This window comes from Pseudomonas sp. Leaf434, from assembly GCF_001425545.1.
Lineage (GTDB): Bacteria > Pseudomonadota > Gammaproteobacteria > Pseudomonadales > Pseudomonadaceae > Aquipseudomonas > Aquipseudomonas siliginis.
Genome location: NZ_LMQZ01000014.1, coordinates 56,010 through 110,737, shown reverse-complemented (window position 1 = coordinate 110,737; position 54,728 = coordinate 56,010). Strand labels below are relative to the sequence as shown.

Genomic DNA, 54,728 nt, shown 5'->3' with positions numbered 1-54,728 from the left:
CGGCCTTGTCCCAGACGATGTACTTCGGGCCGAGGTTTTCCATGAGCATCAACATGAAGAACGGGTCGACCATCGAATACAGACTGCCGCCAAACTGGGTGCCGACATAGTTGCGGTTGTACCAGCCCAACCCCATGGACACCTGAACGTCGCGAAAGTCATCGCTGATGTGCCGCACCCGCACACCCGCGCCGAGATATGGCGGGTAGCAGGTCATTACCCAACGCATCAATCGCGCCTTGCCGAATGTGTTGCTCAGCCACTCAAGCATCCGGACGGGTTCCCAGACCCATCGCCTGCCGGGCGAACCAGCGCTTGGCCGGTGGCAGCAGGTCGAGGCCGAGCAGGCCGAGGTTGCGCCCCAGCGACACCAGCGGCTGGGTGCTGCCGAACAGGCGCGTGACCTGATCGGAGAAGCCCACCGTCAGGTCCTGATCGAGGCGCTGCCGTTCGCGATAGGCCTGCAACGTGGCGAAGTCGCCCAGCGGCTTGTCGCTGGCCAGCAGCGCGGCAGCCAAGGCGTCGGCGTCACGCAGCGACAGGTTGAAGCCCTGGCCGGCGATCGGGTGCAGGCTGTGTGCGGCGTTGCCGAGCACGGCCAGATGCGAGCGCACCTGTTCCTCAGCCTCGATCAGTGCCAGCGGATACAAATGCCGTGCGCCGACCTGTTTCAAAGTGCCGAGCCGGTAACCGAATACGCCTTGCAGCTCGCTGAGAAAATCACGCTCGCTCAATTCAGTCAGACGCTGCGCGTCCATGCCCAGCCGCGTCCACACCAGTGCGCAACGATTGTCCGGCAGCGGCAGCAGGGCCATCGGCCCCTCATCGGTAAAGCGCTCGAAGGCCATGCCGTTGTGCGCTTCGCTCGGGGTGATGTTGGCGATCAGCGCGCTCTGGTTGTACGGGCGCTTGCGCACGTTGATGCCCAACTGTTCGCGCAAGCCGGAGCGGCCGCCATCGGCGAGCACCGCGAGATCGCATTCCAGCGTGGTTTCATCGTTGAGGGTCAGACGATAGCCATCGGCCAACGGCTCCATGCGCGTGACTTCCGCCGGGCAGCGCCACGTGATCACGTCTTTGTCGAGGTGCTGCCACAGGCACTGGCCGAGCCAGGCGTTTTCCACCACGTAACCGAGCGCTGGCACACCCTCTTCCATCGCCGACAAGCGCGCGGTGGAGAAGCGGCCACGGTCAGAGACGTGAATCTGTTTGATCGGCTCGGCGCGGCGGGAGATTTCCTGCCACACGCCCAGGCGCTGATAAATCTGCCGCGAGCCGAAGGACAGCGCCGAGGAGCGAGCGTCGTAGCTCGGTTGCCAGCTGTCGCCGGGGGCGAACGGTTCGATCAGGACGATTTTCCAGCCCTGCGCCTTGGCCCCGGCCTGCAACGCCAACGCCAGACTGGCGCCGACCAGACCGCCACCGATGATTGCCAGATTGACTCGACTCATGCTGCGTGTGTCCTTGCTTGTGCCATCAGCGCCTCGATCTCGGCGACGGTTTTCGGCACGCCGCTGGTGAGGATTTCACAACCGGATCGGGTCACGACCACGTCATCCTCGATACGCACGCCAATACCGCGCCATTTCTTCGCCACGTTCTGATTGTCCGCCGCGATGTAGATGCCGGGCTCCACGGTCAGCGCCATGCCGACCTCCAGCACACGCCATTCGCCGCCGACCTTGTACTCGCCAACGTCATGCACATCCATGCCCAGCCAGTGGCCGGCGCGGTGCATATAGAAAGCCTTGTAGGCTTCGCTGGCGATCAACTCGTCAACCTCGCCCTGCAACAAGCCAAGCTTGACCAGACCTGCGGTGATCACCCGCACCGTGGCTTCGTGCGCCTGGTTCCAGTGCTTGTTGGGGGCAATCTCGGCGAATGCCGCTTCCTGCGAAGCCAGCACCAACTCGTAGATCGCCTTCTGCTCCGGCGAGAACCTGCCATTGACCGGCCAGGTGCGGGTGATGTCGCTGGCGTAGCAGTCGATCTCGCAACCAGCGTCTATCAACACCAGATCGCCGTCCTTGAGCAGCGCGTCATTTTGCTGGTAATGCAGGATGCAGCTGTTGCGCCCGGCGGCGACAATCGAACCGTAGGCCGGCATCTTCGCCCCGCCCTTGCGGAATTCGTAATCCAGCTCGGCTTCGAGGCTGTATTCATACAGCCCCGGACGACTGGCCTGCATCGCGCGGATATGCGCCTGCGCCGAAATCCGCGCGGCTTCGCGCATCACCTTCACTTCTGCCGCCGATTTATACAGGCGCATGTCGTGCAGGAGGTGATCCAGGGCAACGAATTCATTCGGCGGCTGCGCGCCGAGGTGCGCCTTGGAGCGGATCACGTTGATCCAGTCCATCAAATGCCGATCGAATTCAGGGTTGCTGCCCATCGCCGAATACACCCGGTCGCGGCCTTCGATCAGGCCCGGGAGGATGTCGTCGATGTCGGTAATCGGAAAGGCGTCGTCGGCGCCGTACTCGCGGATCGCGCCTTCCTGCCCGGCGCGCAGGCCATCCCACAATTCGCGCTCGGCATTGCGTTCACGGCAGAACAGGATGTACTCGCCGTGCTCGCGGCCGGGCATCAGGACGATGACGGCCTGGGGCTCGGGAAAACCGCTGAGGTACTGGAAGTCGCTGTCCTGACGGTAGACGTGCTCGACGTCGCGGTTGCGGATGGCCACCGCGGCGGCGGGCAGGATCGCGATGCTGTTGGGTTCCATCTGCGCCATCAGGGCCTTGCGGCGACGGCTGTATTCCGCTTTGGGGATATGGGTCATGGGCAGATGGCTTTCCCTGGCACGCGATTAATGCAGCGAAGGTTTGGCCGCTGGCGGCACATCGGACTTCTTGGTTTCCGAGAACAGCAGCAGAGGCGCGACGCGCAGGTATTCCATGACTTCCATGTAGTCGGATTCGCCGTCTTCGGATTCTTCCAGCGCGTCCTGCACCTGGGAAATGGCGGCCAGATCCTGCAGCACTTCGGTGGCTTCGGTGCTGAGCATGCTGCTGTCGCGGCAGTTCAGGCCGAAACCGCTGAGGAAGCCCTGGCACCACTCGCCCAATGCGGCAGCGCGGTCGGCCAGCGGTGCATCGTCGGTCGGCAGCAGCAGCACGACAGTGACGTCGTCGCCGGTCAGCTCGCCTTTGACCATCTCCTGCAGGCCGATCAGAGCGTTGCGGACGTTGTCCTGGATGTCGCCTTCGAGCAGTTCGGCGGCGTCGATCAGCCAGCCTTCGTGATCGAAGCCGGCCCCGGCGCAACTGCGCCCGAGCAGCACGCCGTGCAGTTCGGCAGGCGAGACGTTGTGGCCGCTGGCAGTCAGCAGAGTGGCAAAGGCTTGGTACGGGGAATTCGCAATGGTCATGGGCAGCTAGGCGCCAGACGGCGCTATGTCTAGAATGAAGGCCTTGTATCCTACATCGACAGCCCCGCCAAGACCATTAAAGGCTGTCCGCCAGTCACCACCCATCAGACGACACGTGGACCCAATGGAAGACACCGACCTGCAAGCGCTGATGGCCAGACTCGAACTGCTGATTGGCCGAGTCGAGCAACTTAAGAGTCAAAACGCACTCTTACTAGCTCAGGAAAAAACCTGGCGCGAGGAACGCGCTCACCTCATTGAAAAAAACGAAATCGCCCGGCGTAAGGTCGAATCGATGATTTCGCGCCTCAAGGCCCTGGAGCAAGACTCATGAGTTCAAGCAATAGCGTTACCGTGCAGATCCTCGACAAAGAGTATTCGATCATCTGCCCGCCGGAAGAACGCAGCAATCTGGTCAGTGCCGCGCGCTACCTGGACGGCAAGATGCGCGAGATCCGCAGCAGCGGCAAAGTCATCGGTGCCGACCGCATTGCCGTGATGGCCGCGCTGAACATCACCCACGACCTGTTGCACAAAGAAGAGCGCCCGGACATCCAGGCCAGCGGTTCGACCCGCGAACAGGTGCGCGACTTGCTCGATCGTGTCGATCTGGTCCTGGCCGACGATCAGAACACCGTCAAGGGCTGATTCGCCTGACAGCTTGAGGTATACTCGCGGCACTCCCTGGGGTGCTTGCCAGTTGACGATGTCCCGGAGCCGATTCGCACTACCCTGGAAGTTGCACGTTGGGCTGGTGTGCATGTCCGCTAGACGGAAAGCCTTAAAGTCTACTGCTTCTTCCACCTTGAACTTTCGGGTTCAAGGGCTGAGTTGACAGCGGTTCATCCGGGGAGCCTGATTCGAATCCGATGTCGGTGTATGCCGACATCGGATTTTTTATGCGTACGTTTTTGCATCCACCTGCCGAAGCCGAACCATGACCGAACCCGCGCTGCTGCCCCGCCCGCAACTCCGCCGTCTGCTGCGCAAGGCCCGTCGCGCACTGACGCCGGGCGAACAACGCCAGGCTGCCAAAGGCCTGTTCCGGCAATTGGCGCAAGACCCGCACTTTCGCCGGGCGAAACATATCTCTCTGTATTTGCCCACCGACGGTGAAATCGATCCGCGCCTGCTGCTGCGCGAAGCCCAGCGTCGCGGCAAGGCAACTTATCTGCCGGTACTCAGCGCGTGGCCACGAACGAAAATGGTCTTCCAGCGCATCCGCCCTGGCGAAAAGCTGATCCCCAATCGTTTCCGCATCCTCGAGCCCCGGGTCAATCTGGCTCGGCAACGCAAGGTCTGGGCGCTGGATCTGGTGCTGTTGCCGCTGGTAGGGTTTGACGATGTCGGCGGGCGCCTGGGCATGGGCGGCGGATTTTATGATCGCAGCCTCGCCTATCTGGCCCGGCGCAAGAACTGGCGCAAGCCGACGCTGCTGGGCCTGGCCCATGAGTGTCAGAAGGTCGAACGTCTGGCGCAGGCGAGCTGGGATGTCCCGTTACAAGGCACGGTCACCGACAAGGCGTGGTATTTCGCAGAGTAGACGCCGCATGGAACAGCGGCGTCGAAGAGACAGGTTCAGCGTTTGAAAGCGGTCGACTGTTGCACCTGTTGCGCCACTTCAATCGGCGCGTCGGTCTTGTTCGCCCACAGGCTCTGCGCGTAACCGGTGGTTACCACGCCCAGGCCAAACAAAATTACCAAAGTCCATAGCAAATCCGGTTTGCGTTTCATCGATTGCCCCCCTCAAGGCACATCATCACGATGACAGCAGCGGTTTCCGTTCGTAGGCCGTGCAGCAGCGTCAAGCTTTAAAGGCCGGCATTTTGCGGCAACGTGAACCTGTGCGCAAACGCTGACGTCAACCGACTGTCGGTTTGTCATAAAATTGCCCGACAACCTGCCCAATGACCGCTTCAGGAGCACACGACATGGCCTACTGGCTGATGAAATCAGAGCCCGACGAACTCTCGATCAAGGGTCTGGAAAAGCTCGGCAAGACGCGCTGGGACGGGGTTCGCAACTATCAGGCGCGCAATTTCCTGCGGGCGATGGCGGTCGGTGACGAGTTCTTTTTCTACCATTCCAGCTGCCCCGAGCCGGGGATTGCCGGGATTGGCAAAATTATCCAAGCAGCGTATCCCGATCCGACGGCGCTGGAGCCGCAGAGCCATTACTTCGATCCGAAGGCCACAGCGCAGAAGAATGCCTGGAGCGCCATCGACGTGGCGCACGTCGAAACCTTTGCGCGAGTCTTGAAGCTCGACTACCTGAAACAGCAGACCGCGCTGGCAGAAATGCCACTGGTGCAGAAAGGCTCGCGGTTGTCGGTGATGCCGGTGACGACGGAGCAGTGGGCGGCAGTTATCGCGCTCAAACCCTGATTCATTTTTGCCTGATAAATAGCTTTCGCGAGCAGGCTCGCTCCCACAGTGGATTGGTGGTGATGCACATTTTTGCATTCACCGAATAACCCTGTGGGAGCGAGCCTGCTCGCGAAGGGGCCTGCCCGGACAGCGAATGACTTACTGAATGATCAGGTTGTTGAACAACAGATCCTCAACAACAGGCTTGCCGGTCTCGTCATTCATGACCTGCTGGGTCTGCTTCAACGCTTCCTGACGCAGCTTTTCCTTGCCCTCGATGCTGCCCATCGCCTCGGTCGACTGCTGAGTGAACAACGCCACCAGCTGATTGCGGATCAGCGGCTCGTTGGCCTTGACCAGTTTGGTCGCCTCCTCACCAGTCACACGCAATGCCACATCGGCTTTGTAGACCTTGAGCTTGGCGGTGCCGTCCAGGCCATAGTTGCCGACGAACGGCGGGCTCAGGGTGATGTAATTGACCTTCGGCGCCTCGCCTTCTTTGGCTTCTTCGGCCAGTGCTGCCACAGGCAGAGACAGGGCCAGCAATAACATGATCCACGCTTTCACAATTCGCTCCTTATCCGGTTTGCGGCCTAGCATAACGACCCGCCGCGCAAGCACAAGCTTATGGCTGACTATCAGGGCCGGGCATGCTCGTTGACCCGTTGATTCACACACCTACACTTATCGGCCATCACTCCCAAAGGAATAGCCCTGATGAAAGCCGTGCTGTGCAAAGCCTTCGGCCCTGCCGAATCGCTGGTGCTGGAAGACGTCGCCAGTCCTGTCGCGAAGAAGAATGAAATCCTGCTGGACGTGCACGCTGCCGGAGTCAATTTCCCGGACACGCTGATCATCGAGGGCAAGTACCAGTTCAAACCGCCCTTCCCGTTTTCGCCAGGCGGTGAAGCGGCGGGCGTGGTGCGTGAAGTCGGGGAAAAGGTCAGCCATCTGAAAGTCGGCGACCGGGTCATGGCCCTGACTGGCTGGGGCAGTTTTGCCGAGCAGGTGGCGGTGCCGGGCTACAACGTCCTGCCGATTCCGCCGTCGATGGATTTCAACATCGCCGCTGCATTCAGCATGACCTACGGCACCTCGATGCACGCGCTCAAGCAACGCGCCAACCTGCAACCGGGCGAAACCCTGCTGGTGCTCGGCGCATCGGGCGGCGTCGGCCTCGCCGCCGTGGAGATTGGCAAAGCCATGGGTGCCCGCGTGATCGCCGCCGCCAGCAGCGCCGAGAAACTCGCGGTGGCCAAGGCTGCCGGCGCCGATGAGCTGATCAATTACAGCGAAGCCAGCCTCAAGGAGGAGATCAAACGCCTCACCGACGGCCAGGGCGCCGACGTGATCTACGACCCGGTCGGCGGCGACCTGTTCGACCAGGCCATCCGCGCCATCGCCTGGAACGGCCGCCTGCTGGTGGTCGGCTTCGCCAGCGGACGCATCCCGGAACTGCCGGTCAACCTCGCCCTGCTCAAGGGCGCGGCGGTACTCGGCGTGTTCTGGGGTTCTTTTGCCCAACGCCAGCCACAGGACAATGCAGCCAACTTCCAGCAGCTGTTCGCCTGGTTTGCCGAGGGCAAGCTCAAACCGCTGGTGTCGCAGGTGTATCCGCTGAGCAATGCCGCGCAGGCGATCGATGATCTTGGCCAGCGCAAGGCTGTGGGCAAGGTTGTCGTTCAGGTTCGTTAACAACATGGAGCGATCCGGAGCAGCAATCCGGATCGCTTTAGCGCTGAGATCTGCCTCTCCCATGCGTCAAACCGCAGAAACCCACCCGAGCCACCATTCCCTCAGCGCCGCGTACTTGTCTCAGAGCGACATGTTCATAAAGGAACGTTCATCTGCCCAAATTTCCGCTGTTTTGCCGACGTGAAGCGATGCTATTTTCGGTAACGAAACTGTAACATTCGCATCCGCAGTCAAAACAAGAAAACTGGAGCTCTTGAATGTTTGCTTTCTTTCGTCCTGCCGCACATCAGGCTCCATTGCCTGAAGAAAAAATAGACAGCACCTACCGCCGCCTGCGCTGGCAGATCTTCGCCGGTATCTTTATCGGCTACGCCGGTTACTACCTGCTGCGCAAGAACTTCTCCCTGGCCATGCCGTACTTGATCGATGAAGGCTACAGCCGTGGCGACCTTGGTCTGGCGATGTCGGCGATCGCTATTGCTTACGGCCTGTCGAAGTTCCTCATGGGCCTGGTGTCCGACCGTTCCAACCCGCGCTTCTTCCTGCCGTTCGGTCTGCTGGTCTCGGCCGGGGTGATGTTCATTTTCGGTTTCGCGCCGTGGGCAACGTCCAGCGTGACGATGATGTTCATCCTCCTGTTCATCAACGGCTGGGCGCAGGGCATGGGCTGGCCGCCGAGCGGGCGGACCATGGTGCACTGGTGGTCGCAGAAGGAACGCGGCGGCGTGGTCTCGGTGTGGAACGTGGCGCATAACGTCGGCGGCGGTCTGATCGGCCCGCTGTTCCTGATCGGCATGGGTCTGTTCAATGACTGGCACGCGGCGTTTTACGTCCCGGCAGCAGTCGCACTGGGCGTAGCGGTATTCGCCTTCATCACCATGCGTGACACCCCGCAATCGGTCGGCCTGCCGCCGATCGAGCAGTACAAGAACGACTACCCGGAAGGCTACGACGCCAGCCACGAAGACGAATTCAGCGCCAAGGAAATCTTCGTCAAGTACGTGCTGCGCAACAAAATGCTCTGGTACATCGCTCTGGCCAACGTCTTCGTCTACTTGCTGCGCTACGGCGTGCTGGACTGGGCGCCGACGTACCTGAAGGAAGCCAAGGGCTTCACCGTGGATAAAACCTCGTGGGCCTATTTCTTCTACGAGTGGGCAGGCATTCCGGGCACGCTGCTGTGCGGCTGGATGTCAGACAAGATCTTCCGTGGCAACCGTGGTCTGACCGGCATGGTGTTCATGGCCCTGGTGACTGTTGCGACCCTGGTGTACTGGCTGAATCCGGCCGGCAATCCGATGGTCGATATGATCGCCCTGCTGTCGATCGGCTTCCTGATCTACGGCCCGGTGATGCTGATCGGCCTGCAAGCGCTGGAACTGGCGCCGAAGAAAGCCGCCGGTACCGCAGCGGGCTTCACCGGTCTGTTCGGTTATCTGGGGGGTTCGGTCGCGGCCAGTGCGGCGATGGGCTACACCGTTGACCACTTCGGCTGGGATGGCGGTTTCGTGCTGCTGGTCGGCGCTTGCCTGCTGGCGATGGCCTTCCTTGCGCCAACGCTGTGGCACAAGCAAGTCGCCAGTCAGAGCCGTGAAGCGGTCGCCTGATCGCTGTGTGATTTACAGCGCTTGAGCCGCGCCTCCAGATTTCGATCCGGCATGGCGTGGCTGCGCAGGGCGTGCGCGGTCTGCTCGACATAATCGCGAGTGGTGCCGTAACGGCCGCTGGCGCTGGCGAACACCTGGCTGAGCACATGATCCGGCAAGTTGCCGGCGTAGCTCGGCAGGTGGCGCTCCAGAACGAATCCCAAAGCCTGCACCTGAGTGCCATCTTCGAGCCGGCAATTGAGCCAGTGCGGGCGATACGAGGGAAACGGCATCTCGCGTTTCCACAGCGCGTACAGCGCGGTATCGAGATTGTCTTCCGGCAAGCGGTAGGCAAAACCGCTGCATGAACCGCCGCGATCCAGACCGAACACCAGGCCGGGCATTTCCGGCGTACCCCGATGCTCGTGGGACCACAGGTACAAGCCGCGATGATAGCCATGCACGCGACCGCGCATGCGCTCAACCGCCGTGCATTCCGGCCGCCAGATCAGCGAACCATAGGCGAACAGCCACACCGGCCCGCCCTTGTGGCGTGCCATGGTCGATTGCATGGAAGCGAGAAGTTGTTCGTGCGTCAGCTGCGGCCCAAGATCGAGCCGCGGAGGGTAAGCCAGGTTCAGAATTGCGTTTTCAATGACGCTCATGGCGAATAGCGTTCAGCTCCCCGCGGGTGAAGAATTACTTAATAGAACGCACCGTTGTAACAATAAGGCACATATGTTTTAAGGCAAATTAAGTGCCACTGATTAATTGCCTGATTCATATATAACCTAGCGATATTTACTGTTTAAGGTAAATACCGATCGGCTATATACCAAGTTATAAGTCTCAAGAGCGCGGCGCATAGGCGAACACATCAGCGCGCATCTGATGCGCATCCATCCCCGCCTCGACCAGCGCGTCCAGCGTGCCGTAAACCATCGCCGGCGAACCGCTGGCATAGACATGCAGCGGCTTCAGATCGGGGAAATCCTCGCAAACCGCTTCGTGCAACATCCCGCAGCGCCCTTCCCAGCCGCACTGGTCGCTGACCACTTTGTGCAGGAACAGATTGGGCAGCTTCAGCCATTCGTCCCAGTGCTCGATCTGATAAAAGTCTTCTGGACGGCGTACGCCCCAATACAGATGCACTGGATGCTTGAAGCCTTCGGCGCGGCAATGTTCGATCAGGCTGTGAATCTGGCCCATGCCGGTGCCGGCGGCGATCAACACCAGCGGACCGTCGGGTAGTTCCGCAAGATGTGTGTCACCGAACGGCAACTCGACACGCACCAGCGGGTTGCGTTGCAGCTGCTCGATCAGGCTCAACGCACTGGTTTCGCGCGCCAGCACATGGATTTCCAGATCACGTCCGCCGTGGGGCGCCGAAGCCATGGAGAACGCCGATTTCTCGCCGTTCTCACGCTCGATCATCAAATATTGCCCGGCGTGATAGCGCGGCGGCTTGCCCGCCGGTGCACGCAGACGCACGCGCCAGGTATCGCCGCCGACCTCGCGGCACTCAATGACCTGACACGACAGGCTGCGCACCGGCAATTCACCGAGTGCGAGCACGCCATCCCACAACAGCACGCAGTCTTCCAGCGGTGCGGCGATGCAGGTGTAGAACTCGCCATGGTCGTGGACTTTGCCGGCCTGCTCGACGCGGCCCTCGACCAGCAGCGCCGCGCACACGTGGCAATTGCCGTTGCGGCAGCTTTGCGGGCAGTCATAGCCCAGGCGCCGCGCACCGTCGAGAATCCGCTCACCGGGCTGTATCTCGAGCACTGCTCCGGAAGGCTGCAGGGTTACACGCATCAATCTATTCCTAACTGATTCCAGATGGCATCGATCCGTTGGGTGACGGCGTCGTCCTTGACGATCACGCGGCCCCATTCGCGGGTGGTTTCGCCCGGCCACTTGTGGGTGGCATCCAGGCCCATTTTCGAGCCCAGGCCGGAAATCGGCGAAGCGAAGTCGAGGTAGTCGATCGGCGTGTTGTCGATCATCACCGTATCGCGCTTGGGATCCATGCGCGTGGTGATAGCCCAGATCACGTCGTTCCAGTCGCGGGCGTTGATATCGTCGTCAGTGACGATAACGAACTTGGTGTACATGAACTGTCGCAAAAACGACCAGACACCGAGCATCACGCGCTTGGCATGCCCCGGATACGACTTCTTCATCGTCACCACGGCCATGCGGTACGAGCAGCCTTCCGGCGGCAGGTAGAAGTCGGTGATCTCCGGGAACTGCTTCTGCAGGATCGGCACGAACACTTCGTTCAGCGCCACGCCGAGAATCGCCGGCTCATCCGGCGGACGGCCGGTGTAGGTGCTGTGATAGATCGGCTTGATCCGGTGGGTGATGCGCTCGACGGTGAACACCGGGAAGCTGTCGACTTCGTTGTAGTAACCGGTGTGGTCGCCATACGGGCCTTCGTCGGCCATTTCGCCCGGATGAATCACGCCTTCAAGGATGATTTCGGCGGTGGCCGGTACTTGCAGATCGTTGCCACGGCACTTGACCAGTTCGGTACGGTTGCCGCGCAAGAGCCCTGCGAAAGCATATTCGGAAAGGCTGTCCGGCACTGGCGTCACGGCACCGAGAATCGTTGCCGGATCGGCGCCAAGGGCTACGGACACCGGGAAAGGCTGGCCCGGGTGCTTCTCGCACCACTCGCGGAAGTCGAGAGCGCCGCCACGATGGCTGAGCCAGCGCATGATCACCTTGTTGCGGCCGATCACTTGCTGGCGGTAGATGCCGAGGTTCTGGCGTTCCTTGTTCGGGCCTTTGGTGACCGTCAGGCCCCAAGTGATCAGCGGGCCAACGTCGCCGGGCCAGCAGGTCTGCACCGGCAACATCGCCAGATCGACATCGTCGCCTTCGATGACCACTTCCTGGCACACCGCGTCTTTGACGACTTTCGGCGCCATCGAAATGATCTTGCGGAAGATCGGCAGTTTCGACCACGCGTCCTTCAAGCCCTTCGGCGGCTCCGGCTCCTTGAGGAAGGCCAGCAGCTTGCCGATTTCGCGCAGCTCGCTGACCGACTCGGCGCCCATGCCCATGGCCACGCGCTCGGGGGTGCCGAACAGGTTGCCGAGCACCGGAATGTCGTAACCGGTAGGCTTCTCGAACAGCAGTGCCGGGCCTTTGGCCCGCAACGTGCGGTCGCACACCTCAGTCATCTCCAGCACCGGCGAGACGGGAATCTGGATGCGTTTCAACTCTCCGCGCTGCTCAAGCTGCTGCACGAAATCCCGAAGATCCTTGAATTTCATTGACGATGGCACCCTCAAAATAGGCGTACATCCTACCTGCTCTGAGGGGCAAACAGCAGCCCGTCATTGCTCGATTGTGGCCCCCGCGCTGCGGCGAAGGCGCAGGCCTCCAACTCGGGAGTGCGCTGCCGACGCCGCAGAATCGGCCCATCAACAGATATCCGTGATGGGCGCGAGATTTTTCGGGGCAAAAAAAAACGCCCCCTCGCGGGAGCGTCCTTTGCTGAAACGCCAGCGTCTTACTTGCGTTTCATCGACAAGAAGAACTCGTCGTTGGTCTTGGTCGTTTTCAGCTTGTCGACCAGGAACTCGATGGCGGCGACTTCGTCCATCGGGTGCAGCAGCTTGCGCAGAATCCACATGCGCTGCAGTTCGTCGTCGGCGGTCAGCAACTCTTCGCGGCGGGTGCCGGAGCGGTTGATGTTGATGGCCGGGAACACACGCTTCTCGGCGATCTTGCGATCCAGAGGCAGCTCCATGTTGCCGGTACCCTTGAACTCTTCGTAGATCACTTCGTCCATCTTCGAGCCGGTTTCAACCAGCGCGGTGGCGATAATGGTCAGCGAGCCGCCTTCTTCGATGTTACGCGCGGCACCGAAGAAACGCTTCGGCTTCTCCAGGGCGTGGGCATCGACACCACCGGTCAATACCTTGCCGGAGCTCGGGATCACGGTGTTGTAGGCACGGGCCAGACGGGTGATGGAGTCGAGCAGGATCACCACGTCTTTCTTGTGCTCGACCAGGCGCTTGGCCTTCTCGATCACCATTTCAGCAACCTGCACGTGACGGGTCGGCGGCTCGTCGAAGGTCGAGGCAACCACTTCGCCGCGCACGGTGCGCTGCATTTCGGTCACTTCTTCCGGACGCTCGTCGATCAACAGCACGATCAGGTGAACTTCAGGATTGTTACGGGCGATGTTCGCTGCGATGTTCTGCAGCATGATCGTTTTACCGGCTTTCGGCGGTGCGACGATCAGACCACGCTGGCCTTTGCCGATCGGTGCACACAGGTCGATCACGCGACCGGTGAGGTCTTCGGTGGAACCGTTGCCGGCTTCCATCTTCATGCGCACCGTCGGGAACAGCGGCGTCAGGTTCTCGAAGAGAATCTTGTTTTTCGCGTTCTCCGGACGATCGAAGTTGATCGTGTCGACCTTGAGCAGGGCGAAGTACCGCTCGCCTTCCTTCGGAGGGCGGATCTTGCCAACGATGGTGTCACCGGTGCGCAAGTTGAAACGGCGGATCTGGCTCGGCGAGACGTAGATATCGTCAGGGCCGGCGAGGTAGGAAGCGTCTGCGGAGCGCAGGAAGCCGAAGCCGTCCTGGAGAATCTCCAGCACGCCATCACCGGAGATTTCCTCGCCGCTTTTCGCGTGCTTTTTCAGCAGGGAGAAAATCACGTCCTGCTTGCGCGAACGGGCCATATTTTCTATGCCCATCTGTTCGGCCAATTCGAGCAGTTCGGTAATCGGCTTTTGCTTGAGTTCAGTCAGATTCATATAGGAATGACGTAATCATTTATGGAGGGGGGGAAATTAAGCTTTTGGCTTAATGAGGCCGCGCCGCGGAGAAGGCGACAGGATCGCGAACTAATTCGAAAAGGAGTGCGTCGGCGACGGCTAGCAGGGGGCATTGGAGAAACCAGTGCGGGGCCGAATGTACCACCTGAGTTTCGGAGCGTCTAGCCCTGAATATGCAAAAAGCCCCGCGATTTGCGGGGCTTTTTTTCAGCGTTTTACTGCGACGCTCAGATGTTGGCGTCGAGGAAAGCCGCCAGCTGCGACTTCGACAGTGCGCCGACCTTGGTCGCTTCAACGTTGCCGTTCTTGAACAGCATCAGCGTCGGGATACCACGCACGCCATGCTTGGCCGGGGTTTCCTGGTTTTCGTCGATGTTCAGTTTGGCGACGGTCAGCTTGCCTTTGTAAGTCTCGGCAATCTCGTCCAGAACCGGTGCGATCATTTTGCAAGGGCCGCACCATTCAGCCCAGTAGTCGACCAGGACAGCGCCTTCGGCCTTGAGTACGTCGGCTTCGAAACTAGCGTCGCTAACGTGTTTGATCAGATCGCTGCTCATGGAATTCTCCAGGTTGTAAGCAAAAAAACGTGGCCCATCATAGCCGCCCTTCCCTTGTTCAGGAAGCCGCAGATGATTGAGTGTTGCTATGGCCCTTGATGAGTTTGGGTATAGCTCAAGTCACGCCGTGGCGGGAGCGATGAAGGCGATTCCAGTGCGCAGGGCGGCGTTGCGCACGTGTTCCTGCATGGCTTTCTGCGCCGCCGCCGAGGCGCGGCGCGCCAGTGCGCGGAGGATCTTGCGGTGTTCCTGCCAGGTTTCCATGGCGCGCTCGGCGCGGATGAACGGCAGTTTCTGGCTCTCGAGGAAGATCTCGGCGCTGGCGGTGAGAATGCTCAGCATCGCCTGATTACCGCTGGCAAGAAGGATGCGTCGGTGGAATTCGAAGTCGAGTTTCGCCGCTGCCTCAAAGTCGCCGAGCTTCAATTGCTCGCGCATGGCCGCAACGTTGTCTTCCAGCGCATCCAGATCGAACGTGCTCAACGTCACTGCCGCCAAACCTGCTGCAAACCCTTCGAGCGCATAGCGCAATTGAAAGATATCCAGCGGCGATGCCTGCGCCGCAAACGACCAGCCTGGCGCGTTGTCGCCGCGCGACAATTCGACCGGCGACTGCACGAACACGCCCTTGCCCGGCTGAATGCTGACCACGCCCAGTGCACTGAGCGACGACAGCGCTTCACGCAACGATGCCCGACTGACGCCCAGTTGCAGCGCCAGATCCCGTTGCGAAGGCAACGCGTCGCCGGCACCGAAGCCCTGTTCGGTGATCAGTTTGCGGATCGCTTGCAGCGCCACTTCGGGTACGGCGCGGGAGATCGAATTCATGATGTGCGGACGCGTCAGGGCCAAGGTGCGGCTAGTTGTAAAGCTATTCGCCAAGTCCGGCAAGTCGTGCCCCAGCGGGGTTCGGCGCGAACTGCCGATGCGCCATCGCAGTGCGAAAACCGAGTTGACTGTTCAGACCAGTAAGACCGAACCAAGCCGCTGATGCCGCGGCCTGCCGGGGCGAAATCCGCCTGTTGGCACGGCCCATGCTCTGTCCGATCGCAGCAACCACTTCCCGCCGATCCGGAGATTGTCCATGACCCAGCGTTACAGCGCCCTCCTCGCTTCCCTGTTTGCCGGCCTGCTGCTGTGCCAGGCCCCCGCTCACGCCGACGGTCTGGACGACGTGGTCAAACGCGGCACGCTGAAAGTTGCCGTGCCCCAGGACTTCCCGCCGTTCGGCTCGGTCGGCCCGGACATGAAGCCGCGCGGCCTGGATATCGACACGGCGAAGCTGCTCGCTGACCAACTCAAGGTCAAACTCGAACTGACCCCGGTCAACAGCACCAACCGCATCCCGTTCCTCACCACCGGCAAAGTCGATCTGGTGATCTCCAGCCTCGGCAAAAACGCCGAGCGTGAGAAAGTCATCGACTTCTCCCGCGCCTATGCGCCGTTCTACCTCGCCGTGTTCGGTCCGCCAGACGCCGCGATCACCAGCCTCGACGACCTCAAGGGCAAGACCATCAGCGTCACCCGGGGCGCCATCGAAGACATCGAGCTGAGCAAAGTCGCCCCCGAAGGCGTGACCATCAAACGTTTCGAAGACAACAACTCGACCATCGCTGCTTATCTGGCAGGCCAGGTCGATCTGATTGCCAGCGGCAACGTGGTGATGGTGGCCATCAGCGAGAAGAACCCCAAGCGCGTGCCGGCGCTGAAGGTGAAGCTCAAGGATTCCCCGGTCTACGTGGGCGTGAACAAGAACGAAGCGGCGTTGCTGGCCAAGGTCAACGACATCCTCAACACCGCCAAGGCTGACGGCGCACTGGAAAAGAACTCGCAGACCTGGCTGAAAGAGCCGCTGCCGGCCGATCTCTGATCGACTGCGCGGGAGACGTTCATGGCTTATCAGTTCGATTTTATGCCGGTGGTGGAAAACACCGACCTGCTGCTGCGCGGCGCACTGTTCACGCTGGAGCTGACCGCCATCGGCGCGCTGCTCGGGGTCGGCGTGGGCATTGTCGGCGCGCTGGTGCGAGCGTGGCAGATCCGCCCGTTCTCAGCGATCTTCGGCGTCTACGTCGAGTTGATCCGCAACACGCCGTTTCTGGTGCAACTGTTCTTCATCTTCTTCGGCCTGCCGTCGCTCGGCGTGCAGATTTCCGAGTGGCAGGCGGCAGTGCTGGCGATGGTGATCAACCTTGGCGCCTATTCGACCGAGATCATCCGCGCCGGCATCCAGGCGATTCCGCGCGGGCAACTGGAAGCGGCTGCGGCACTGGCGATGACGCGCTTCGAAGCGTTCCGCCACGTCGTCCTGCTGCCCGCGCTGGGCAAGGTCTGGCCGGCGCTGAGCAGCCAGATCATCATCGTCATGCTCGGTTCGGCGGTGTGTTCGCAGATCGCCACGGAAGAATTGAGCTTCGCCGCCAACTTCATTCAGTCGCGCAACTTCCGCGCCTTTGAAACCTATGCGCTGACCACCCTGATCTATCTGTGCATGGCGCTGCTGATCCGCCAGTTGCTCAACTGGTTCGGGCGTCGGTTCATTGCGAGGAGCAGCCAATGAGCGATTTCACTTTCTGGGACATCCTGCGCAACCTGCTCACCGGCCTGCAATGGACCCTGGCGCTGTCACTGGTGGCGTTCATTGGCGGCGGCCTCGTCGGCCTGCTGATTCTGGTGATGCGCATCTCCAAGAACACGCTGCCAAGCAGCATCGCCCGCACCTGGATCGAGCTGTTTCAGGGCACGCCACTGTTGATGCAACTGTTTCTGGTGTTCTTCGGCGTGGCGCTGGCCGGCATCGAGATTTCGCCGTGGATGGCCGCGGCGATCGCTTTGACCTTGTTCACCAGCGCCTATCTGGCGGAGATCTGGCGCGGTTGCGTCGAGGCCATTCCCCACGGTCAGTGGGAAGCCTCGTCGAGCCTGGCGCTCAATCCGCTTGAGCAGTTGCGCTACGTGATCCTGCCGCAAGCGCTGCGCATCGCCGTGGCGCCGACCGTGGGCTTCTCGGTGCAAGTGGTCAAAGGCACAGCGGTGACCTCGATCATCGGCTTCACCGAACTGACCAAGACCGGCGGCATGCTCGCCAATGCCACGTTCGAACCGTTCATGGTCTACGGCCTCGTCGCCCTCGGCTACTTCCTGCTCTGCTACCCCTTGTCCCTCAGTGCGCGCTACCTGGAAAGGAGACTGCATGCCTCTGCTTAGAATTTCCGCCCTGCATAAATATTACGGCGATCACCACGTACTCAAAGGCATCGACCTCAGCGTCGAGGAAGGCCAGGTCGTGGCGATCATCGGCCGCAGCGGCTCGGGCAAATCGACCCTGTTGCGCACGCTCAACGGCCTGGAATCGATCAACGATGGCGTGATCGAAGTCGACGGCGAATACCTCGACGCCGCCCGCGCTGATCTGCGCAGCCTGCGACAGAAGGTCGGCATGGTCTTCCAGCAGTTCAACCTGTTCCCGCACCTGACCGTCGGGGAGAACGTCATGCTCGCGCCGCAAGTGGTGCAGAAAGTGCCAAAAGCCAAGGCAGCCGAACTGGCGCGCGAAATGCTCGAGCGAGTCGGGCTCGGGGAGAAATTCGATGCCTTCCCGGACCGTTTGTCCGGTGGTCAGCAGCAACGGGTGGCGATCGCCCGGGCTTTGGCGATGTCGCCGAAGGTGCTGCTGTGCGATGAAATCACCTCGGCGCTGGACCCTGAGCTGGTCAATGAAGTGCTCAGCGTGGTGCGGCAATTGGCCAAGGAAGGCATGACGCTGATCATGGTCACCCACGAGATGCGCTTTGCCCGGGAGGTGGGCGACAAACTGGTGTTCATGCACCATGGCAAGGTGCATGAGGTGGGCGATCCGAAGGTGTTGTTTGCCAATCCGCAGACGGCCGAGCTGGCGAACTTTATTGGCACGGTGGAAGCGACAGCCTGAAGCAGCCTCATCCTGATCGTTCCCACGCTCCGCGTTGATCGTTCCCACGCTCCGCGTTGATCGTTCCCACGCTCCGCGTTGATCGTTCCCACGCTCCGCGTGGGAACGATCAGGTTCGGGGTGCGCGCTCCGGCGGTTTGAGCCATGCGCGTTGGCGTCAGCGTTTGATCGTGGCACGATGTCGGGGTTATCGACCGAGACCCCCTGACCATGCCGCAATCCCAAGCCAAGAATCTGTCCCTGATCGCCGCAATCGACCTGGGCTCCAACAGCTTTCACATGGTCGTGGCCAAGGCCCAGAACGGCGAAATCCGCATCCTCGAGCGCCTCGGCGAGAAGGTGCAACTGGCCGCCGGCATCGACGACGCGCGCCAGCTCAACGAAGAATCGATGCAGCGCGGCCTCGATTGCCTCAAGCGCTTTGCCCAACTGATCAACGGTATGCCGCTCGGCGCCGTGCGCATCGTCGGCACCAACGCCCTGCGTGAAGCGCGCAACCGTGGCGAGTTCATCCGCCGCGCCGAGGAAATCCTCGGCCACACGGTTGAAGTCATCTCCGGCCGTGAAGAAGCGCGCCTGATCTATCTCGGCGTTTCGCACACACTCGCCGACACCCCGGGCAAACGTTTGGTCGCCGACATCGGCGGCGGCAGCACCGAATTCATCATCGGCCAGCGCTTCGAGCCTTTATTGCGCGAAAGCCTGCAAATGGGCTGCGTGAGTTTCACTCAGCGTTATTTCAAGGACGGCAAGATCACCCCGGCCCGCTACGCCCAGGCCTACACGGCGGCGCGCCTGGAAATCATGAGCATCGAGCACGCCCTGCATCGCCTGACCTGGGATGAAGCCATCGGCTCCTCCGGTACGATTCGCGCCATCGGCCTGGCCCTGAAGGCTGGCGGCCACGGCAGCGGCGAGGTCAACGCCGAAGGCCTGGCGTGGCTCAAGCGCAAATTGTTCAAGCTGGGCGACGCCGACAAGATCGATTTCGAAGGCATCAAGCCTGACCGTCGGGCGATCTTCCCGGCGGGCCTGGCGATTCTCGAAGCGATCTTCGACGCCCTTGAACTGCAACGCATGGACCATTGCGAAGGCGCACTGCGTGAAGGCGTGCTCTACGACCTGCTCGGCCGTCATCACCATGAAGACGTGCGCGAACGCACCCTGACCTCGCTGATGGAGCGCTATCACGTCGACCTGGAACAGGCAGCGCGGGTCGAGCGCAAGGCCCTGCACGCCTTCGATCAGGTCGCCGTGGACTGGGAACTGGATGACGGCATCTGGCGCGAACTGCTCGGCTGGGCGGCGAAAGTGCACGAAGTCGGCCTCGACATCGCTCACTATCACTACCACAAGCATGGCGCCTACCTGATCGAACACTCCGATCTGGCCGGCTTCTCGCGAGAAGACCAGCAGATGCTCGCGCTATTGGTGCGTGGGCATCGGCGCAATATTCCCAAGGACAAATTCGCCGAATTCGGCGATGACGGCATCAAACTGATTCGCCTGTGCGTGCTGCTGCGGTTTGCGATTCTGTTCCATCACATTCGCGGGACCCAGGCGATGCCACAGGTGGCGCTGCATGCCAATGGCGATCATCTCGACGTGGAATTCCCGGAGAACTGGCTGGATGAAAATCAGCTGACCCAGGCGGATTTCGGCCTGGAAGCGGATTGGCTGACGCGGGTTGGAATTGTCCTCACGGTGCACTGAGTAACTGGCTGGCACAAAAAAGGCGATCCGTTAGGATCGCCTTTTTATTGGGTTTGGCTTGAGAGCGGCGGTGTAGCTCTCCCCTCACCCCAGCCCTCTCCCGAGGGAGAGGGAGCCGATTTGTACTAGCGTTGAGGCCAGAGTTCGATCAGGTATTTCAGGTCAGTGTATGACGCAAGACACCTCGGTCAGTCCCCTCTCCCTCCGGGAGAGGGTTAGGGTGAGGGGCTTTTGACCTTCGGCACTTAACTGCTGACAGGCAATATCGGGCTGCCCAGCCGCTCCAGCAACGTCGCCTGCGCACTGCGCGGGTTCTGGTTGCCAGTGGGTGTGTTGCGGATGTAGCGGCCGTCCGACTGCAGGCTCCAGCTGTGGGTGTTGTCGGTCAGGTACAGCTCCAGCTCCTTCTTGACCCGAGTCAGCAGTTTCTTGCCTTCCACCGGGAAGCAGGTCTCGACGCGCTTGTCGAGGTTGCGCTCCATCCAGTCGGCGCTGGAGAGGAACATCTGCTCGTCGCCGCCGTTGAGGAAGTAGAACACCCGCGTGTGCTCAAGGAAGCGGCCAATGATCGAGCGCACATGAATGTTGTGCGAGACCCCGGCGATGCCCGGACGCAGGCAGCACATGCCGCGCACCACCAGATCGATGCGCACGCCGGACTGGCTGGCCTTGTACAGCGCGCGGATGATCTTCGGATCGGTCAGCGAGTTGAACTTGGCGATGATGTGCGCCGGTTTGCCTTCGAGGGCGAACTGGGTTTCGCGGGCAATCATGTCGAGCATGCCCTTCTTCAGGGTGAACGGCGCATGCAGCAGCTTTTTCATGCGCAGCGTCTTGCCCATGCCGATCAACTGGCTGAACAGTTTGCCGACGTCCTCGCACAAGGCGTCGTCGGAGGTGAGCAGGCTGTAGTCGGTGTAGAGCTTGGCATTACCGGCGTGGTAGTTGCCGGTACCGAGATGCGCATAACGGACGATCTCGCCAGCCTCGCGGCGCAGGATCAGCATCATCTTGGCGTGGGTCTTGAAGCCGACCACGCCGTAGATGACCACTGCGCCCGCCGCTTGCAGACGGCTGGCAAGCTGCAGGTTGGATTCTTCGTCGAAGCGCGCGCGCAGCTCGATCACCGCAGTGACTTCCTTGCCGTTACGCGCGGCGTCGACCAGCGCATCGACGATCTCCGAGTTGGCGCCGGAGCGGTACAGGGTCTGGCGAACCGCGAGCACGTGCGGGTCTTTCGCGGCCTGACGCAGCAGGTCGACCACCGGCGTGAACGACTCGAACGGGTGCAGCAGGAGGATGTCCTGCTTGCTGACCACACTGAAGATGTTTTCGCTGTTCTGCAGCAGTTTCGGGATCTGCGGGGTGAACGGCGTGTATTGCAGCTCCGGATGACTATCGAGGCCAGTGATGCTGAACAGACGCGTCAGGTTGACCGGGCCGTTGACCTGATACAGCTCGGTCTCGCTCAGGTTGAACTGCTTGAGCAGATAGTCCGAGAGGTGTTTCGGGCAGGTGTCGGCAACTTCCAGACGCACCGCGTCACCGTAGCGCCGCGAGAACAACTCGCCACGCAGGGCGCGGGCCAGGTCTTCGACGTCTTCGGAATCGAGCGCCAGGTCGGCGTTTCGGGTCAGACGGAACTGGTAGCAGCCTTTGACCTTCATGCCCTGGAACAGGTCATCGGCGTGGGCGTGGATCATCGACGACAGGAATACATAGTTGTCGCCAGCGCCGCCGACTTCTTCCGGGACCTTGATGATCCGCGGCAGCAGACGTGGCGCCGGAATGATCGCCAGACCGGAGTCGCGACCGAAGGCGTCGATGCCTTCGAGCTCGACGATGAAGTTCAGACTCTTGTTCACCAGCAGCGGGAACGGGTGCGTCGGGTCGAGGCCGATCGGGGTGATGATCGGCGCGATCTCGTCGCGGAAATAGCGGCGTACCCAAGTCTTGAGCTTGGTTGTCCAGTTGCGCCGACGGATGAAGCGCACCTGATGCTTTTCCAGCTCGGGCAGGAGGATGTCGTTGAGGATCGCGTACTGGCGGTCAACGTGACCGTGGACCAGTTCGCTGATCCGCGCCAGCGCCTGATGCGGCTGCAAACCGTCAGCGCCGGCCTGTTCGCGGGCAAAAGTGATCTGCTTTTTCAGCCCGGCGACGCGGATCTCGAAGAATTCGTCGAGGTTGCTGGAGAAGATCAGCAGGAACTTCAGACGCTCCAGCAACGGGTAGGACTCGTCCAGCGCCTGTTCCAGCACGCGGATGTTGAACTGCAATTGCGAAAGCTCGCGGTGGATGTACAGGCTGCTGTCATCCAGGCCGGGAATGGCGATCGCCGGTACCGCCACAGCGGTTTCGGCAACCGGCGCGGGTGGCGCAGGCTCCAGTTCCGGCGGGGTTTCGGTGATTTGCTCGACCACCGGCTGAGCTTCTTTTACGGCAACTTCAGTGAGTCCTTCGGTATTCATGGAATGTTCCTGGGAGGGCTATTTCTGCTCTCGTAACAATTGAGCGGCACGAACGGCAAAGTAAGTCAGGATGCCATCTGCACCGGCACGTTTAAAGGCGGTCAGTGACTCGAGGATCACCGCTTCGCTCAACCAGCCATTCTGGATAGCGGCCATGTGCATGGCGTATTCGCCACTGACCTGATAGACGAAGGTCGGCACCTTGAAGGCATCTTTGACGCGAAAAAGAATGTCCAGGTAGGGCATGCCCGGCTTGACCATGACCATGTCCGCGCCTTCGGACAAGTCGGCACCGACTTCGTGCAGCGCTTCGTCGCTGTTGGCCGGGTCCATCTGATAAGAGGCCTTGTTGGCCTTGCCGAGGTTCGACGCCGAACCCACGGCATCGCGGAACGGGCCGTAGTAGGCGCTGGCGTACTTGGCCGAGTAGGCCATGATGCGCACGTTGACGTGGCCGGCAATTTCCAGCGCCTCACGTATCGCCTGGATGCGGCCGTCCATCATGTCCGATGGCGCCACCACCTGCGCGCCGGCTTCGGCGTGGGACAACGCCTGACGCACCAGCGCATCGACGGTGATGTCGTTCTGCACGTAGCCGTCTTCGTCGAGAATGCCGTCCTGACCGTGGGTGGTGAACGGGTCCAGCGCCACGTCAGTGATCACGCCCAGCTCCGGGAACCGCTCACGCAGGGCGCGAGTGGCGCGCTGGGCGATGCCTTCGGGATTCCACGCTTCGACAGCATCGAGGGATTTCAGTTCAGGCGGCGTGACCGGGAACAGCGCCAGCGCCGGAATGCCCAGCTCGACCCATTTCGCCGCTTCTTCAAGCAGCAGATCAATGGTCAGTCGCTCGACGCCCGGCATCGAGGCCACGGCTTCGCGGCGGTTTTCACCGTCGAGCACGAACACCGGCAGGATCAGGTCATCGACCGTCAATACGTTTTCACGCACCAGCCGCCGCGAAAAATCATCACGACGATTGCGACGCAGACGAGTGGCTGGGAACAGACGATTGGCGGGGGTAAAGCTCACGGCAGACTCCTGAGCCCGGGCAAACGGGCGAGCGTGACAGTTATAGACGGCCATTATGACTAACAGATGACAGTTATGTGTGCTCTGTGACAGGTAGCCGCAATCCATTGTCGATGTAGGAAATGTTCACGTCGAGACACATTTGGACACTTTCATGAATGTGCCCGAAGGGTTAGGCTGCGCGTTCATTTCGCCAGCACCCAGACAATGCTCCAACAATTTCTGCACGACTTTGGCTACTTTGCCTTGTTCCTCGGCACGTTCTTCGAAGGCGAAACCATTCTGGTGCTCGCAGGCTTCCTTGCGTTCCGTGGATACATGGACATCAACCTGGTGGTGGTTGTGGCGTTCTTCGGCAGCTATGCCGGCGATCAGCTGTGGTACTTCCTGGGGCGCAAGCACGGGCGCAAATTGCTTGCGCGCAAGCCGCGCTGGCAGATGATGGGCGACCGCGCGCTGGAGCACATCCGCAAACATCCGGACATCTGGGTCCTGAGCTTCCGCTTCGTTTATGGCCTGCGCACCGTGATGCCGGTGGCGATCGGCCTGTCCGGTTATCCACCGGGACGTTACCTGCTGCTCAACGGTATCGGCGCGGCGATCTGGGCCACCGCACTGGCTGCGGCGGCTTACCACTTCGGCGCAGTGCTGGAAGGCATGCTCGGCAGCATCAAGAAGTACGAGCTGTGGGTGCTCGGCGCCTTGCTGATCCTCGGGCTGGGCCTGTGGCTGCGGCGCCGCTTCAAGAATGCGCAACTGGCAAAGAAAATCTATCAGGACGAGCAGCTCGCCAAGGCAGCCGAGGCCGAGCAGTTGCGTCAGGCCGAAGCGACCCCTCCTGCCGGACCGAAAACGCCAGCCGAATAAGCCATTCGCTGGCGGCTGCCACGCGCATTCCCGGCAAATAATGAACACCCCGCCGCCGTTGCGATCCATTGAGAGAGCGCTCTGTTCCCGCGCGCGTCAGCCATGCCCCTATGGCCACGCGCGACGATTTAAGGGACATTGAGCGCCATGAATCTGGAGAGAAGCCCATGAGCAAAAAAGTTGCAGTGATCCTGTCCGGCAGTGGCGTGTACGACGGCGCCGAAATCCAGGAAAGTGTCATCACCCTGCTGCGCCTCGACCAGCGCGGAGCACAGGTGCAGTGCTTCGCGCCAAACATCGCGCAATTGCATGTGATCAACCACCTGACCGGCGAAGAAATGCCGGAATCGCGCAACGTACTGGTGGAATCGGCGCGGATTGCCCGGGGCAACGTCAAGGATATCCGCGACGCCGATGTCGAGGATTTCGACGCACTGATCGTGCCCGGCGGTTTCGGCGCGGCAAAGAACCTGTCGAACTTCGCCATCGAAGGCGCCGGCTGCACCGTACAACCTGAAGTGCTGGCCCTGGCCGAAGCATTTGCCGAAGCGGGCAAACCGGTCGGGCTGATCTGCATCTCACCGGCGCTGGCGGCGAAAATCTATGGCCCGGGGGTGACTTGCACCATCGGCAACGACGCCGACACCGCTGCGGCCATGAACAAAATGGGCGCCACCCACGAAGAGTGCGCCGTGACGGAAATCGTCGAAGACAAGGCGCGCAAACTGGTCACCACCCCGGCTTACATGCTGGCGCAGACCATCAGTGAAGCGGCTTCGGGGATCAACAAACTGGTCGACCGCGTGCTCGAACTGACCCACGAAAACGACGCTTGAAATCAAAAGATCGCAGCCTTCGGCAGCTCCTACAGGTTTCGTGTCGCGCCGTGATATTGCGGCATACACCGCCCCTGTAGGAGCTGCCGCAGGCTGCGATCTTTTCAGGGCTTGCGGGTGAGCCGGGTGAGAATCCGATCCAGCGCATTGGCAAACGCCTGCTTCTCGCGCTCGCCAAACGGCGCCGGGCCGCCGCTCATCTGGCCCTGCTCCCTGAGATCGGTGAACAGATTCCGCACCGCCAGCCGCTCGCCCATGTTCTGCGCATCGAACTCCTTGCCGCGCGGATCCAGTGCCGCCACGCCCTTCTTGACCAGCCGATCGGCCAGCGGAATATCGCTGCAGATCACCAGCTCGCCCGGCACGGCGTGCTCGACCAGATAATCATCCGCAGCATCCGGCCCGCTCGGCACCACGATCAGTTTGACGATGGCCAGCCCCGGCTTGGTCTGCGGCTGCCCGGCTACCAGCACCACTTCGAACTGGCGCTTGAGGGCGAATTTCACTACAAGATCCTTCGCCGCCCGTGGACAGGCGTCGGCATCAATCCATACACGCATGTTCTTGCCTCCAAAAAATTCGCGAGCAGGCTCGCTCCCACAGGATACATACCGAACCTGTGGGAGCGAGCCTGCTCGCGAATATGAGCGCAGCGAATGCCTTTATGCAGCCGAAACCCGACGCTTCTCCGCCACCCAACTGCGCCCATACAGCACAGCAATCGCCACAATCGCCACCACCTGCGCGGTCAGCGAATAGGCATCGGCATGGATCCCCAGCCAGTCGAATTCAAAGAACGCGACCGGCCGTGTGCCGAAGATCCCGGCTTCCTGCAAGGCCTTGACGCCATGCCCGGCAAATACCACCGACAACGCGCACAACAGCGCGGCGTTGATGCTGAAGAACAAGGTCAGCGGCAGTTTCGCCGAGCCGCGCAGAATCACCCACGCCAGGCCGACCAGCAGCACCAGCGCCGTGGCACCGCCAGCCAGCACGGCGTTGTGCCCGGCAGGACCGGCCTGCAGCCACAGGGTTTCGTAGAACAGGATCACTTCAAACAACTCGCGATAGACCGAGAAGAACGCCAGGATCGCAAAGCCGAAACGTCCACCGCCGCCGACCAGACTGCTTTTGATGTAATCCTGCCAGGCCGCCGCATGACGGCGGTCATGCATCCACACGCCGAGCCACAACACCATGACGCTGGCAAACAGCGCGGTGGCGCCTTCCAGCAACTCACGCTGCGAACCGCTGACGTCGATGACGTACGCCGCCAGTGCCCAGGTACCCAGACCTGCCAGCAGTGCCAGACCCCAGCCAACGTTGACACTGCGTACTGCCGATTGCTGACCGGTATTGCGCAGGAAGGCGAGGATCGCCGCCAGCACCAGAATCGCTTCCAGGCCTTCGCGCAGCAGAATCAGCAGGCCGGAGATGAAGCTCAGCGACCAGCTCAGACCATCGCTGCCCAGCAGGCCGGCGGATTCCTTGAGTTTGGCTTTGGCCGCGTCCAGACGCTGCTCGGCCTGCTCGACCGGCAGACCATCCTGCAATGACTGCCGATACGCCATCAGCGATTTTTCGGTGTCCTTGCGCACGTTGGCATCGACGTTATCCAGCGAGCTTTCGACCAGTTCGAAGCCTTCCAGATACGCCGCCACCGACAGGTCATAGGCCTGATCGTGCTCACCGGCACGGTAGGCCGCGAGGCTTTTGTCCAGCGTGGCGGCGGTGTAATCGAGCAACTGCGCCGGCCCGCGCTTGACCTGCGGTGGTTGCGCGCGCTGGGCACGGAACGTCGCCGCGACCTCTGCGCCCTCCGCCGCCTGCACTTCGGCCGGGGTCTGCCGGGCCAGGTCAGCGATGTTGTAGACCTTGTCGGACTTGGCGGCCGTCGCATCGGCGCTGAAGCCGGCGATGTAGGTGGCCAGATCCCAGCGCTGGCGATCATCGAGCTGATCGGCAAACGCCGGCATGTCGGTGCCTTCGACGCCCTGGCCGAGGGTGCTGTAGATCGCGTACAGACTCAGGTGATCCATCCGCGCAGCGTCGCGCAGGTTGGCTGGCGCAGGGGTCAGACCGACACCGGCCGGGCCGTCGCCAGCACCAGTGTCGCCGTGGCACACCGAGCAATTTTGCGCATACAGCGGCGCACCGCGTGTCGGGTCCGGAGTGATGATCGGTGCCTGGCTGACTTCATAAGCCACCGCCAGTTTCGCCCCCAGCTGTCGGGCCTGACGGGCGACATCAGCACCGTCCTGCTTCGCAGTGATGGCGGCGTGCAAAGATTCGACGCCCTGTTCCAGCGCGGCTTTTTCCGGTTTGGCTGGCAATGCAGTGATCAAGCCTTGCAGAACCTGGGTGAATTCCAGCTGCTCGCGGTATTCGCCATCGTCGATGACTTTGCCTGCCGCGACCGTCGGCGGGTAATCGGCACTGATGTAATCGAGCAGGTGCAACGCTTGCGGCGCGCCTTCCACGGTATCGGCCAGCAGCGGCAGGCTGCTCAGGGACAATAACGGGAACAGCAGCCAGGCCAGCAATCGGGACGAGGCAGTCATGAACGAATCTCAAATGGAAATGCGAAGTTACATATTGTTCACTTCGAAGACATTTCTCTCAAGCTTTGTCGGCGTTTCGCTTTGATTGGCAGGAAATACCCGGCAGACGGCAGCAGCGTTTGTCGCCGAGTATTGCCGCACTGCCCGCTGCCGATTGACGCTCGATCAAGATCGCAGCCATTTGCCACCATCCACTTTATACTGCCCGCCCCAGAGCATTTGCGCGCAAGGAATCAACCTCAATGCGGAGTCTTCCGTTCATTTTGCTGCTTTGCGTCGCTGTTCAGTTGAGCGGTTGTGCCGCCTATCGCAACTACGATCTTGAAATGCAGCAGACCACCGAGCAAATGACCCGGGGCAATCTGACCGGGGCTCTGGCACTGGTGGAAATGAACAACCCGTGGGAAGACAAGGATCTGCTGTATTACCTGGAAAAAGGCGCGATCCTCAGCGCTGGCAGTGCCCTGCCCGACAGCCAGGACGCCTGGCGCAATGCCGACCGCATGATCTTCCAGCGCGAGGAAGCCAACCCGTCCGGCGCGATGAAATTACTGGCCCGTTTCGGTGATGAAATGGGCACGATGCTGGTCAACGACAAGCTGCGGCGCTATGAAGGCTACGATTACGAAAAGGTCATGTTGACTACGCAAATGGCCTTGAACCAGCTATCCGTCAATGACTTTGCCGGCGCCCGCGCAGACATCAGGAAAACCCACGAACGCGAAGCATTGATCGCCCGCCAGCGTGAAAAGCAATACGAAGCGGCCGAGGAACAGGCAAAAGCTCAAGGCAAAGTTCTCCATTACAAGGAACTGGAAGGCTACCCGGTCGCCTTGCTTGATGCGCCGCAGGTCGTTGAGCTGAAAAACGGCTATCAGAGTGCGTTCAGCCACTATCTGGCCGGATTCACCTATGAAGCCCTCGGCGAACGCGCCCTCGCGGCGGCCGGTTATCGTCAGGCGATCGAACTGCGGCCGGATATGCCCTTGCTGCAAAAGGCCCTGCGCAATCTCGACAAACCGCCAGCGAAAGCCGATGAAAGCGATGTGTTGCTGATTATCCAGAGTGGCCTGGCTCCGGCTCGCAGCTCAGTGCAAGTGCCGATCCCGGTTCGTCTGAACGAAACACTGGTCATCATCGCGCCCATTTCATTCCCGGTGATGGTGCCGGACGCAGTTACGCCCAACTTCAGCCATATCACCGTAGACGGTCGCAAACAGCCGTTGGTAGTGATCAACAGCGTGACTGACATGTCCATGCGCACACTGCGCGACGACATGCCGCAAATCATCTCGCGGGCGATGTTCCGCGCCAACATGGCCGCCATCGGTCAAGCGCAGGAAAACGAGCGCAACCCGGCGAAAGCCTCGTTGGTCGTCACTCAGGATGATCCGTTCGAAGAAGCCGACACCCGCACATGGCGAGCGTTGCCGGACAAGACGCTGGTCGCCCGCCTGCGCTTGAAAAAAGGCCTGCATACCTTCCGTTTTGCGCCTGCGTCCATCGACCACCCTTTTGAAATGCGCGTCGACCAGGACCGCCAGATTCTGCACCTGCGGGTATTCCGGGATCAGGTCTATACCGTCGGATCAGCCTTTGTACCGAATAAAAAACCCGCGTCGGATACACCCGCTTCTGCGGAGAAGTGATGGCACCGCATCTGAAAATGCACCCAAAAAGCTATTACATAGCCATCACCCCACGTTTATAATGCCGCGCCCTCGCCCAGCGAGCCGGCATCAAAAGCTCCTCACGCATGAGGAATTGGCAGGAGGCCAGCGCCACCGTCGATAGGTCACACCAGCCCGACCAGCACACGCGGCTGCAAGTTTTGTTACTCAGGGAAGAAGTACCCATGGCATTCCGCGCTCCCATGCTGCTCGCGCTCAGCGCCGTCACGCTGTTGTCCGGCTGCGCAGCGTTTCGCAACTACGATTCCGAACTGGCCCAGACCAATCAGCAACTGGCATCCGGCAACGTCGACGCCGCGCTGACCCTGCTGGAAAAGAACAACACCGGCACCGACAAAGACCTGCTCTATTACTTCGAGAAAGGCGAACTGCTGCGCGCCAAGGGCGACCTGTCAGGCAGCCAGAACGCGTGGGGCAGCGCCGATCAGGTGGTCGGTCAATGGGAAGACGCGGTCAAGCTCGACTCGGCCAAGTACCTGGCGCAGTTCGGCAGCTTCATCGTCAACGACAAGGTGCGTCGCTACGAAGGCTATGACTACGAAAAAGTCATGCTGACCACGCAGATGGCTCTGAACCTGTTGGCGGTCAACGATTTCGATGGTGCCCGCACGGCGATCAAAAAGACTCACGAACGCGAAGCAGTGATCGCTGACCTGCGCGACAAGGAATACCTCAAGAGCGAAGAACAGGCCGAGAAAGAAGGCATCAAGACCCAGTACAAGGATCTGCAGGGTTATCCGGTGGCCAGCCTCGACGCGCCGGAAGTGGTCGGCCTGAAAAACAGCTACCAGAGTGCGTTCAGCCATTACCTGGCCGGTTTCGTTTACGAAGCCCTGGGCGAGAAGGATCTGGCCGCGCCGGGTTATCGCAAGGCTGCCGAATTGCGCCCGAACACGCCGCTGCTCGAGCAGGCGCTGGTCAACCTCGACAAGCCTTCCAAATCCGATGACAGCGACATTCTCATCGTCGTGCAGAGCGGTCTGGCCCCGGCCCGTGACTCGATTCGCGTACCGCTGCCGCTGCCGATTTCCAACAACGTGGTGATCACCCCGTTGTCGTTCCCGATCATCAAACCGGACACCTCCACCGCGCCTTTTGCGCAGATCGGCGTCGACGGCAAGCAGGTCGACCTGACCGCACTGAACAGCACCACCGCCATGTCCCGCCGCGCTCTGCGTGATGACATGCCGGGGATCATCGTGCGCACCACCGTGCGCGCGATCACCAAAGGCGTGGCGCAGAAGCAGATCAACGAAACCAATCCGCTGGCCGGTCTCGCTGTGGGTATTTCTTCAGCAGTGCTCGAAGGTGCCGATACCCGTACATGGCGCACCCTGCCGGACAACACCCAAGTGGTGCGTCTGCGCCTGAAAAAAGGTGAGCATCAGGTTACCCTGCCGAGCGCCGTCGGCGGCTCGGTGGTCAAGGTCACCGTCGACCAGCGTTACCAAGTGATCAGCCTGCGTGCCGTGGGCAACCAGGTATTCGCTGGCGGCATCGCTGCTCACGTAATGCCGAGCGCTGCCGCGACCAACGTCGCCAGCCTCAAACAACCTTAAGAACGGAGTCTTTGCAATGCGCTTGAAGATCATCGCCGTCGCCGCCCTCGCCTTGCTGGCAGGCTGCGCCACCCCGCCACCACCTGAGCCGGGCAGCGCCGCGAGCAAAGTCGTGGCCATGGGCCCGCAGAAACACATCGTCGTCGGCGCCATGCGCGTGGCTCGTGAAAACGGCTTCATGACCGTCAACGTGCAGTTGAGCAACACCCTTAACAGCAACAAGATTTTCTACTACCGCTTCGCCTGGCTCGGCGCCGAAGGTTTCCCGGTTGCCGAAGAAGAAGTGTGGAAAAGCCAGATGATGTACGGCGCCCAGACCAGCTTCATTCAGGCCATCGCCCCGACCCCGAAAGCCGTGGATTTCCGTCTGGAAATCAAGACGCCTTAAGCCCGCCACCCTATTTCTGATTGAGAGAGCTTTCTCATGTTTGCACGCTTTTCCTGCATCGCCGTCATCGCCCTGCTCGCCTCCGGTTGCGCCAACACCTCGCCGACCCTGGGCAGCAAGAACATCAGCTACGGCGACACCAAAGCGGTTGAAACCGTGACCAACGAATTCGGTTCGACCGACCTGCAAATGATCGCCGAGTCGATGACCCGCTCGCTGGCCCAGTCCGGCATTCTGCAGGGCCGTCCGGTGGTTCAGGTCTACGATGTGAAGAACAAGACCAGCGAGTACATCGACACCCGCGAAATCACCACCAGCATCAAGACCCAACTGATGAAAACCGGTGTTGCGCGCTTCGCCAGCGACAACAATGCAATGCAGAGCCAGGTCGACCAGCTCAAGCTGCAAAACCAGAGCGGCCTGTACAAGAAAAGCACCGTGGCCAAGACCGGCAACATGGTTGCCGCCAAGTACCGCATCGAAGGCTCGATCAGCTCGATCGTCAAGCGCAGCAGCGACTACAAGGACGTCTTCTACAAATTCAGCCTGCAGTTGATCGACGTCGAAAGCGGTCTGGCCGAGTGGATGGACGAAAAAGAGATCCGCAAAACCACGGAGCGTTAATCGATGCGCACATGGATTGGCATGATGGCCCTGGCTTGCGCGTTCAGCGCGCAGGCGGCCCCGAAAGTGGCGGTGACGGATCTGGCGTATCAGGAGCGCGTGGAGCAATACATCCACATCGTTTCGGCGCAGAGTAATCATCGTGAGAGTTACTACAGCGCCAGCGGTTCTTCGAGCTACAACGAGATCGAAGCGACCACCAGCTATATCGAACAGGGCGAGTTGCGCAAATTCACCGGCGACATCAAGGGTGAAATCCTGCGTACCGGCATGTTCCAGCTGGTGCAGGGCACGCCGTATACCGCCTCATCCAAAGGCGACGTGTATGACGTGATCAAGCGCATCAAGGCCGGCAACTTCAAAGGCGCCGACTACGTGCTGTTCGGCACCGTGTCCGACATCGATTTCACCCAGGACATCAACGAGCTGGCGCACACCGACAGCTACTCGGCAGTGCTGGGCCTGACGCTGGTGGCGGATTTCAGCCTGATCAATACCAAGACCTACGAGATCACCTCGGCCTTCACGGCGATGGGCGAAGCGCAGGACACCAAACTGGTGAACCATCGCGACATCAAGATCTCGCTGAACCGTCCGCGGGTGGTGCGTGAGGTGTCGAAGGCCTTGGGCGAAGACGTGGCCGGGCAACTGAGCATGCAACTCGGTGGCGGTGACGGTTATGAGCAGCCGCGTGAAGCGCCGCAGCGCAATAATCTGCCGCGTGATACGGCGCCGGTGATTTTACGCTGAGCCGATCTGAGGACTTTTGTGGCGAAGGGCTCTGTGGCGAGGGGATTTATCCCCGTTGGGTCGCGAAGCGGCCCTCGCTATTGATTCAAGACGATTGGGACTGCTGCGCAGTCCAACGGGGATAAATCCCCTCGCCACAAAAGCTCGCTTGCCCCGATGTCTCGGTAGAAATGAAAAAGGCGACCTCTTGAGGTCGCCTTTTTTCTGTCCGAGCGGTTTACGCCGCCGCTTTGCGCAACGTCGCCATGAACGCCGCCGCGCCAATGAATAACCCGGCAAAGGTGCGGTTCATGCGTTTCTGCTGCTTGGGCGTGCGCAACAGGCGCAGCACCTTCGACGCCAGTCCGGTGTAGCCGGCCATGACAATCAGATCGACGAAAACCATGGTCACGCCGATCACCACATACTGAATCAGCAGCGGCGCATGGGGATTGATGAACTGCGGCAACACCGCGAGCATGAACACCAACGCCTTGGGGTTGCTGATGTTCACCAGAAAGCCGCGAAACACCAAAGCCAGCGGCTTGCCGATCGGCCGCACTGCGGCGTCATCGCTCATGTCCATGGGCAGCGCCCGCCATTGCTTGATCGCCAGGTAAACCAGATAGGCGACACCGAACCATTTGATCGCATGGAATGCTGTGGCCGAAGCGGTGAGCACAGCGCCAACACCCGCGCCGACAATCGCGATCTGCACCGCCAGACCGATCTGCAGGCCCAGTGCGTTCCAGTAGCCGCGCCAGAACCCGTATTGCAGACCGCTGGACATCGACGCGATGGCGCCCGCGCCCGGGGACAGGCTGATCACCCAGCAGGCGGCAAAAAATGCCAGCCATGTTTGAAGCTCCATCGCACACCTCGGCTGATGCTGTAACAAGTCGTCAAAACTAATGCTGTTTGGGGCTAAAAGCAAAAGATCGCAGCCTTCGGCAGCTCCTACAGGGATCGTATTCCAAATGTAGGAGCTGCCGAAGGCTGCGATCTTTTGATCTTGCTGGAAAAGCTACTTCTCAAAGCCACTCGACGGAAACACATCTGTCCCGCGCCAACGCCGCACCGAACGCTGGAAGAACAGGCTGTTCGGCACCTGCACCATGGCGCTGCCGGTGCCCAACTCTTCGGCCTCGACCAGCGTGGTGTAGAGCAGATTGATCGCGATCACCCGGCCTTTGACGCCAGGCTTGTCGGTGGTATCCACCAGCTCGACTACGTCGCCGAGGCGGAACGGCCCGACGGTGAAGATCAGAATCGCGCAGAGCAGGTTCGACAGCACGCTCCACATGGCGAAGAACGCCACCGCCGCCACCGCGACAAATCCCGACAGCGCCGTCCACAGCACCGTGGCCGAAACGCCGAGGCGCTCGAGCACGAAGAGCAGCGCGCTGCCCATGATCAGCCAGCGCAACACGCCGCGTAGCGGCATCAGCAACTGCGGCGGAAACGGATAGCGCTCACCCAGGCGAGTGAGGCCTTTGGCGACGAAACGCTGGGTCAGGTAACCGGCCAGCAGAATCAGCAGAATCTGCGCGGTGAACCACAACGGTTCGACCCACACCGCCGAGAAAGGCAGCTTGAAGGCTTCCATCAGGACAACGCCTCCAGCTCCGCCTGCATGCTTTCCAGGGTTTCCAGCGCTTCCATCCAGGCTTCTTCCAGCTCGGCTTCACGAACCTTCAATTTCGCCTGTTCGGCGAGCAGATCACGCAATTCATTCTTGCGCGCCGGCTCGTAGATATCGCTGTCACCGAGGCTGGCATCGACCTTGGCCAGTTTCTCGTGGAGCTTGCCCAGCTCGGCTTCAAGCTTGTCGGCCTCGCGCTTGTGCGGCGCCAGTTGCTGACGCAACGCTGCCGCCGCCTGGCGCTGCGCTTTCTTGTCGGTCTTGTCCGGGTTGACAGGCGTGTTGCTGACCGGCGCATTGCGCTGACGGTATTCCACCAGCCAGCGCGCGTAGTCTTCGAGATCGCCGTCGAACTCTTCGACCTTGCCGTCAGCGACCAGATAGAAGTTGTCGGTGGTGCTCTTGAGCAAGTGCCGATCGTGAGAGACCACCAGCACCGCACCGCTGAATTCCTGCAGGGCCATGGTCAGCGCCAGACGCATTTCCAGATCGAGGTGGTTGGTCGGTTCGTCGAGCAGCAGCAGGTTCGGCCGTTCCCAGGCGATCAACGCGAGGGCCAGACGCGCCTTCTCGCCACCGGAGAAATTCAGCACCGGCTCATCGATGCGCGCCCCCCGGAAGTCGAAGCCGCCAAGGAAGTCGCGCAAGGTCTGCTCGCGCTCACCCGGCGCGAGGCGCTGCAAGTGCAGCAACGGGCTGGCCTTGGAGTCCAGCGAATCGAGCTGATGCTGGGCGAAGTAGCCGACCACGGTGTTTTCGCCACGGGTCAGGCGCCCGGCCAGCGGTTCGAGCTCGCCGGCGAGGTTCTTGATCAGCGTCGATTTACCCGCACCGTTCGGCCCAAGCAGACCGATCCGCGCACCCGGGGTCAGTTGCAGCTTGACCTTCTCGAGGATGGTCTTGTCGCCATAACCCAGGCGTGCATCGGACAGGTCGATCAGCGGACTGGAGATCTTGGTCGACTCGCGGAAGACGAAGTCGAACGGCGAATCGACGTGGGCCGCCGACAATTCTTCCATGCGCTCCAGCGCCTTGATCCGGCTCTGCGCCTGACGGGCCTTGGTCGCCTGGGCCTTGAAGCGAGCGATGTAGCTTTCCATGTGCGCACGCTGCGCCTGCTGCTTCTCGTAGGCCTGTTGCTGCTGGGCCAGACGCTCGGCACGGGCGCGCTCGAACGCGGTGTAGCCGCCACGGTAGAGGGTCAGTTTGCGCTGATCGACATGGGCAACGTGATCGACCACTTCGTCGAGGAAATCCCGGTCGTGGGAAATCAGCAGCAAGGTGCCCGGATAACTCTTCAGCCACTCTTCGAGCCAGATGATCGCATCGAGGTCCAAGTGGTTGGTCGGTTCGTCGAGCAGCAGCAGATCCGACGGGCACATCAGTGCCTGCGCCAGATTCAGACGCATCCGCCAGCCACCGGAGAAATCGCCTACCTGACGATCCATCTGCTCATTGGTGAACCCAAGACCGGCGAGCAGCTTGCGCGCCCGCGCATCGGCGGTGTAACCGTCGGCGCTGTCGAGTTCGGCATGCAGACGCGCCAGCGCGGTGCCGTCGTGGGCCTGCTCGGCGGCGGCAAGCTCGCGTTGCACCTCGCGCAGACGCAGGTCGCCATCGAGCACATAATCGACCGCCAGGCGCTCGAGGGTGTCGACCTCCTGACGCATGTGCGCAATGCGCCAGTCGGCCGGCAGCAGGCAGTCGCCCGAATCCGGGTGCAACTCGCCGCGCAGCAAGGCGAACAGGCTGGATTTGCCGGCACCGTTGGCGCCGATTAGGCCGGCTTTGTGGCCGGCGTGCAGGGTCAGCTCGGCGTCTTCTAGCAGACGTTGCGGGCCACGCTGTAAAGTCAGGTTCTGAAGTCGGATCATAATGGCGGCGGAGTCTACCAGCTTCGCTCACAACTGGCGCGAGTAGCACGATGTCCTCTGACCTGTGGAGCTTTGCCCTTGATGTCTACGCCCGCCCGGGTGTGGAAGATGCCTGCCTGCAATTGCAAACGGCGGGCGCCAATGTCTGCCTGCTGCTGTGCGGTTTGTGGCTGGAGCAGCGCGCGGTGGCCTGCGATCAGCCGCGCGTACGCTTACTCAAGGCCTTGACCGCGCCGTGGGATATCGAAGTGGTGCAGCCACTGCGAACCCTGCGCATGCAATGGAAAGCGCGGGCCGTCGACGATGCGGTGGTGACCGGCATGCGCGAGCAGATCAAATCACTGGAGCTTGAAGCTGAGCGCACCTTGCTGTCACGCCTTGAAGGTGTGGCGCAAGAGTGGACGCGCAACGATGCAGGTTCGGTGACCTGGCTTGAAGACCTGGCCGGCAATGCCGCCAGCCTGAACCGCGACGCGCTGCAAGTGCTGCGCGTCGCGGCAACCGGCACTTAGGAAGCGCTGGTCGGGGTGCTGCTGACGTTCGACGAAGCGGCTGGTGCTGGCGCAGTCGAAGGGGTCGAGTGGGCGGCGGACGACGGTGCCGACGCAGCTGGAGCAGCCGGGGTAGCGGCAGTGGCAGGCTTGGCCGCTGGAGCGGTGGCCGGTTTGGTCGCGGCTGGTTTGGCAGCTGCAGGCTTTTTCACCGCTGGTTTTGCGGCTGGCTTGGCGGCCGGTTTTGCAGCAGCGGCAGGCTTGGCAGCAGCGGGTTTGGCACCAGGCTTGACGGCGGCCGGCTTAGCAGTGGTTTTTGCCGCAGGTTTTGCTGCCGATGTTGCGGCTGGTTTGCCAGCCGGCTTTACCGCCACTTTCGCAGCAGGTTTGGCGGCGGCCGGCTTGGCCGCAGTCCTGGCAGCAGGCTTCGCAGCGGCAGTCTTGGCAGCAGGTTTTGCTGCTGGTTTCGCTGCTGCTTTGGCAGCAGGTTTGGCGGCTGCGGTTTTCGCCGGTGCAGCTTTGCTCGCGGCCGGTTTTGCAGCGGCTTTGGCAGGGGTGGCTTTCACTGCTGGCTTGGCTGCAGCAGGTTTGGCTGCGGTGGTTTTAGCCGCCGGTTTTGCCGCGCTCGCCGCCGGCTTCTTCGCTGCAGTTTTCGCCGCTGGTTTGGCAGCCGCTTTCACTGGCGCCTTGGCCGCAGGTTTGGTGGCGGTTTTCGCAACAGCAGGTTTCGCCGCAGCGGTCTTCGCCGGGGCTTTGCTTACAGCAGGTTTAGCAGCGACTTTCTTCACTGGTGCTGCTGCCGGTTTGGCCGAACGCGACGACAGAACTTTGCCCACTGCTTCCTGAACGCGGCCAACACCCTGGGCCAGTTTCAGGCTTTCCTGGGCATCGCGCTTGAGCTGCAGAATGTAGCTGCGGGTTTCGGACTGACGATCTTTCAAAGCGTCCAGCAAGTCTTCGAGCTCTTTCACGGAAGACTTGGCTTTGTTCTGAGCCTTGGCTTTGCCGGCAGTGGCGGCGTCCTGCAACTTGGTGCGCGATTTGTGCAGTTTTTCCTGCGCCTTGCCACGCTGTTTTTCCAGCTTGGCGAGCAGTTTTTCAGCATCAGCCAAGGCTTGCGAGCAAGCGTTTTCCAAATGCTCGAGCAGGCTGCCCGACAATTGTTGGAGTAAGTGCAACGGAGTATTTACAGGCTTCTTGGTGGCCGACATGGTTTACCTCCTGGCTGACGTGAGTGCGGCTCATACTAGACCTCTGCTGATACCGCCGCTAGGGCATGTTGACAGTATCTGCACCGTTGCGTTGCACCGCAGCCGAAATGTTCTGCGCCGAGGAAAAAGCAGTTCACCGATGCAGACGTTTGCACTGGCATAATCCCCCGCATCTCAGGTCGGAGAGTGCCCATGTCGCGCTACTTTATTTTGTCCCTCTGCGTGTTTTTTTCGACGGCGTATGCCGATGAAAAAACCACGGCGAACGATGCTCATGATCTGGCTTACAGCCTCGGTGCCAGCCTCGGCGAACGACTGCGCCAAGAGGTGCCGCAGTTGCAGATCCAGGCGCTGATCGAAGGTCTGCAACAGGCATATCAGGGCAAGCCACTGGCGTTGAGTGAAGCGCGCATTGAACAGATTCTGGCCGACCATGAATCGCAAAATGCCGAGCAGGCTTCACGGCAGTCGAGCGATGCTGCGATGGAAAACGAGCAACGCTTTCTCAGCACAGAAAAAGCCAAACCGGGGGTGAAGGAACTGGCCGATGGCATCCTCCTGACTGAACTGGTTCCGGGCACTGGCGCCAAGGCCGGCCCGGACGGCAAAGTGCAGGTGCTGTATGTCGGCAAGCTGCCGGACGGCACCGTGTTCGATCAGAACACCCAGCCGCAATGGTTCAACCTCGACAGCGTGATTGCCGGTTGGCGCACCGCCTTGCAGAACATGCCGGTGGGGGCGAAATGGCGGCTGGTGATTCCATCGGATCAGGCCTATGGTGCCGACGGTGCCGGCGACCTGATTGCGCCGTTCACGCCTCTGGTTTTTGAAGTGGAGTTGCGTGGTGCGACGAGCTGATCAGGCATAAAAAAACGGTGCGCTTGCGGGCGCACCGTTTTTCATGAAGGACGTGGATCAGGCCTGAACCGAATATTCTTCCTTGTGTGCCGTGTGCAGCACTTCGATCAGGCAATCCTCAAGTTCAAAGCGCTCATGCAGCAAGCCGCCCAATTCCTTGAATTTCTCCGCAACGCATTTGCCTTCGTCGCACAGATCATTGAATGCGAGCAGCTTCTCGGTAATGACGTCGATGCGCGGGTAGATGGTCTCGGCGAGTTCCAGGCCGCGCTTGTCGTTGAACGCCTTGGCTTCGCCGGTCAGCTGTTCATAGATTTCGAAGTGACCCGCCGATACGTAATCGACCAGTACACCGCAGAACTCCAACAAGGGTTTGCGGCTTTCGGACAGCGAATCAGGCTGCGCACCGAGCTTGTCGTAGGCGACGATCAGCTCTTCACGCTCCTGCAACCAGCGGTCGATCAGCAGATGAACCCCACCCCAACGTTCCTGAGCATTCTGACAACTTTCGAGCATGGCGATCTCTCTTCCCTTGTGGGTCATGCTGCTCTACACCCGCGCCCCTGTTCTGATTTGACTGGTGGACGATCGGGCAGAGCGTCATCGAGCAACATAAATCCAATGACACGTGCCGGCCAGATTATGCCCGCACGCCTATGGCTTCAAGGTACGCAGGAGATAAAGTTCATACAAGTGTTTAATCCCTGACCAGCATGTGGTGCGACGCTTCGTCGCTGACCGGTCGTTGCAGAGCACTCCAGATCAGACGCAGCAACTGATAAACCGCAAGGATCGACACACCGACAAAAAACAGCAGGCTCCATTCGGGGATGCTCAAATCGAACAGTGTCCAGGAAATATCCGCACAATCAGCGCCGCCGTTGAACATCCGTTGCAAGGCGCAGATCCACGGCAGTTCGCTGAACAGTGACTCCACGGTGGGCGAGCATTTGACCAGTTGCAGCATGGAGTCACTCTGAATCAACACCTGCCGCCACGCAGCGGTGGTTCCCCCCAGACTGGCGCCGAGCGCAAACAGCCAGTACCACCATAAGCCAACGCGCCGGGGGCCATGCACCGCCGCCACGCCGCAGCCGATGCACAGCAATGTGAGGAACAACCGCTGCACCAGGCACAGACTGCAAGGCGTCAGTCCGACCGCGTATTCGAGGTAATAGGAAGCTCCCAGAGCAAAGGCCCCCGCAATGAAAGCCATGAAGAACAAGGAGCGTGAGCAGGCCAACGACATGGCTTTTCCGTAACAGTAGAGACAGACGGTTACGGTAGAGGAAAGCGTGTCAGCCTTTCAAGGCAAGGGCCTGGCGACAGTTCACCACAGGTGTAGGGAAAACCCGACAGGCTCGATAGGAAACGGTGAAGCGCTTTGTAGGACTTTGTCTGTAGAGCGCAAAGAAGGGGAATTTTCGGTCATCGAAGTTCACGAGGGAGCAACCTCCCTCGCCATTCATACCTTCGCCGGGACTGGCAGAGGCGCCGCCAGCAGGCGTTCATCAAGCAGCCCCAGACCTTCCTGGAACAACTGATTGCTGCGCTCGGTATCGCCAAGCTGTGCAAGCAGACGGGCCAACTCCGCACAGGTCTCCGGATTGCGCTGCACGCGCAGACTGCTTTCCAGATAGTCACGGGCCTTGCCCCAAAGGCTGGTTTGCAGACACAGGCGTCCAAGGGTCAGCAGCAGGCTCGGATCGGCCGGGTGCTCCTTGAGCCAGCCTTCGGCCGTCTGCAACTGACGCGCAGGATCACTGCCACGAACCAGACCATAAAGCCGCGCCAGATGGCTGTCGTATTTGCGCTTGAGCGCTGCTCGCAGGACCTCTTCGGCCTCGACCTGAGCGCCCAGCTGGCGCAATTGCTCGGCATAGGCCAGTACCAAAGGTGCTTCCTGACGCTGCGCCGAAGTCAGCTGTTCCCACGCCCGCTTGAGCGATTGCAGACCCACCGTACCGTCTTCTTCACGATGCGCTGCCAGCGAGAGGTTCTCACCCCAGGCGCGCCGTTCGAGCTCGGCCAGTTCTGCCGGCGGCAGCACTTTGTCCTTGCGCAACTCAGGCAGCAAACGAATCACCGCCGACCATTCGCCACGCTGCTGATGCAGACGTTGCAATTGACGCAACGTCTGCGCGCTGCGCGGATGCCGTTCATGCATTGCCTGCAAGGTCACCAGCGCACCGTCGGTGTCGCCACGGTCGGTTTGCAATTGTGCGTGACTGAGGGCAATTGCCAATTCGGCTTGCGGCTGACGCTCCAGCGCGCGTTCGAGCAAACGATCACTTTCTTCGTACTGGCCCTGCTCGTTCGCCGCACGTGCGGCGCCGAGGTAATAAAGCAATGGTTGGCGCTCGGCTTCCGCCGCGCGGGTCAGATGCCGTTGCGCACTGGCCCAGCGACCTTCAGCCAGATCCAGCTGCCCGTGCTCGATCGCCACTTGCACGCGGCGGCTGCGATTGCGTCGCGACCACGGATTGACCACGCCGGTGGAGGTCATCACCAGCTCGACCAGCACCTTGATGCCCCAGAACAGCAGCCACAGCACCGCTATCACCGCCAAGGTCGCCCACAGGCTCGATTCGTAGCGGAAGCTCTTGTACGCCACCAGCACGTAACCGGAATGCTCGGCAATCGCCAGGCCCAGCGCTGCCGTCGCGGCGATGACCAGAAACACGATTACATAGAGGCGCTTCATGGGGTCGCCTCCTGCGCAGCATTGGCGGCCGGTTTGGCAAACGGTTTCACCGATTCCTCGGCATTGACGTTACGCCGCTCCAGATACCCCTGCACCGCACTCAAGGTGCCAGTCAGATCCGGCGTCTTGACGGTGACCGGTTCCTTGCTCAGCTCGGAGACCTGTTCCAGCATGACTTTGCTTTGCGGATTGTCCGGGTTGAAATTGCCCTTGAGCACATCGCGTGCCTCGGCCAGCGCCTGGGTGTACACCGCCGCCTGACCGTTGAGCGCCGCCCACTGCGCCTGCTCCAGCGCCAGGCTCAGGGCCAGGCGCACCTGGCTCAGGCTTTGCCCGGCCAGCAGCGGTTTGACGTTTTTGTCAGCGTTGAAATCGATGCGGATATAGCGCGACACCTTGTCCCACCACTGCGCCCAGCGACCGGCGCCATCGCCATCGGCGGTCAGCCCCAGCAGGGACTCGCCGCGATCCTTGTACTCCGGCGCCAGCTCGGTGAGGTCGATGACCTGATCGCGCAGCGCGCCGAGACGCAGGAACAGCCCGGTGCGATCCGGCTGTTCGGTGCTGCGCAAGGCGACCAGGGTTTTCGCCACTTGCTCGCGCGCGGCGAAGGAACCCGGATCGTTCTGCTCACGGAGAATTTCATCGGCGCCCTGCACCAGTGCCTGGGCGCTGCTGATGTCCTGCAGCGCTGAAAGGCGCAGGCTGGCCAGACGCAGCAAGTGTTCGGCCTCGGCCAGACGCCAGTCCTTGCGGCTGGCGCCGAGGACGGTTTCCAGACGTTGATTGAGGCGCTGCTGATCGCCCTGCAGTTGCGTGACCAGACGCTGGCGCTCGGCGAGTTCGTCCGCACCGGGCAACTGCGCCAGTCGTTCGGTCAGACGCTGTTCGTTGAGCTTCAGACTCTGCGCCTGATCGTTCAGCGCCTGCACCTGACTCGACTGTTGCTGCGTGTTGTTCTGCAGGTGGCGCACCTGCCAGACACCCCAGCCGCCAATGGCGACACCGGCGGCGCCGAGCAGCAGGGCGACAATTGCCAGTCCATTGCCTCGGCGCGGCTCTTTGGCCGGTGGTGGAGTTTCAACCTGGGCATCGAGCGCAGGCTGGACGTCATCTTTTGGCAAGGCTGTTTCGCTCACGTATCCATCCTTTGCATTAGAAAACGGCACGGGACATTCCCGTAACGCCGTCAGCAAAGCCGCGGCACTCGCGCCGCGGCAATCCACAACTGTTTGAGCCCCGGCGGCACGTGCCAGCTCGGCGACTCTCGGACTTGGAACAAACAACGGCAACGGCGCGATCTTCGGCCAGGCATCGCCGGCCATCTGCCGCAGGTGCTCGAAACCCTGTCCACTGCTGACCACCAGCCCGTTCAAGCGTTCCGCTTCGATCCGCCGTGGCAGCTCGTTCAGCGGATAGGCTGGCAGTTCACGGCGATACAACTCCAGATACTCGACACTAGCACCAAGCGCGCGCAGGCGCTCGGCGAGCAGTTCACGACCGCCCTCGCCGCGCAGGATCATCACCTGCGCGCCGGGCTGGCTGACCGCCTCGCGCAGACGCGGCAATTGCAACAAGGCTTCACTGTCATCGCCGTCAACCGGAAAGCTCACATCGAGACCGTGTTCGCGAAGAATGCCTGCGGTCGCCGCGCCGACGCTGAACCACGGCATGCTCAATGGCGGCGCACCTTCAGACTTGAGCAAGTCCACCGCGATCCGCGCCGCCGGTTTGCTGACCACGATCACTGCGCTGCAAGCGGGCAATCGCGAAATCGCTTGGCGAATAGTGTCAGAGACCGGCAGCGGAACAATGTCCAAAAGCGGCAGACAACTGCTGAAAATCCCGTGCCCGGCCAGCTGTTCGGCCAGCGCCGCGCAGTCGTCTGCCGGGCGCGTCAGCAGCAGGCGCCAGGCTGTCACTCGTGACCCGCCTCGCCGTAGACAGCTTTGAGAATGTCGTCAGCGCCTTGCTTGAGCAAGTCTTCAGCGACCTGCACACCCAAGGTTTCCGCGTCGGCACGCGGCGCCCGGGCTTCGGCACTGAGAAGCTTGCCGCCGCTCGGCTCACCGACCAGACCGCGCAACCACAACTGCTCGCCTTCAAGCACGGCGTAGCAGGCGATCGGCACTTGGCAGCCGCCGTTCAAATGTTTGTTGAGGGCGCGTTCCGCATTCACTCGCGAAGCGGTATCGGCGTGATGCAAAGGCGCGAGCAAGGCGTGGATTTCGTGGTCGGCGCTGCGGCATTCGATGCCGACCGCGCCCTGGCCACCGGCCGGCAGGCTGTCATCGACACTGATCGCCGAAGTGATGCGATCTTCGAAACCCAGGCGGATCAAGCCCGCCGCAGCGAGGATGATCGCGTCGTACTCGCCGGCGTCGAGCTTGGCCAGACGGGTGTTGACGTTGCCGCGCAGGAACCGGATCTGCAGATCCGGGCGACGCGCCAGCAATTGCGTCTGCCGACGCAGGCTCGAGGTGCCGACGATGGCACCGGCAGGCAGCGCTTCAAGACTGGCGTAGGTGTTGGAGACGAAAGCATCGCGCGGGTCTTCACGCTCACAGATGCAGAACAGACCCAGGCCTTGCGGGAAGTCCATCGGCACGTCTTTCATCGAATGCACGGCGATATCGGCCTGGTTTTCCAGCAGCGCGGTTTCCAGTTCCTTGACGAACAGGCCCTTGCCGCCGATCTTCGACAGTGGCGAGTCGAGCAGCTTGTCACCGCGACTGACCATGGGCACCAGCGTCACCAGCAGGCCCGGGTGGGCCGCCTCGAGACGGGCTTTGACGTATTCGGCCTGCCAGAGGGCCAGCGCACTTTTACGGGTGGCGATGCGGATTTCGCGAGGGGACATGGAACAATCCGTACTGAATAGATACGGCGGATAATAACAGCTCAGTCAATTTCACTTTGACCTGAATCAGAACCGGCGCGGCCTCCCTGGCCTGCCATGCCGGGTAAAAGAACTCGAAAGGCCCGGCGAAGACCGGGTCACAGCCCCTGCATCATCTTGCGCACACCGGCAACATGCCGACGGCTGACAATCAGCGCATCGCCATTGAGGCCTTTGAGGAACAACTGGAAATGTCCCAGTGGCGTGCGTTGCAAGCGCTCGATGCGGTCGCGAGCGACCAGCGCGTTGCGGTGGATACGCACAAAGCGTTCGCCGAATTCGTCTTCAAGGGCTTTGAGGGGTTCGTCGAGCAGCACCTCGCCGGCTTCGTGACGCAGGGTCACGTATTTGTGGTCGGCGATGAAGTAGACCACCTGATCCAGCGGAATCAGCTCGATGCCTTTACGGGTCCGTGCGCTGATGTGGCTGCGTGGGCCGTTGCCACTTTCGGCAGCGGGACGGGTCAGGGCCGAGAGTTGCGCCCGGTTGGGACGTTCAGCCCGCTTCAGGGCTTCATTCAAGTGTTCGGTTCGCACAGGTTTCACCACATAGCCCACGGCGCTGGCCTGCAGGGCTTCCACGGCAAATTCATCGGGACTGGTGCAAAACACCACGGCCGGCGGCGTCTCTCGTTCGCACAGTCGGGCAGCAACCTGCAGGCCATCGAGGCCCGGCATGCGGATATCGAGCAGCACGATATCCGGCTTGTGGCTGTCGATCAGCGCTAACGCCTCCTCGCCATTCGTGGCACTGGGCTCCAGGACTGTGTAACCCTCGAGCTCGCTCACCATACGGCTTAGGCGCTCGCGAGCCAGGGGTTCGTCATCAACGATCAGGACATTCATATTGCGCTGGATTCCTGCGTGAGTCTCGCACAAGGATAGCGTAGACAGGTGTAGTGACCTCCGTCACCGCGATCCACGCTAAGACTAGCCCGAGCGCCAAAAAGTGCCGTACGTCGGCCAGCAATATTTGCCAGCGTCCGGGTCGAACGGCTCAGAGCCCAGTGTTTCCTGCGTTTCTCGCGGTGGGTGACCGTTGTACAACTCACCCGCCCCCTCTTCTTATAGCCAGTGGCCGGACCTTTGCATGATCCGCATTCGCACCGACCCTTATGTCCACTGTAGACGTTCGTCGGAACGATATTGCTCAATCAAAAAATATCCTTTTGTAAATTCCTTGCAGACCGCGCCGGACATGCCTGACACATCCGCGAAAAAACGTATCGACCGGTGTCAGCGACAGGATTGGCAACCCTGTTATTATCCGCGCCAGCGTTTCACGCCATTTCTTCAAGCCGATACGAGCGAATTCATGAGCACTGACAAGACCAATCAGTCCTGGGGCGGCCGCTTCAGTGAACCCGTCGACGCCTTCGTCGCCCGCTTCACCGCCTCCGTCACTTTCGACCAGCGCCTGTATCGCCACGACATCATGGGCTCAATTGCCCACGCCACCATGCTGGCCAAGGTCGGCGTGCTGACCGATGCCGAGCGCGACAGCATCATCGATGGCCTGAAGACCATTCAGGGCGAAATCGAGGCCGGCCAGTTCGACTGGCGCGTCGACCTCGAAGACGTGCACATGAACATCGAAGCACGCCTGACCGACCGCATCGGCGTCACCGGTAAAAAGCTCCACACCGGGCGCAGCCGCAACGACCAGGTCGCCACCGATATCCGCCTGTGGCTGCGCGATGAAATCGACCTGATCCTCGCCGAGATCACCCGCCTGCAAAAAGGCCTGCTGGAGCAAGCCGAGCGTGAGGCCGCAAGCATCATGCCGGGCTTCACCCACTTGCAGACCGCGCAGCCGGTAACTTTCGGGCACCACATGCTGGCCTGGTTCGAAATGCTCAGCCGCGACTACGAGCGTCTGGTCGACTGCCGCAAGCGCACCAACCGCATGCCATTGGGCAGCGCCGCACTGGCCGGCACCACCTACCCGATCGACCGCGAATACACCGCGCAACTGCTCGGCTTCGACGCCGTCGGCGGCAACTCGCTGGACAACGTCTCCGATCGTGACTTCGCCATCGAATTCTGCTCGGCCGCAAGCATCGCGATGATGCACCTGTCGCGCTTCTCCGAAGAGCTGGTGCTGTGGACCAGCGCGCAGTTCCAGTTCATCGATCTGCCGGATCGTTTCTGCACTGGCAGCTCGATCATGCCGCAGAAGAAAAACCCTGACGTGCCCGAACTGGTACGCGGCAAGACCGGCCGCGTCTTCGGCGCGCTGATGGGCCTGCTGACCCTGATGAAGGGCCAGCCGCTGGCCTACAACAAGGACAATCAGGAAGACAAGGAGCCGCTGTTCGACGCCGCCGACACCCTGCGCGATTCGCTGCGCGCGTTTGCCGACATGATCCCGGCGATCAAGCCGAAACACGCGATCATGCGTGAAGCGGCACTGCGCGGTTTCTCCACTGCGACTGACCTGGCGGATTATCTGGTGCGCCGTGGCCTGCCGTTCCGTGATTGCCATGAAATCGTTGGCCACGCAGTGAAATACGGCGTGGACACGGGCAAGGATCTGGCGGAGATGAGCCTGGAAGAACTGCGTCAATTCAGCGATCAGATCGAGCAGGACGTGTTTGCCGTGCTGACCCTCGAAGGCTCGGTGAATGCCCGCGACCATATCGGCGGGACTGCACCGGCGCAGGTCAGGGCTGCGGTGGCGCGCGGTCAGGCCCTGCTGGCCAGCCGCTAGAAGCATCGCGGGCAAGCCCGCTCCCACAGGGTTCTATGTGGAACACAATTTTGCGTTCGACCCATAGCCCTGTGGGAGCTGGCTTGCCAGCGATGACTGACTTCAGAGCGCTACAAAATTCACTTCTTGGCTGCAATCATCGCCAAAAACGCCGGCATCGCCGCGTCTTTATCCGCCGCAATCTTCTGCACGTGCGGATTCTGCTCTAACCGCTCCAGCAGCGCCTTCGCCTGCGGCATCTCGGCCAGCAGATCAATCCCGAACAGCTTCTGCCCGACCGCACAGGCCAGCGGCACGCTGTAGAGGAAATACAAATCGGCAATGCTCAGGCTGTCACCCGCCACATACGGGGCGAACTGGCCGTGGCGGCCGAGTGCCGCGAAGCCCAGCAGCAGCTCGGTCCGGGTCTTCTCTTTGATCGCCTCCGGCAACGTCATACCGAAAAACGCCTCGCCATAGCAGGCACGCCCCGGCAACTCGATGTACAACTCGATCTCCTTCGCAATCGCCAATACCTGCGCGCGCTCGAACGGATCGCTGGGCAGGAGCGGCGTGCCCTTTTGTGATTGTTCGAGGTATTCGAGAATGATCGCGGTTTCGTTGATATAACCGGCGTCGACGCCCAGCACCGGGACCTTGCCGCGCGGGCTGATCGCCAGTGACTCCGGGGTTTGCGCCGGGTAGAACGTCACCTCTTCGAAGGGCAGGCCTTTTTCCAGCAGCGCCAGTTTGACCATGTTGTAGTAGTTGCTGACAGCAAATCCGTAGAGCTTGAACATCACAGAGCCTCCAGGCCGTGCGGGGTGGGCAGTGCCTGTTTATAGATCGCCGCGACGTTTCCCGCCAGCAGCATCACGCCGCTGAATGCGGGTAAACTGGCGCCTTTCCCTGAGGAGCCTGCCATGAGCGAGCCGACAGATATCGTCAACGATGACGACGAAGAAGCATTCATCGAAGCGACGCTGATCGAAGCCATCGAGAACCAGATCGAAAGCGACAACCCGCCAGCGGCCAAGGCGACATTGAACAAGCTGACTCTGGTCGGTATGGAGCGCGAAGATATCCTCAACCTCATGGCTCACGTGCTTGCCTATGAGATTGACGCGATGCTCGATGAAGACCGCCCGTTCGACACCCAGTGGTACGAAGCGGCACTGCGCGCTTTGCCAGAGCTGCCACCGGAAAAGCAATAAGATCAAAAGATCGCAGCCTTCGGCAGCTCCTGCACAGATCCGATGTAGGAGCTGCCGAAGGCTGCGATCTTTTTTATGCGGACTACACTGGAATTCGCCTCAAGACAAAATCCCCTGATCCGAGCACTGGACATGCTGCACCAGCGGGTTCACCTTAGAGGCGCTGTCGTCCAATTCCTAGAAAGTCTGGAGTCCTTATGTCGCTTACCCCTGAGTTGGTTGCCGAACTGGAAGTCCTTGCACTCTTCAACCTGGACAGTTCCCAGGAAGGTCTGAAAATTCATCAGACCGCTGCCCCGAAACACATAGCCGCCGCCAAACGCCTCTTCGAAAAAGAACTCACCGACCAGCCCGATGGCGGTTATCTGACCAGCCTCGGCCGCGATGCCGCGCAAAACGTGCAGACCGTACTGACGATTCTGAGAGAGCAGGAAACCGCCTGACTTTTTCCGACTTTGCCCACGGAAACTCCTGCCACGGGATTTCCGCGGGCCAGCCTGATCACTGCCGATGAAAATCTGACGTCAAAAAACAAATTCAGCTTAAACCTCCTGCTGCGCAGAGGCTAAACTGCGGCCATTCCGAGACCCTCTACGTCCGAGCCTGCAAGCCGGTTTGAGCTGACATGACGCGCACCCACGAAATCCGCCCCGACCTGGACGAAGGCATCGACCGCAAGGTACTCAGCCAACTGCGCGCCCGTTTTCTCAAACTCAATGAAGGCCGCCTCGGCCGCGCCCTCGAAGGTTTGTCGACGCGCCAGCAAAGCGTGCTGACGCTGTTGCCGCTGTTCTTTCACGTCAATCATCCGTTGCTGCCCGGCTATGTCTCGGGCAGTACGCCGGCCGGTCTCTCGAATTATGAGCCGGACGCCAATGCGCTGACCGAGGCGCAGCGCCTGACCCGCTCGTTTTCTTACAAACCGCGCCATGGCAGCAACCCGCCGCGACCGATTCACGGTTTGTTCCTGATGGGCAGCCTCGGCACGCTGGCACAGGCCGATCAGAGCGACATGGATGTGTGGGTCTGCCATGCCCCAGATCTGAGCGAAACCGAACTCGCCGAGCTACGCAAGAAATGCCAGTTGCTGGAAACCTGGGCCGCGAGCCAGGGTGCCGAAGCGCATTTCTTCCTGATCGACCCGGCGCGCTTCGTCAAAGGCGAACGTGATGCTCAGCTCAGTTCGGAAAACTGCGGCAGCACCCAGCACTATCTGCTGCTCGACGAGTTTTATCGCACGGCGATCTGGCTGGCCGGGCGCACGCCGATCTGGTGGCTGGTGCCAGTCTATGAAGAAACAGCCTACGACGCTTACACCCACACCCTGCTGTCCAAACGCTTTATTCGCGCCGACGAAACCCTGGATCTCGGGCCGATGGCGACCATTCCGCCCGGGGAATTCATCGGTGCCGGATTGTGGCAGTTGTTCAAAGGCATCGAGTCGCCCTACAAGTCGGTGCTCAAACTGCTGCTGACCGAGGTGTACGCCAGCGAACATCCGCAAGTGCAGTGCCTGAGCCTGCGCTTCAAGAAAGCCGTGTTCGCCAATCAGCTCGATCTCGATGAGCTTGACCCGTACATGGTCGTGTACCGGCGTATCGAGGAATACCTGCTCGCCCGCAACGAACCGGAGCGTCTTGAGCTGGTGCGCCGCGCGCTGTATCTGAAGGTCAACCGCAAGCTCACCGGCAACAGCCGCAGCCAGGGTTGGCAACGCGCACTGCTCGAACGCCTGGCCGGCGAGTGGCACTGGGATCAGCGGCAACTGGCGCTGCTCGACAGCCGCAGTCAGTGGAAAGTCCGCCAGGTCAGCGCCGAGCGCCGCGCGCTGGTCAACGAACTCAACTACAGCTATCGCTTCCTGACCCAGTTCGCCCGCAGCGAACAGACTGTCAGCCTGATCAACAAGCGCGACCTCAATGTGCTTGGCCGTCGACTCTACGCGGCATTCGAGCGCAAGGCCGACAAGGTCGAGTTCATCAATCCGGGCATCGCCCCGGACCTGGCCGAAGACACCCTGACCCTGGTGCAGTCGCCGAACAAAAAGGAGCCGGGGCAGACCCAGTGGGGTTTGTACAACGGCAGCCTGACGGCGCTGGAGTGGGAACACTTCGCGCCGATCAAGCGCAGTCGCGAGCTACTTGAACTGCTGACCTGGTGCCACCGCAACGGCGTGATCGACAGCAGCACCCGCCTGGCCCTGCATCCGGGCACCAGCGACTTGAGCGAGTTCGAGCTGTTCAACCTGCTCGGCAGCCTGCAGCAGTGCATCGCCCTGCCCTTGTCCACCGTCGCCGAAGAGCCCTTGCTGCGCGCCGCCGTGCCCAGCGAAGTGCTGCTGCTGATCAACGTCGGCGTCGATCCGCTCAAGCATCACCGTGATCTGAACATTTTGATGACCACCGAACGCACCGACTCGCTGAGCTATGCCGGCGTGCGCGAGAACCTGGTGCTGACCCTCGATCAGGTCACGCTCAACAGCTGGAACGAAGTGCTGGTCAATCGTTTCGACGGCCCGCATGCGCTGCTCGACTGCCTGCGCGATTACCTCAACAACCTGCCGCGCGGCCCGGTGCAGCCTTCGCTGAAAGTGCGCTGCTTCTGCCACAACCGCGCGCAATTCATTGCCCGCCGCGTCGAGGAAATCGTCGACACCGCGCAGACCCTGTTGCTCAGTGACTTGAATCATCGCTACCTGATTCAGGTGCAGCAGCACTATCACGTGCTGGAGCTGGTGCCGGGTCAGGTCAACCATGTCGCCCTCGCCACCCTGCCGGCGCTGCTCGATTATCTTGGCGAAGAACAACCGCGCTACAGCCCGCTGCACCTCGACCCGATGGCGCTGGAAGATCACGATCTGGCGCTGATCCTGCCGATGGGTCAGCCGGAGTGCATTCAGGTGTTCTATCGCATCAGTGAACAGCAGGCGGAGCTGTACGTGCTGGATGAATTCAATGCGCTGTGGCAACAGCATCTGCCGTACCACGACGAGCAGAGTCTGCTGGTGCCGCTGCAGCGTTTTCTGCAATCGATCCAGTACCGCCGTGAAGCGCAATTGCCGATGGACGGTGGCCCTGCGGGCAGCCCCGAGACTTTGTATTACCAGCTGTTGCCGTCAGGCCCGGGACGCTCGCGCAGGGTCGAAACCCGACCGGCACCGCAGACGCCGGTGAACAAACCGTTCTACGACGTGCAGGCGATCATCGGCAAAGCCGCACCCGGCGAAGTGCAGGTCACCCTGTATTGCAATCAGCGGGAATTCAGCGAGCTGGAGCATGGCGACCAGTTGTTCAGCGTGGTCGCCCGGGAGATCGTCGAGCAGCGCCGCGAGACCGAGCGTTATCGCTGCTACATCACCGACCTCGACCTGTCGGGTCTGCTCGGTGACGGGCACAGTTCAAGCAATCTGTATCTGCGCTACAAGGCGGACCTGGAGCGCTCGTTGAATGAAGCGCTCGAACAGGTTTGAAGCGGGGATTTATTCGGGAAAGGCGCCGCCGTTGACCGGTTGCGATTCCACTTCCAGCAAGGTCAGTTTCAGCGACTTGCCGCCCGGCGCCGGCCAATCGATGTGCTGACCGACCTTCAGGCCCAGCAGCGCACTGCCAACCGGCGCCAGAATGGAAATTTTGCCTTCGTCGGCGTTGGCGTCCTTGGGATAGACCAGCGTCAGGTGGTAATCCTTGCCACTGCCTTCTTCGCGGCAATGCACGCGGGAATTCATGGTCACGACATCGGCGGGCACTTCATCGTGGCCGACCACGGTATCGGCGCGGTCCAGCTCGGTTTGCAGCGCAATCACGCCCGGCGCAGCCTGGTCTTTGTCGCTCAGGCTGTCGATCAGGCGCTCCAGACGTTGCACGTCCAGACGGGTAAGGGTGATGGAAGGTGCGGTCATGATCCAGGCAGACTCCTTTCTTCTGCACAAAAAAAGCAAAACCCCGCCAAAAAAGACGGGGTTTTCACCGTGCCTCGGTGGTTTGAGGCGTTCGCGGACACTATCACAGCTCAAAAAATATACAAGTCACGCCCTTTTTTGCCTGGGTGAAACCCTTGTGGCGAGGGGATTTATCCCCGTTCGGCTGCGCAGCAGCCGTATAGATTTTGGGGCCGCTACGCGACCCAACGGGGATAAATCCCCTCGCCACATTATCAACAGGCTTGGGATTTTCGTGCGGTAGCCTGCTGGCAAATCACCCGGCGCCGCTGATCGTCCGCCGAGCGCCATTCGCGAATGTCCTCGACGTGGCGCGCACAGCCGAGACAGACTTTCTGTTCGTCCAGCCGACATACGCCCGTGCACGGCGAAGGCACCGCCGGGCTGACGTTGCTGTAGAGCGGTTTCGGCGGGCGAACAGGCGCGGCATCCGTCACGAATCACAGACCTTCGAAATCGAATTCGGCGCCAGCCTGCTGCTTTACGAGGCGCTGAAGCATTTCGCCCAATTGCTCTTCGCTCTTGTCGCACATCCAGCGCTCGCTTTCTTCGTCGTAGTCGAAGTGGAAACCACCGGACACGGCCGCCAGCCACAGCTGACGCAACGGCTCCTGGCGGCTGAAGATCAGCTGGCTGCCGTTTTCGAATTTGACCGTCAGCACGCCGGCCGAGCTCTCCAGGTCGATATCCAGGTCGCTGTCATCAAAGATATCTTCCAGCGTCTGCTGGGTAGCATCGACCAGATCGTGGAAACGGGCTTCGGACAAACTCATTGCGGCAACCTCAAAAATGTCTGATCAGGCTCAAGCGCCGAAAGATACGGACGCTGCCGACCGATTGCAAAGATTAACGACCAAGCACCTGTCGGCCCATCCAGCACCGCCCCCGTGGGAGCGAGCCTGCTCGCGAAAGCGGTGTGTCAGGCAACGAGCCTGTTGAATTTGCCGACGCCTTCGCGAGCAGGCTCGCTCCCACAGGGATGATGCGCATCACAGGAGCCCCGCCGGACGGGAACCCCCTCGCATAGGCAAGCTGCCGGGTGGCCGGTATACTCCGGCGCAATTAACGCATTTTCAAGGATTTCGCCATGAAGCGCCTGATCTCTTCCCTTGCTGCGCTCGTCGCGGTTGCCTGCCTCGTTTCGGCCTGTGGTCAAAAAGGCCCGCTGTACCTGCCGGATGACGATCAGGACCCGGCCGAACAAGCCCAGTCTTCGCAGAAGCAGCCATCCAAGGCTCACAAGCACGACGTTTACTAAGGGATCGCCATGGACGCTTTTAACTACCGTGGCGGGGAGCTGTTCGCGGAAGGTGTGGCGCTGTCCGCCATCGCCGACCGCTTCGGTACGCCCACCTATGTCTACTCGCGCGCGCACATCGAAGCGCAGTATCTGGCCTACGCCGATGCGCTGGCCGGCATGCCGCATCTGGTCTGCTTCGCGGTCAAAGCCAACTCCAACCTCGGTGTGCTGAATGTCTTGGCCCGTCTCGGCGCCGGTTTCGACATCGTTTCCCGAGGCGAGCTGGAACGTGTACTGGCCGCAGGTGGCAGCGCCGACAAGATCGTTTTCTCCGGCGTCGGCAAGACCCGTGACGACATGCGCCGCGCCCTCGAAGTCGGCGTGCACTGCTTCAACGTCGAGTCCACCGATGAGCTTGAGCGCCTGCAAGTAGTCGCCGCCGAGCTGGGTGTTCGCGCCCCGGTTTCGCTGCGCGTGAACCCGGACGTCGATGCCGGCACCCACCCGTACATTTCCACCGGTCTCAAAGAGAACAAGTTCGGCATCGCCATTGCCGACGCCGAAGACGTGTACGTGCGCGCCGCGCATCTGCCGAACCTGGAAGTGGTGGGCGTTGACTGCCATATCGGTTCGCAACTGACCACCCTGCCGCCGTTCATTGATGCACTCGATCGCCTGCTGGATCTGGTCGACCGCCTCGGCGATTGCGGCATTCACCTGCGCCACATCGATCTCGGTGGTGGTTTGGGCGTGCGTTATCGCGATGAAGAGCCGCCATTGGCTGCCGATTACATCAAGGCTGTGCGCGAACGTCTCGACGGGCGTGATCTGGCGCTGGTGTTCGAGCCAGGCCGCTTCATCGTTGCCAATGGCGGCGTGTTGCTGACACAGGTCGAATACCTCAAGCACACCGAGCACAAGGATTTCGCCATCGTCGACGCGGCGATGAACGACCTCATCCGTCCGGCGCTGTATCAGGCGTGGATGGACGTCACGGCGGTGAAACCGCGCGACAGCGCTGCACGCAAGTACGACATCGTCGGCCCGATCTGCGAAACCGGCGACTTCCTCGCCAAGGACCGCGAGCTGGCGCTGGAAGAAGGCGATCTGCTGGCGGTGCATTCGGCCGGCGCCTACGGTTTTGTCATGAGTTCCAACTACAACACCCGTGGCCGTGCCGCCGAGGTGCT

General features: G+C 61.0%; 56 protein-coding genes, 1 other RNA gene and 2 pseudogenes (2 of these 59 cut by a window edge). 27 read left to right on the top strand and 32 right to left on the bottom strand.

Annotated elements, in window-relative coordinates; genetic code table 11:
* The 4 genes in view from ASG55_RS26015 to ASG55_RS26000 are tightly spaced (at most 27 nt apart) and all read right to left on the bottom strand, a layout consistent with a single transcriptional unit that may run on beyond the window.
* Positions 1-271, bottom strand: the 5' portion of a protein-coding gene (locus ASG55_RS26015; RefSeq protein ID WP_041476891.1) for a DUF4442 domain-containing protein. 215 nt of this gene lie to the left of the window's left edge; the window shows 271 of its 486 coding nt (coding positions 1-271); the start codon lies at positions 269-271; its stop codon lies beyond the left edge, outside the window.
* A complete protein-coding gene (gene ubiH, locus ASG55_RS26010) occupies positions 264-1,451 on the bottom strand; it encodes a 2-octaprenyl-6-methoxyphenyl hydroxylase (protein WP_056791705.1) in 1,188 nt (395 codons plus the stop codon). The genes ASG55_RS26015 and ubiH overlap by 8 nt, the downstream gene beginning before the upstream one ends.
* Complete coding sequence (gene pepP, locus ASG55_RS26005) at positions 1,448-2,782, bottom strand: Xaa-Pro aminopeptidase (RefSeq protein WP_041476895.1); 1,335 nt, start codon at positions 2,780-2,782, stop codon at positions 1,448-1,450. The genes ubiH and pepP overlap by 4 nt, the downstream gene beginning before the upstream one ends.
* A gap of 27 nt (positions 2,783-2,809) precedes the next feature.
* Positions 2,810-3,370 (bottom strand): YecA/YgfB family protein, encoded by a 561-nt coding sequence (locus ASG55_RS26000; protein WP_041476897.1) that lies wholly within the window; start codon positions 3,368-3,370, stop codon positions 2,810-2,812.
* A gap of 124 nt (positions 3,371-3,494) precedes the next feature.
* On the opposite strand from ASG55_RS26000, the gene ASG55_RS25995 reads away from it, so the two are divergent.
* The 4 genes from ASG55_RS25995 (at position 3,495) to ASG55_RS25985 (ending at position 4,913) form a co-directional block, all read left to right on the top strand.
* Positions 3,495-3,704: a TIGR02449 family protein gene (locus ASG55_RS25995; RefSeq protein WP_007911197.1), complete on the top strand. Its 210-nt coding sequence runs from the start codon at positions 3,495-3,497 to the stop codon at positions 3,702-3,704.
* Positions 3,701-4,018, top strand: a complete 318-nt coding sequence (locus tag ASG55_RS25990; RefSeq protein WP_056791703.1) for a cell division protein ZapA — start codon at positions 3,701-3,703, stop codon at positions 4,016-4,018. The genes ASG55_RS25995 and ASG55_RS25990 overlap by 4 nt, the downstream gene beginning before the upstream one ends.
* A gap of 30 nt (positions 4,019-4,048) precedes the next feature.
* Positions 4,049-4,227, top strand: a non-coding RNA gene (gene ssrS, locus ASG55_RS26690) — 6S RNA.
* An 80-nt stretch (positions 4,228-4,307) separates the two neighbouring features.
* Positions 4,308-4,913, top strand: a complete 606-nt coding sequence (locus ASG55_RS25985; protein WP_056791700.1) for a 5-formyltetrahydrofolate cyclo-ligase — start codon at positions 4,308-4,310, stop codon at positions 4,911-4,913.
* Between the two features lie 35 nt (positions 4,914-4,948).
* Here ASG55_RS25985 and ASG55_RS27055 read toward each other — a convergent pair whose 3' ends face one another.
* Entirely contained in the window at positions 4,949-5,104 is a 156-nt protein-coding gene (locus tag ASG55_RS27055; RefSeq protein ID WP_024014743.1) for a hypothetical protein, read from the bottom strand.
* A 197-nt stretch (positions 5,105-5,301) separates the two neighbouring features.
* Here ASG55_RS27055 and ASG55_RS25980 point away from each other — a divergent pair, with 197 nt between their 5' ends.
* Positions 5,302-5,754: an EVE domain-containing protein gene (locus tag ASG55_RS25980; protein ID WP_056791697.1), complete on the top strand. Its 453-nt coding sequence runs from the start codon at positions 5,302-5,304 to the stop codon at positions 5,752-5,754.
* Between the two features lie 141 nt (positions 5,755-5,895).
* On the opposite strand, the gene ASG55_RS25975 is transcribed toward ASG55_RS25980, so the two are convergent.
* Positions 5,896-6,303, bottom strand: coding sequence for a flagellar basal body-associated protein FliL (locus ASG55_RS25975; RefSeq protein ID WP_056791694.1), 408 nt, complete (start codon positions 6,301-6,303; stop codon positions 5,896-5,898).
* A 150-nt stretch (positions 6,304-6,453) separates the two neighbouring features.
* Between ASG55_RS25975 and ASG55_RS25970 the strand changes: the two genes are divergently transcribed.
* Both ASG55_RS25970 and glpT read left to right on the top strand, forming a co-directional pair.
* The gene (locus tag ASG55_RS25970) at positions 6,454-7,431 is read left to right on the top strand and encodes an NADPH:quinone oxidoreductase family protein (RefSeq protein WP_056791691.1); all 978 of its coding nucleotides are present in this window, start codon (positions 6,454-6,456) and stop codon (positions 7,429-7,431) included.
* A 257-nt stretch (positions 7,432-7,688) separates the two neighbouring features.
* Entirely contained in the window at positions 7,689-9,038 is a 1,350-nt protein-coding gene (gene glpT / locus ASG55_RS25965) for a glycerol-3-phosphate transporter (RefSeq protein ID WP_024014747.1), read from the top strand.
* On the opposite strand, the gene ASG55_RS25960 is transcribed toward glpT, so the two are convergent.
* The 6 genes from ASG55_RS25960 to ASG55_RS25935 form a co-directional block, all read right to left on the bottom strand.
* Positions 9,014-9,682, bottom strand: coding sequence for a gamma-glutamylcyclotransferase (locus ASG55_RS25960; protein ID WP_056791689.1), 669 nt, complete (start codon positions 9,680-9,682; stop codon positions 9,014-9,016). The genes glpT and ASG55_RS25960 overlap by 25 nt on opposite strands.
* 184 nt (positions 9,683-9,866) lie before the next feature.
* Positions 9,867-10,835, bottom strand: coding sequence for a CDP-6-deoxy-delta-3,4-glucoseen reductase (locus ASG55_RS25955; RefSeq protein ID WP_056791686.1), 969 nt, complete (start codon positions 10,833-10,835; stop codon positions 9,867-9,869).
* Positions 10,835-12,301 carry a 4-hydroxy-3-polyprenylbenzoate decarboxylase gene (gene ubiD, locus ASG55_RS25950; protein ID WP_039757427.1) on the bottom strand — a complete coding sequence of 489 codons (1,467 nt, stop codon included), beginning with the start codon at positions 12,299-12,301 and terminating at the stop codon, positions 10,835-10,837. Before ubiD ends, ASG55_RS25955 begins: the two co-directional genes overlap by 1 nt.
* Positions 12,302-12,540: 239 nt before the next feature.
* Positions 12,541-13,800 (bottom strand): transcription termination factor Rho, encoded by a 1,260-nt coding sequence (rho, locus tag ASG55_RS25945; RefSeq protein WP_003229334.1) that lies wholly within the window; start codon positions 13,798-13,800, stop codon positions 12,541-12,543.
* Between the two features lie 248 nt (positions 13,801-14,048).
* Positions 14,049-14,378, bottom strand: coding sequence for a thioredoxin TrxA (gene trxA, locus ASG55_RS25940; protein ID WP_003206727.1), 330 nt, complete (start codon positions 14,376-14,378; stop codon positions 14,049-14,051).
* A 120-nt stretch (positions 14,379-14,498) separates the two neighbouring features.
* Entirely contained in the window at positions 14,499-15,206 is a 708-nt protein-coding gene (locus tag ASG55_RS25935) for a FadR/GntR family transcriptional regulator (protein ID WP_056791723.1), read from the bottom strand.
* 256 nt (positions 15,207-15,462) lie between these two features.
* On the opposite strand from ASG55_RS25935, the gene ASG55_RS25930 reads away from it, so the two are divergent.
* From ASG55_RS25930 to ppx, 5 genes are all read left to right on the top strand, one after another.
* The gene (locus tag ASG55_RS25930; protein WP_016772623.1) at positions 15,463-16,248 is read left to right on the top strand and encodes a transporter substrate-binding domain-containing protein; all 786 of its coding nucleotides are present in this window, start codon (positions 15,463-15,465) and stop codon (positions 16,246-16,248) included.
* Positions 16,249-16,269: 21 nt separating this feature from the next.
* The gene (locus ASG55_RS25925; protein WP_024014752.1) at positions 16,270-16,938 is read left to right on the top strand and encodes an amino acid ABC transporter permease; all 669 of its coding nucleotides are present in this window, start codon (positions 16,270-16,272) and stop codon (positions 16,936-16,938) included.
* On the top strand, positions 16,935-17,585 hold the full coding sequence (locus ASG55_RS25920) for an amino acid ABC transporter permease (protein ID WP_016772621.1): 651 nt from the start codon (positions 16,935-16,937) through the stop codon (positions 17,583-17,585). Before ASG55_RS25925 ends, ASG55_RS25920 begins: the two co-directional genes overlap by 4 nt.
* Positions 17,572-18,309: an amino acid ABC transporter ATP-binding protein gene (locus tag ASG55_RS25915; protein WP_007911148.1), complete on the top strand. Its 738-nt coding sequence runs from the start codon at positions 17,572-17,574 to the stop codon at positions 18,307-18,309. Before ASG55_RS25920 ends, ASG55_RS25915 begins: the two co-directional genes overlap by 14 nt.
* Before the next feature lie 210 nt (positions 18,310-18,519).
* Positions 18,520-20,022, top strand: coding sequence for an exopolyphosphatase (gene ppx / locus ASG55_RS25910; RefSeq protein ID WP_041476907.1), 1,503 nt, complete (start codon positions 18,520-18,522; stop codon positions 20,020-20,022).
* A 245-nt stretch (positions 20,023-20,267) separates the two neighbouring features.
* Here the strand turns inward: ppx and ppk1 are convergent, their stop codons facing one another.
* Together ppk1 and hemB are read right to left on the bottom strand one after the other, a co-directional pair.
* Entirely contained in the window at positions 20,268-22,493 is a 2,226-nt protein-coding gene (gene ppk1, locus ASG55_RS25905; RefSeq protein WP_016772619.1) for a polyphosphate kinase 1, read from the bottom strand.
* Between the two features lie 18 nt (positions 22,494-22,511).
* Positions 22,512-23,525 carry a porphobilinogen synthase gene (hemB, locus tag ASG55_RS25900; RefSeq protein WP_056791684.1) on the bottom strand — a complete coding sequence of 338 codons (1,014 nt, stop codon included), beginning with the start codon at positions 23,523-23,525 and terminating at the stop codon, positions 22,512-22,514.
* A 207-nt stretch (positions 23,526-23,732) separates the two neighbouring features.
* On the opposite strand from hemB, the gene ASG55_RS25895 reads away from it, so the two are divergent.
* Both ASG55_RS25895 and elbB read left to right on the top strand, forming a co-directional pair.
* Positions 23,733-24,392 carry a DedA family protein gene (locus tag ASG55_RS25895; RefSeq protein WP_056791681.1) on the top strand — a complete coding sequence of 220 codons (660 nt, stop codon included), beginning with the start codon at positions 23,733-23,735 and terminating at the stop codon, positions 24,390-24,392.
* A gap of 167 nt (positions 24,393-24,559) precedes the next feature.
* On the top strand, positions 24,560-25,228 hold the full coding sequence (gene elbB, locus ASG55_RS25890) for an isoprenoid biosynthesis glyoxalase ElbB (RefSeq protein ID WP_016772616.1): 669 nt from the start codon (positions 24,560-24,562) through the stop codon (positions 25,226-25,228).
* Between the two features lie 104 nt (positions 25,229-25,332).
* Here the strand turns inward: elbB and ASG55_RS25885 are convergent, their stop codons facing one another.
* Complete coding sequence (locus ASG55_RS25885; RefSeq protein WP_041476910.1) at positions 25,333-25,788, bottom strand: YaiI/YqxD family protein; 456 nt, start codon at positions 25,786-25,788, stop codon at positions 25,333-25,335.
* 102 nt (positions 25,789-25,890) lie between these two features.
* Complete coding sequence (locus ASG55_RS25880) at positions 25,891-27,789, bottom strand: FTR1 family protein (protein WP_056791678.1); 1,899 nt, start codon at positions 27,787-27,789, stop codon at positions 25,891-25,893.
* Positions 27,790-28,031: 242 nt separating this feature from the next.
* On the opposite strand from ASG55_RS25880, the gene ASG55_RS25875 reads away from it, so the two are divergent.
* The 5 genes from ASG55_RS25875 (at position 28,032) to ASG55_RS25855 (ending at position 32,801) form a co-directional block, all read left to right on the top strand.
* Positions 28,032-29,438 carry a COG3014 family protein gene (locus ASG55_RS25875; RefSeq protein WP_056791676.1) on the top strand — a complete coding sequence of 469 codons (1,407 nt, stop codon included), beginning with the start codon at positions 28,032-28,034 and terminating at the stop codon, positions 29,436-29,438.
* 206 nt (positions 29,439-29,644) lie between these two features.
* Positions 29,645-31,039: a COG3014 family protein gene (locus ASG55_RS25870; protein ID WP_056791673.1), complete on the top strand. Its 1,395-nt coding sequence runs from the start codon at positions 29,645-29,647 to the stop codon at positions 31,037-31,039.
* A gap of 16 nt (positions 31,040-31,055) precedes the next feature.
* Positions 31,056-31,427 (top strand): YcfL family protein, encoded by a 372-nt coding sequence (locus tag ASG55_RS25865; protein WP_016772611.1) that lies wholly within the window; start codon positions 31,056-31,058, stop codon positions 31,425-31,427.
* A gap of 36 nt (positions 31,428-31,463) precedes the next feature.
* Positions 31,464-32,051 carry a penicillin-binding protein activator LpoB gene (gene lpoB, locus ASG55_RS25860; protein WP_016772610.1) on the top strand — a complete coding sequence of 196 codons (588 nt, stop codon included), beginning with the start codon at positions 31,464-31,466 and terminating at the stop codon, positions 32,049-32,051.
* Between the two features lie 3 nt (positions 32,052-32,054).
* A complete protein-coding gene (locus tag ASG55_RS25855; protein ID WP_016772609.1) occupies positions 32,055-32,801 on the top strand; it encodes a hypothetical protein in 747 nt (248 codons plus the stop codon).
* A gap of 217 nt (positions 32,802-33,018) precedes the next feature.
* On the opposite strand, the gene rhtB is transcribed toward ASG55_RS25855, so the two are convergent.
* The 3 genes from rhtB to ASG55_RS25840 all read right to left on the bottom strand — a co-directional run bounded on the left by rhtB (position 33,019) and on the right by ASG55_RS25840 (position 36,296).
* A complete protein-coding gene (gene rhtB, locus ASG55_RS25850; protein WP_024014759.1) occupies positions 33,019-33,651 on the bottom strand; it encodes a homoserine/homoserine lactone efflux protein in 633 nt (210 codons plus the stop codon).
* Between the two features lie 153 nt (positions 33,652-33,804).
* Positions 33,805-34,386, bottom strand: a complete 582-nt coding sequence (locus ASG55_RS25845; RefSeq protein WP_056791670.1) for a mechanosensitive ion channel family protein — start codon at positions 34,384-34,386, stop codon at positions 33,805-33,807.
* Positions 34,386-36,296: an ATP-binding cassette domain-containing protein gene (locus ASG55_RS25840; RefSeq protein ID WP_056791667.1), complete on the bottom strand. Its 1,911-nt coding sequence runs from the start codon at positions 36,294-36,296 to the stop codon at positions 34,386-34,388. Before ASG55_RS25840 ends, ASG55_RS25845 begins: the two co-directional genes overlap by 1 nt.
* A 50-nt stretch (positions 36,297-36,346) precedes the next feature.
* Between ASG55_RS25840 and ASG55_RS25835 the strand changes: the two genes are divergently transcribed.
* Positions 36,347-36,808: a TIGR02444 family protein gene (locus ASG55_RS25835; protein WP_056791665.1), complete on the top strand. Its 462-nt coding sequence runs from the start codon at positions 36,347-36,349 to the stop codon at positions 36,806-36,808.
* Here the strand turns inward: ASG55_RS25835 and ASG55_RS25830 are convergent.
* Complete coding sequence (locus tag ASG55_RS25830; RefSeq protein ID WP_056791662.1) at positions 36,805-37,998, bottom strand: AlgP family protein; 1,194 nt, start codon at positions 37,996-37,998, stop codon at positions 36,805-36,807. The two genes, ASG55_RS25835 and ASG55_RS25830, sit on opposite strands and share 4 nt — an antisense overlap.
* 192 nt (positions 37,999-38,190) lie before the next feature.
* On the opposite strand from ASG55_RS25830, the gene ASG55_RS25825 reads away from it, so the two are divergent.
* On the top strand, positions 38,191-38,856 hold the full coding sequence (locus ASG55_RS25825) for an FKBP-type peptidyl-prolyl cis-trans isomerase (RefSeq protein ID WP_041476919.1): 666 nt from the start codon (positions 38,191-38,193) through the stop codon (positions 38,854-38,856).
* A 57-nt stretch (positions 38,857-38,913) separates the two neighbouring features.
* Here the strand turns inward: ASG55_RS25825 and ASG55_RS25820 are convergent, their stop codons facing one another.
* The 8 genes and pseudogenes from ASG55_RS25820 to ASG55_RS27370 form a co-directional block, all read right to left on the bottom strand.
* Positions 38,914-39,372, bottom strand: a complete 459-nt coding sequence (locus ASG55_RS25820) for an Rsd/AlgQ family anti-sigma factor (RefSeq protein WP_056791659.1) — start codon at positions 39,370-39,372, stop codon at positions 38,914-38,916.
* A gap of 181 nt (positions 39,373-39,553) precedes the next feature.
* Entirely contained in the window at positions 39,554-40,105 is a 552-nt protein-coding gene (locus ASG55_RS25815; RefSeq protein WP_041476921.1) for a disulfide bond formation protein B, read from the bottom strand.
* A gap of 216 nt (positions 40,106-40,321) precedes the next feature.
* A complete protein-coding gene (locus tag ASG55_RS25810) occupies positions 40,322-41,560 on the bottom strand; it encodes a heme biosynthesis protein HemY (protein WP_041476923.1) in 1,239 nt (412 codons plus the stop codon).
* Entirely contained in the window at positions 41,557-42,699 is a 1,143-nt protein-coding gene (locus tag ASG55_RS27380) for a uroporphyrinogen-III C-methyltransferase (RefSeq protein WP_056791721.1), read from the bottom strand. Before ASG55_RS27380 ends, ASG55_RS25810 begins: the two co-directional genes overlap by 4 nt.
* Before the next feature lie 36 nt (positions 42,700-42,735).
* Positions 42,736-43,482: pseudogene (locus ASG55_RS27375) on the bottom strand (uroporphyrinogen-III synthase); the annotation flags it as partial.
* The gene (gene hemC, locus ASG55_RS25800; protein WP_056791656.1) at positions 43,479-44,420 is read right to left on the bottom strand and encodes a hydroxymethylbilane synthase; all 942 of its coding nucleotides are present in this window, start codon (positions 44,418-44,420) and stop codon (positions 43,479-43,481) included. The pseudogene ASG55_RS27375 and the gene hemC, both read right to left, overlap by 4 nt.
* Before the next feature lie 137 nt (positions 44,421-44,557).
* On the bottom strand, positions 44,558-45,304 hold the full coding sequence (locus tag ASG55_RS25795; protein ID WP_016772598.1) for a LytR/AlgR family response regulator transcription factor: 747 nt from the start codon (positions 45,302-45,304) through the stop codon (positions 44,558-44,560).
* Positions 45,301-45,456 (bottom strand): annotated as a pseudogene (locus tag ASG55_RS27370) (sensor histidine kinase); the annotation flags it as partial. The pseudogene ASG55_RS27370 and the gene ASG55_RS25795, both read right to left, overlap by 4 nt.
* Before the next feature lie 317 nt (positions 45,457-45,773).
* Between ASG55_RS27370 and argH the strand changes: the two are divergent.
* Positions 45,774-47,168: an argininosuccinate lyase gene (gene argH, locus ASG55_RS25790; RefSeq protein WP_056791653.1), complete on the top strand. Its 1,395-nt coding sequence runs from the start codon at positions 45,774-45,776 to the stop codon at positions 47,166-47,168.
* A 119-nt stretch (positions 47,169-47,287) separates the two neighbouring features.
* Here the strand turns inward: argH and ASG55_RS25785 are convergent, their stop codons facing one another.
* Complete coding sequence (locus tag ASG55_RS25785; RefSeq protein ID WP_056791651.1) at positions 47,288-47,947, bottom strand: glutathione S-transferase family protein; 660 nt, start codon at positions 47,945-47,947, stop codon at positions 47,288-47,290.
* Positions 47,948-48,070: 123 nt separating this feature from the next.
* On the opposite strand from ASG55_RS25785, the gene ASG55_RS25780 reads away from it, so the two are divergent.
* From ASG55_RS25780 to ASG55_RS25770, 3 genes are all read left to right on the top strand, one after another.
* On the top strand, positions 48,071-48,361 hold the full coding sequence (locus ASG55_RS25780; RefSeq protein ID WP_056791648.1) for a hypothetical protein: 291 nt from the start codon (positions 48,071-48,073) through the stop codon (positions 48,359-48,361).
* A 197-nt stretch (positions 48,362-48,558) separates the two neighbouring features.
* A complete protein-coding gene (locus ASG55_RS25775; RefSeq protein ID WP_003229392.1) occupies positions 48,559-48,804 on the top strand; it encodes a TIGR02647 family protein in 246 nt (81 codons plus the stop codon).
* 182 nt (positions 48,805-48,986) lie between these two features.
* Positions 48,987-51,830 carry a class I adenylate cyclase gene (locus tag ASG55_RS25770; protein ID WP_056791644.1) on the top strand — a complete coding sequence of 948 codons (2,844 nt, stop codon included), beginning with the start codon at positions 48,987-48,989 and terminating at the stop codon, positions 51,828-51,830.
* Between the two features lie 9 nt (positions 51,831-51,839).
* Here ASG55_RS25770 and rnk read toward each other — a convergent pair whose 3' ends face one another.
* The 3 genes from rnk to cyaY form a co-directional block, all read right to left on the bottom strand.
* Positions 51,840-52,259 (bottom strand): nucleoside diphosphate kinase regulator, encoded by a 420-nt coding sequence (rnk, locus tag ASG55_RS25765; protein ID WP_024014769.1) that lies wholly within the window; start codon positions 52,257-52,259, stop codon positions 51,840-51,842.
* Between the two features lie 254 nt (positions 52,260-52,513).
* Positions 52,514-52,735 (bottom strand): DUF1289 domain-containing protein, encoded by a 222-nt coding sequence (locus tag ASG55_RS26670; RefSeq protein WP_076564524.1) that lies wholly within the window; start codon positions 52,733-52,735, stop codon positions 52,514-52,516.
* Positions 52,736-52,738: 3 nt separating this feature from the next.
* Positions 52,739-53,071, bottom strand: a complete 333-nt coding sequence (cyaY, locus tag ASG55_RS25760; RefSeq protein WP_056791639.1) for an iron donor protein CyaY — start codon at positions 53,069-53,071, stop codon at positions 52,739-52,741.
* Between the two features lie 314 nt (positions 53,072-53,385).
* Here cyaY and lptM point away from each other — a divergent pair, with 314 nt between their 5' ends.
* Together lptM and lysA are read left to right on the top strand one after the other, a co-directional pair.
* Positions 53,386-53,556, top strand: a complete 171-nt coding sequence (lptM, locus tag ASG55_RS26665; RefSeq protein ID WP_016772589.1) for an LPS translocon maturation chaperone LptM — start codon at positions 53,386-53,388, stop codon at positions 53,554-53,556.
* Between the two features lie 9 nt (positions 53,557-53,565).
* Positions 53,566-54,728 carry the 5' portion of a diaminopimelate decarboxylase gene (gene lysA, locus ASG55_RS25755; protein WP_056791636.1) on the top strand. The gene runs 85 nt beyond the window's last position, so only the first 1,163 of its 1,248 coding nucleotides appear in the window; it begins with the start codon at positions 53,566-53,568; its stop codon lies off the right edge, out of view.

Bases quoted from the DNA above. Each gene is read 5' to 3' on its own strand.
- ASG55_RS25780 (WP_056791648.1), top strand. From the start codon at position 48,071: ATGAGCGAGCCGACAGATATCGTCAACGATGACGACGAAGAAGCATTC.
- ASG55_RS25840 (WP_056791667.1), bottom strand. From the start codon at position 36,296: ATGATCCGACTTCAGAACCTGACTTTACAGCGTGGCCCGCAACGTCTG.
- ASG55_RS25815 (WP_041476921.1), bottom strand. From the start codon at position 40,105: ATGTCGTTGGCCTGCTCACGCTCCTTGTTCTTCATGGCTTTCATTGCG.
- lptM (WP_016772589.1), top strand. From the start codon at position 53,386: ATGAAGCGCCTGATCTCTTCCCTTGCTGCGCTCGTCGCGGTTGCCTGC.
- ASG55_RS25955 (WP_056791686.1), bottom strand. From the start codon at position 10,835: ATGCGTGTAACCCTGCAGCCTTCCGGAGCAGTGCTCGAGATACAGCCC.
- hemC (WP_056791656.1), bottom strand. From the start codon at position 44,420: ATGTCCCCTCGCGAAATCCGCATCGCCACCCGTAAAAGTGCGCTGGCC.
- ASG55_RS25855 (WP_016772609.1), top strand. From the start codon at position 32,055: ATGCGCACATGGATTGGCATGATGGCCCTGGCTTGCGCGTTCAGCGCG.
- ASG55_RS27055 (WP_024014743.1), bottom strand. From the start codon at position 5,104: ATGAAACGCAAACCGGATTTGCTATGGACTTTGGTAATTTTGTTTGGC.
- trxA (WP_003206727.1), bottom strand. From the start codon at position 14,378: ATGAGCAGCGATCTGATCAAACACGTTAGCGACGCTAGTTTCGAAGCC.
- rho (WP_003229334.1), bottom strand. From the start codon at position 13,800: ATGAATCTGACTGAACTCAAGCAAAAGCCGATTACCGAACTGCTCGAA.
- ASG55_RS25960 (WP_056791689.1), bottom strand. From the start codon at position 9,682: ATGAGCGTCATTGAAAACGCAATTCTGAACCTGGCTTACCCTCCGCGG.
- ASG55_RS25845 (WP_056791670.1), bottom strand. From the start codon at position 34,386: ATGGAAGCCTTCAAGCTGCCTTTCTCGGCGGTGTGGGTCGAACCGTTG.
- ASG55_RS25830 (WP_056791662.1), bottom strand. From the start codon at position 37,998: ATGTCGGCCACCAAGAAGCCTGTAAATACTCCGTTGCACTTACTCCAA.
- argH (WP_056791653.1), top strand. From the start codon at position 45,774: ATGAGCACTGACAAGACCAATCAGTCCTGGGGCGGCCGCTTCAGTGAA.
- ASG55_RS25865 (WP_016772611.1), top strand. From the start codon at position 31,056: ATGCGCTTGAAGATCATCGCCGTCGCCGCCCTCGCCTTGCTGGCAGGC.
- ubiD (WP_039757427.1), bottom strand. From the start codon at position 12,301: ATGAAATTCAAGGATCTTCGGGATTTCGTGCAGCAGCTTGAGCAGCGC.
- ubiH (WP_056791705.1), bottom strand. From the start codon at position 1,451: ATGAGTCGAGTCAATCTGGCAATCATCGGTGGCGGTCTGGTCGGCGCC.
- ASG55_RS25825 (WP_041476919.1), top strand. From the start codon at position 38,191: ATGTCGCGCTACTTTATTTTGTCCCTCTGCGTGTTTTTTTCGACGGCG.
- ASG55_RS25990 (WP_056791703.1), top strand. From the start codon at position 3,701: ATGAGTTCAAGCAATAGCGTTACCGTGCAGATCCTCGACAAAGAGTAT.
- ASG55_RS25810 (WP_041476923.1), bottom strand. From the start codon at position 41,560: ATGAAGCGCCTCTATGTAATCGTGTTTCTGGTCATCGCCGCGACGGCA.
- ASG55_RS25985 (WP_056791700.1), top strand. From the start codon at position 4,308: ATGACCGAACCCGCGCTGCTGCCCCGCCCGCAACTCCGCCGTCTGCTG.
- ASG55_RS25930 (WP_016772623.1), top strand. From the start codon at position 15,463: ATGACCCAGCGTTACAGCGCCCTCCTCGCTTCCCTGTTTGCCGGCCTG.
- ASG55_RS25870 (WP_056791673.1), top strand. From the start codon at position 29,645: ATGGCATTCCGCGCTCCCATGCTGCTCGCGCTCAGCGCCGTCACGCTG.
- ASG55_RS25795 (WP_016772598.1), bottom strand. From the start codon at position 45,304: ATGAATGTCCTGATCGTTGATGACGAACCCCTGGCTCGCGAGCGCCTA.
- rhtB (WP_024014759.1), bottom strand. From the start codon at position 33,651: ATGGAGCTTCAAACATGGCTGGCATTTTTTGCCGCCTGCTGGGTGATC.
- ASG55_RS25785 (WP_056791651.1), bottom strand. From the start codon at position 47,947: ATGTTCAAGCTCTACGGATTTGCTGTCAGCAACTACTACAACATGGTC.
- ASG55_RS25875 (WP_056791676.1), top strand. From the start codon at position 28,032: ATGCGGAGTCTTCCGTTCATTTTGCTGCTTTGCGTCGCTGTTCAGTTG.
- ASG55_RS25885 (WP_041476910.1), bottom strand. From the start codon at position 25,788: ATGCGTGTATGGATTGATGCCGACGCCTGTCCACGGGCGGCGAAGGAT.
- ASG55_RS25970 (WP_056791691.1), top strand. From the start codon at position 6,454: ATGAAAGCCGTGCTGTGCAAAGCCTTCGGCCCTGCCGAATCGCTGGTG.
- ASG55_RS25895 (WP_056791681.1), top strand. From the start codon at position 23,733: ATGCTCCAACAATTTCTGCACGACTTTGGCTACTTTGCCTTGTTCCTC.
- ASG55_RS25880 (WP_056791678.1), bottom strand. From the start codon at position 27,789: ATGACTGCCTCGTCCCGATTGCTGGCCTGGCTGCTGTTCCCGTTATTG.
- ASG55_RS25920 (WP_016772621.1), top strand. From the start codon at position 16,935: ATGAGCGATTTCACTTTCTGGGACATCCTGCGCAACCTGCTCACCGGC.
- ASG55_RS25925 (WP_024014752.1), top strand. From the start codon at position 16,270: ATGGCTTATCAGTTCGATTTTATGCCGGTGGTGGAAAACACCGACCTG.
- lpoB (WP_016772610.1), top strand. From the start codon at position 31,464: ATGTTTGCACGCTTTTCCTGCATCGCCGTCATCGCCCTGCTCGCCTCC.
- ASG55_RS25915 (WP_007911148.1), top strand. From the start codon at position 17,572: ATGCCTCTGCTTAGAATTTCCGCCCTGCATAAATATTACGGCGATCAC.
- ASG55_RS25770 (WP_056791644.1), top strand. From the start codon at position 48,987: ATGACGCGCACCCACGAAATCCGCCCCGACCTGGACGAAGGCATCGAC.
- ppk1 (WP_016772619.1), bottom strand. From the start codon at position 22,493: ATGAATACCGAAGGACTCACTGAAGTTGCCGTAAAAGAAGCTCAGCCG.
- pepP (WP_041476895.1), bottom strand. From the start codon at position 2,782: ATGACCCATATCCCCAAAGCGGAATACAGCCGTCGCCGCAAGGCCCTG.
- rnk (WP_024014769.1), bottom strand. From the start codon at position 52,259: ATGACCGCACCTTCCATCACCCTTACCCGTCTGGACGTGCAACGTCTG.
- ASG55_RS25980 (WP_056791697.1), top strand. From the start codon at position 5,302: ATGGCCTACTGGCTGATGAAATCAGAGCCCGACGAACTCTCGATCAAG.
- ppx (WP_041476907.1), top strand. From the start codon at position 18,520: ATGCCGCAATCCCAAGCCAAGAATCTGTCCCTGATCGCCGCAATCGAC.
- ASG55_RS26000 (WP_041476897.1), bottom strand. From the start codon at position 3,370: ATGACCATTGCGAATTCCCCGTACCAAGCCTTTGCCACTCTGCTGACT.
- ASG55_RS25820 (WP_056791659.1), bottom strand. From the start codon at position 39,372: ATGCTCGAAAGTTGTCAGAATGCTCAGGAACGTTGGGGTGGGGTTCAT.
- ASG55_RS25995 (WP_007911197.1), top strand. From the start codon at position 3,495: ATGGAAGACACCGACCTGCAAGCGCTGATGGCCAGACTCGAACTGCTG.
- ASG55_RS25835 (WP_056791665.1), top strand. From the start codon at position 36,347: ATGTCCTCTGACCTGTGGAGCTTTGCCCTTGATGTCTACGCCCGCCCG.
- ASG55_RS25775 (WP_003229392.1), top strand. From the start codon at position 48,559: ATGTCGCTTACCCCTGAGTTGGTTGCCGAACTGGAAGTCCTTGCACTC.
- glpT (WP_024014747.1), top strand. From the start codon at position 7,689: ATGTTTGCTTTCTTTCGTCCTGCCGCACATCAGGCTCCATTGCCTGAA.
- ASG55_RS25935 (WP_056791723.1), bottom strand. From the start codon at position 15,206: ATGAATTCGATCTCCCGCGCCGTACCCGAAGTGGCGCTGCAAGCGATC.
- cyaY (WP_056791639.1), bottom strand. From the start codon at position 53,071: ATGAGTTTGTCCGAAGCCCGTTTCCACGATCTGGTCGATGCTACCCAG.
- elbB (WP_016772616.1), top strand. From the start codon at position 24,560: ATGAGCAAAAAAGTTGCAGTGATCCTGTCCGGCAGTGGCGTGTACGAC.